Origin of the sequence: Enterococcus sp. C50, from assembly GCF_040887505.1 — a bacterium.
GTDB classification, from domain to species: domain Bacteria; phylum Bacillota; class Bacilli; order Lactobacillales; family Enterococcaceae; genus Enterococcus_B; species Enterococcus_B thailandicus.
This window is the reverse complement of record NZ_JBFOFW010000002.1, coordinates 115,343-173,013: the sequence shown is the minus strand read 5'-3', so window position 1 is coordinate 173,013 and position 57,671 is coordinate 115,343. Positions and strand designations below refer to the sequence as shown.

Here is a 57,671-nt window from a genome sequence, read left to right as displayed (position 1 = left end):
ATTTTAACAATTAAAAATGATTTTTTTATTCAGATTTCTCAAAAAATTGAGAAAACTACACTCTCTCTACGAATAAAAAACTTGTTTGGCACAAATTGGGGACCAAAAGTAAACAAAAAGCCTCTAAAACTAACTTTTAGAAGTAAGTTTTAGAGGCTAACTTTTTAAGCCATTACGTTCCCTGCCGGAATCGAACCAGCAACTAATCCTTAGGAGGGATTTGTTATATCCATTTAACTAAGGGAACTTTTTAACAATTAATTGAAACATAAAGAAACATAAAAACTACTTTGAACAATTTAAGTCCAACAGAATTATTGTAGCTGTTTTGTTTTTTTCTTGCAAGCCTTCCCCTGACAAAAAACGAAGTATTTCTTACGTTTTTTCTTCTCAAAGCAAACTATTCGCAATCTTCTACTCGCTGATGCTACACTTAGAGTATGAATAAGTCTTATGCTTAGGAGGAATATTTGATGACAGAAAAGCCGAAAGAAAAAATCTATGCTGAACGTTTCGATGCCTCAAAGAAAGATCGGGAAAAAATTTCAAAAGCTGCTATCCAGGAACATAAAGAAGATCATCCTCAACCGCCAAATAAAAAATTCAAGTTTAAGAAAAAACCCACTCAGTAGGAACTGATTGTGTCCGTGATAAAACACGGACGAAAAAATTTTATGAACAAATAAACGTTTAAAAAAAGAGTCAGGCAAAGTGCATCGCATTTTGTCTGACCCTTTTTTTAGAAATAATCGTTTAAAACAGGTTTTTGATCTGGAATCAGTTCCGCCAATTTTTCAACTAACGCTTCTGAACAAATCAATTTTTCTTGGAAAACCAATTCTTGAACTTTTTTATAACCCATAAATAATTGCGTTAAACTTTGGATTGTCCCACTAACTCTTGGCAACATAGAGTCTGTTACGGGATTGACACGAACTTCACCGTCAACTAGGACCACTTCAAAGATACCTTCATTCCAACTTGCGTAAGCATCTTCTGTTACTTCAACAGCAAAAACCACTTGTGTTTTTGGAAATGGATAAGCAGCTAAAAATTTAGCTAAGTCAACGATTCTTGCCATCATATCTGGTGTGATTGTTGTTTTTGCAAAAGGATTGGCAAGTAGTGTATTCAGATTATTGCCAGCGTAGCCACAAGCAAATGCAAATGTTTCAAATGCCCCACTGTGTGAACCAACAAAGCGAGCAAGCGCCTGAAACGCAGTGTGTGTCAAATAGCCCCATTCTACAATGGTAAATGTTGGTGTATCCAAACGATAAACTAAATAACCTGCTACTGCACCAGCTTCATCATAATACAATGCAAACTGATGTCCTTTCTTTTGGCGGAATTTAAAATCAATCCACCAAGCTTCCCGTGCAACTGCACCACGTTGATTGTCAGCCATTTTAGGATAAATTTTTGCTATTGCTTCTTGTGCCTGGTCAAACGAAGTCCGAACCATCTTTCCCGGTACTTTTTTGACTGCGGGGAAATCACGACTAGCTAATTCATAATGAACTTTTTCAAATAACAGTTCATAGCCATAACGACGATAAAAAGGATAAGAAAATGGTGCTAAATAAGACAATGTCACATCTCTTTCTCGACAATCAGTAAGGATTTGTTCCATGATTTGATTGATACCACCTTGCCCTCTTGCCTCCGGATACGAAGCAACATAACCAATTCCAGCCATCAACAGTTCTTTCCCATGAAAAGCAACCGGAAACGGTGTAGCCATTACTTGGCTCATCAATTGTTCTTCTTCATTGAAAAAACCATAATTCCATGAGTGTTCTGCGATGGTTTGAAATCGTTCCCGCCGTTCAAACGTATCTTCAAAATTAAATGCGTAAGCAGCTAAATCAAACATCTCGTCGATTTGTGCACTGCCTAATTCCTTGACCTTTTTATTCATTCTTGCTACTCCTCCTACACAAAAAACTGATTGATAACTCGCTTGAAGTTTGGTTACTTGCAAACTCCAATCCACGCTCAATCAGTTCATTTACAACTTGCTTTTTCTTTTTGTCATGTAATGATAACCTAATACGTTTCTTCAATCATCGTCAACATTTTTTTGAATTGGCGACGTTTGAAATACATCAAGATTGTGCCCAAAACCATATCATTCAATTTTTGTAATACGCCATGCGAAGTCATTTGTTCCGTATAACGGATTTCACATGAGGAATCATCGATTGGTTTGATTTGATAGTGAACAACAAAATCATTTTTGGTCGTTGATGTCCGAAATTTATAAGATTGATTTTCGATAACTTCCTCGATTTTGATTCGAGCACGGCTTGATTTAGAAAATACTTTTACATATTCAAAGTTATTTAGCTGTTTACGTGTGATGCTTTTCCCTGTTGCTTTACGCACATCAAAAAGAACAGAGTCCATAACTTTATCGTAAAAGAACGATGCCGGAATATTCAATTTTTTTGTAAGTTCCATTAGTTATTTTTCTCCTTTACTTCTTTTTTCTTTCCTTTTTTAAAGAAATAGATACCTAAACCTAACAAAAACAAGCCCGTAACCATACTATATAAATCATAACTTTGGGTATTGGGGTTTAGACTATACAATAACACTAAAGAGCCAATACTACATAAAAATAAGCCATTTTTTATCATTTAAACCATCCTATCTTTCAAACACTTTTATTATACTGCAGTTGCTTGGAAATATAAAACTGTGCCCCAAGGTTGCGCTTTGATTAGTTCTTTTGCCTTTTTAGCGGCTACTTCTGGATCACTTGCTGTTGTTTCAAACATTAGCTTAATCCCTTGTTTTTCTTTAAATTGGAAGCTAATTCCATCTTCGTTAAATCCTTCTAAAAGTTCTTTGATAGCATCTTGCTGCATTGCACTTGCGATTGTAATCATTGATTTGTCCTCCTAATATTTACAAAAAAGACTGCCTCCACCTCACTGGAAGCGTCAGCAGTCTATCTTTAGTTAATTATTGTTCCCCAGCATTAGGGTCCATTTTGTTTGCTGCAATAACAAATGGTGCCCAGATTAAGAAGGTCACGACCATACATACTAAGGTTACGATTGGCGCACGCCAGTCTGCCCCTGTTGCTAAGAATGATAGTAAGAATGGCGGTACAACCCATGTTACTTGTTGCGATACCGGTGCGACCAGACCTAGGTAAGTTGCTACCCAACCAATTGCTGTCGCAACAACTGGCGCAATCAAGAAAGGAATGAACATGATTGCGTTCAATACGATTGGTAAACCAAACATTACTGGTTCATTGATATTGAAAAGACCAGGTCCAATTGACAGTTTTGCAACTGTTAGATAATCCGCACGTTTTGAGAAAATCAAGATAGCAATCAAGAGAACGATTGTCCCACCTGAACCACCAAACCAAGCGAACGCATCAAATGAACCACGAACCCACATGTAAGCTTTGCCGTCTTCAATAGCATCTAAAACAGCTGGTGTACCTGTTTTTCCATTGTAACCTTTTTGGAAAATATCGATATTGATCAATTGTGCTTGTCCCCAGATACCTTCTAGCACTGGTGCCAATACGTTTGGACCATGAATCCCAAAGAACCAGAAAATTTGCACAAAGACTGTAACGATTAATACAGCGCCGATCCCTTGTGATAAACCAAGGAATGGTTCAGCAATGTATTTTTGAACTAAGTCAATAATCAATTGACCATCAGTGAAACGTCCGACAACATAGTTAATAATTGCAATTACATATAAAGCGATTGTTGCTGGCAAAATAGCTGCGAATGCTTTAGAAACTGCCGGTGGTACTGAATCAGGCATTTTGATTGTAATGTCAGCTAACATCAATTTACAGAAAATAATAACAGAAATGGCACCCATAATCATAACAGTGAAGTAAGCATTTCCATTTAGGTGATTTAAATTCAACCAACCCCATAAACCAACAGATAATGTACCATCTGCTACAGTCGCACCAACACCACTATTGTTGATTGCTTCTGCTACATTTGCTGGAACATCCACATTTAGCGCTGCTGAAAGAGAAGGACCAAACGCGATCCCTTGAATCAACGTTGCTAAACCTACGATACCACCTGCTAGGTCATTTACACCATAAGCTCGTGCTAAGTTATAGCCCCAAGAAAAGGCAAAAATCAAACCTGCGATAGCTAGTGTTCCGTTCCAAACAAAGCCGTTGATACCAATAATAACATTTAATACTGCAAAGAAACCTTTGTCTGCTGCCAAACTATCTGCATAAGTACTAATAAATTGCTGTGGCAAATCACGAATGATTGCATTGATCATTACAGCAACAGACCCTGCCATCGTTGCAGGCATTGTACCGATAAAAGCGTCACGTAAAGCAACTAAGTGCTTCTGCGCGCCAATTTTAGCGGCAACCGGTAGGATGTGTTTCTCCATCCAAGCTGTTAATCCGTTCATTTTATTGTTCCTCCTATAAGTTTATTTATACAAAGAGTTGCCTCCCTATACCAAGTTAAAAAATCCGTTCAAAATTTTTTTCTTCTTCCGTTCAAAAAAGAAGGTGTTGGCGTATAACTTCTCCCGTTCAAAAAAGAAGTATTACTCATTTCCTAAGCGACGATAAATATCAATAATTTCTTTTGCTAAATCTGTAAACGCAATCGAAGTCATCAAGTGATCTTGGCTATGAACCGTTAATAAAGTCACTTGTACATGATTTCCTTGTGCTTCTTGTGTTAGCATTTCTGTTTGTGAATGATGTGCTTGGACTAGTGATTCCTCAGCATCTGCGATTTTTTGATCTGCTAAGGTAAAGTCACCTTGTTTCGCTGCCGCGATTGCTTCCATCGCATCACTTTTTGCGTTACCACCATACATAATCAAACCCATGATGGCTTCTAAATTTTGTTGATCTTCCACGTTTGTCTTCCTCCAAATTTCTTAATCAGTTATTTCATTAAACTTTCTGCTTGTTCAAGTACTTTTGCACCATTCATCATGCCATAGTCTTGCATGTTGATTACATCTAAAGGAATACCTTTTGGCGCTAATTTCTGTTCAAATTGGGATTTCATGAAGCGGACTTGAGGTCCTAATAAGAGTACGTCTACATTTTTTGCTTCCAAATTGTTGTCTGCATCTGAAGCTGAAACTGCAAAGATATCTGCATCGATTCCTTTTTCTTCAGCTGCTTTTTGCATTTTTGTTACAAGTAGGCTTGTGCTCATTCCAGCGGAACAAACTAACATGATCGTTTTTTTCACCATTTTCTCCACTCCCTCTAATTTGTTTTACACTTTATTATAATGCAAGAAGCGTGCCAATAAAAAAAAAGGCTAAAATAGCGTTTTCACGCCTTTTACCCTTCAAAAACAGTGCGCACACTATTGGTTTTGTGTGCAAAACAACGATTAGTGTGCTGTACTGTATACTCTATTCATTTTTAATCTTATTTTCCAGAAACATCTGTGTAAGATACGCAATCTCATCTTCCGAGATTTTGATTTGATACTTTCTTTCTAACGGCATTAAATTTGTACGAACCATATCCATCTCAAGTCGATATTTCTTAGCAAATTCTGGCAGTTGTTTAAAGACACGGCTCTCTTCATTTTTGATAAGAGCGTCAATCATAAATGCTAAATGAATCAAGATTCCTGCATCGACTCCTGGCTCCACGATGATTGAAATATCTGTTTGAACTTGTTGAACTACCCTTTGTAAGGAATAAATCAGTTCATCGATTGCCGGAATGGCTGATAACGAGTCTTTTAAAGAATAGACAATCTTATCAATTGGGATTTCATCGTCAGCCATTCGTTTCAATGTGTTCAACTTCTCATCATTGAAAATATCATATGCTGAAAAGAACGGGATATTTTGATAATCCACATCCACCGTCCCAGCAATTGCTTTAATCTCGTATTCTTCTAAAAGAGCATCAATATGTTTTTTGAAGGACTCTCTTTCTAAAAATTGCATTTGGATCAACTCAACTTTTTGTTGATTGATAACTGGTGCAATCCGTTGGTAAAGCTTCGCGGCTACGCCCTCACCAGTAAAGCAAGTCACGATAACTGCTTTTTTACGTTGATTATCTGCCACATCACCCAACTTGAATTGGTCACGAACAATTGATTCAAAGGATAACTGGATATTTTGATAAATATCTTCTAAACTTCTTCCCACATTCGCCATTCGGATTGCTTCAATCACAATCATCGTACTTGTCATCGTAATTGCTTTTGTCCGAACACCGGTCTCTTCATAAATCAAATTACTAAATGTGTTTAAGGAACCCATATCAGTTAATAACAGTAATCCATTGCTTAGTTGTGCTTGACGAGCTTTCACGTAAGCTAAGACTTCTTCGTACATCGTTTGCACTTCCATAGCAAGCGGCATGTTAAAGGCTGCCCCGATTTTAGTTCCAAGAAGTTCCTGCGCCATCTCCAACATACTGGAAGCCGTTTGGCGCCCATGCATCAACACAAGGACATCGACATTATTTTCTTTGACCCGCTCGCTCTCACCTAAATTGATTGATAAAAACATACTGATGAAGCCTATCTCATCAAACGGAATCTCAACTTCGCATTCGTCTTCAATAATAGTAGACAAATCAATTGCGACTTGAAATTCTTTCTTAAAGTGCTTACGGATATTATTCAAATCCGGATGAACAATCATGTGTCCATCACGTACGCGATCCAATGTACTTTGTAAATGTAAAGCAAAAGCAAACCGTGCTTTTTCATTATAAATCCGATCCAATCGTTCTTCTGCCACATCATATAATTGGTTCGTCAACTGCCAGATATCATCTGGCAACAAATCCTTAGGAATATTACTTTGCGTTAGCTCTTCGACATAGGTTTCAAAGTATTCATCGACATCTTTTGAAATCAGCGCTTCTAAATCGATACTTTCCACACCAGTTTCAGCCAAACTAGCTACTTTTTCTTCAATGTCATTATAAACTTGCATATTACGTTCAGGATCTTGTGACCAAACAACATCTGCCAATCCTGGCTCAAAGGTCAAGTATTGGCTTTTACTTTCGATAAAATGATCTAAGCGCTCTGGAAGTTCCTTGATTTTTAATAAGCCTTTTTGAACTTGTAACGAAAGTTCTTCTTTACGAATAATCAACTTTTGTTCATTATGCGTGCGGTAATGCAGAAATGATTTGGCACAAACTAATTTTAAATCACGTTTCACTTGACCGATATTTCCTTCTGCATCATAGAGCATAAATGCTAAAATCGCTTCTCGTTCAATGTCGATGCGTTGATTCAATCGATTAGCCTCTTGTTTAATGAAGAGCGAAATAATTTCATACCGTTCATCCAATGAACGTGAAGCTAAGTTTGGCAATGTAATTGCCATCGGAATACGACGATTAAACGTCGTCAAGAAACTTTCAGAAGACTCCGTCGTAGCACCTATAATTTGCACAGCTGCTTCATGAACTTGCGCACTTTCACCTAATGGTCGATAGATTCCTTTATCAATAAAAGTAAACAACATTTCTTGACCTTCAGGTGGAAGTCGATGGATTTCGTCAAGGAACAAAATTCCGCCATCTGCTTTTGCAATTAACCCTGGGCTGTCTTCTGCAGCTCCCGTGTAGGCGCCTTTTTTGATCCCAAAAATGTGTCCAAACAGCAATTGAGGATTCTGTGCATAATCAGCACAGTTAAATGAAACAAACGGTGCATCAGGTGCCAAAGTTTCAGAGTCCATCGCAAAATGATACATACATTCTGCAAACATAGATTTCCCTGTACCTGTTTCCCCAAAAATAATTGTATGTAAGCCTCTTGGTGGATAGAGAATCGCTGCTTTTGCTTGTTGGATACTCACTTTTAGCGATTCGTTTTCTCCTACTAATGTTTCAAAGGTTACTTGTGTTGATGAATCAACATGGACTTCTTCTTTTGCTTCTTTGGACATAGAATAAACCACCGGACGACCAGCGGTTTTCATGATTTGTCGCTCTTTATATAGATCACTTAAATAACGGCTTGCATTACTTCGATCAATGTGAAGATGTTTAGCTACGTCACTTGCAGTTAAGCCGTGTTGATTGATTGTTAATAAATGGATGATTTCTTTCTGGCGAGCATTCATACAAACCCTCCTTTAGTGAGTTTTCATTGATGCCGTTTTCAACATAATAACACAAAAAGGCGCTTATTTGCGCCTTGCTCCTTTATTTTTTTGCTTTTTTGTTTTCTTCTTGTTCTTGTTTTTTTTGTTGATTTTTTCTGTTTCAGGAAGCATTTTTGTGTGTTTTGCTACTGTTGGATTCACCTTTTTTAGTGGACGTTCTGTTTTTTCTTCTTTTTCAGCAGGCTCATGATGTAACATCCCACCATACAAATAGATTTCGGTCATCGTGATGTTTGCTTCACGCGCGATTTTCTTCATATCTCTTAGCTGATTGTCTTGAACCAAAGTAATGACCGTACCAGCATTTCCCATTCGACCTGTACGACCTGAACGGTGAAGATATGTTTCGACATTGAAGGGGACTTCCGCGTTGATAACATAAGGTAGTTTAGCAATATCTAAGCCACGAGCAGCCACATCTGTTGTCAATAAGGCTGTTGTTTTACCTGCCTTGAAATAATCCAATGCTGCTTTTCGAAGTAGTTTATTTTGATCTGAAGCCAAACTTCCCACCGTTACACCACGGAATGTTAGTTTTTCTTCCATCAGACCCAATTCACTTAGCTGGTTAAAGAACACTAATCCTTGAAAACCAGCTACATGCATCAAACGACGCAAATAATCATCTTTTTTACGTGCGGGAACACGTAAAAAGTAATGTTGCAGTCCCTTTCTTGACTCGTCTTCTTTGGAAACATCTACCACTTGAAGCTGTTTCCCACTAATCTCTTCAAACATTTCCAACAAACGATCTGCCGTAGCAGAAAAGAAAGCTAATTGATAATCAACTGGTGCTTGATGCAAGATTTGTTTCACTAATTGAACACTACTTTCATCAAATAACTGATCTGCTTCATCAAATACCATTGTTTGGATTTGGTGTGCTTTCAGTTTCTTCCCCTTCATCAATTCTAAAACGCGCCCGGGTGTTCCTACCAAGATTTCTGGTTTTTTCTTCAGCCCTTCGACTTGTCGTTTCACATTGGCACCGCCAAGTAACGATTGAACTTTTAAATCAACTAAAGCTGCCCATGTACGAGCAACTTCCGTTACTTGGATTGCCAGTTCCTGCGATGAAGTCAAAATCAGTAAACTGCTACCAGCTTGTGGTTGAACATTGAGTAGTAACGGCCAAAGATAGGCTAACGTTTTGCCAGAACCCGTTGGGGAGATTGCTACTAAGCTTTCTTTCTCACGTAATTTTTGAAAAACAGCTTGCTGAATCAAAGAAGGTTCTTCAAATCCTTGACTCGTCCATTTTTCTTGCCATTTTTCAGGAAATGCTTGTATAAATTCATTCATTAAATTTCTTCCTCATTATCTGCATCAAAAGTGATGCCTCCATTTTTTCTTAAATCGTAAACGACTTGGTTCACATTTCGTGCTAATTCGACCCATTCTTCATACAATAAGCCCCATGCACGATCTTCGCGATGATTGAGTACATTCGCAAAGTCTGCCGCTTCTTCCACCATTGGATTTTCTGCGACTTGGATTGCTAAATCCACGATTTCCTGTTGATTTCGATCATGGAACTCCGCCTTTTCAATCGCATTCACCCCATTTAAAACTAAGGTTCCTGAATCAAAATAAATTTCAGAAGGCATAAAGGAATCGCCAATTTTTCCGGGTTGAATTGCAACATCAAAGGAATCATAGCGTAAAATCCCCCAGCCAAGACCATCGACTCCAGTCGAAATTTTTCTTGAAAAATAGTGGACTTCTTTTGGCATACCAAACCAAGCAACTGCCGCATAAACTAAATAAACACCTAAATCCATCATTGCCCCACCAGAAAAATGAGGAGAGAAAATATTTGGTTCTTCACCATCTAGGACTTGGTCATATCGAGAAGAATACTTCATATAACTAAAGTTCGCACCAATGATTTCGTCTTTTGAAGGTAAGTGATCTGTAACTTTTTTAAAGCCTTTTTCATGAATATTACGAGCGGCTTCAAAGAAGTACACTTTTTGTTCATTCGCTAGATGAATGATTTCATCCATTTCTTTTGGTGTTGAGAATGCAGGTTTTTCAACGATTACATTCTTACCAGCTAAAATAGCTTGTTTTGCCTGTTCAAAATGAAGACTGTTTGGCGAAGCAATATAAACGGTATCCATATGGGCAATTCCAAAGAATGTTACTAAGTCTGTCGCAAACTCAATATCACCCGAGTATTTTTCGCCAAATGCTTGCGCTTTTTCCAGTTTTCTTGAATAAACTGCTGTTAGTTCATATTTTTTTGTACTTAAAGCTGCTTCAACAAATTGATGTGTGATCCAATTTGTTCCAATAATACCTAAATGAATCATTTTCTCGTCCTCTTTTCTTTAATTATTTTCATTCACTGGATTTTTAAACGGTGCATCCAGATCAAAAGGAATTCTTTGCTTTAATCGTACACTATCCGCGTTCACCAAACAATTATACGTAAGAACTTGGACGCCTTCTATTTGAGCTGCTCGAATAGCCAGTGCAAATTCTGGTTGCATCTCTTGATGAATCGTAGAGACTGTTAATTGTTCAAATTGAGCAATAAACAAAACATATGTCAAGTACCCTTCTTTGTGTGCGTCTACTAATTCCAAAATATGTTTTAGCCCTCGCGTCGTTGGCGCATCCGGAAATGCTCCGACAGCTAAATTTTCTAACGTCATTCCTTTGACTTCCACAAAAATTTTTTGATTCGTTGAAGTTTCCAAATAGATATCAAATTTTGAATGATGATACACAACTTCACGTTTCAAAAAAGTAATTTCCCCCATCAGCTCAGGCAACTGGATTTTCCCATTTAAAATTCCTTCAGCAGCTAACTGATTAGGCAATTGGCTATCAATGTTGAACCAAGCGTCTTTTTTCTTAACTGCAATTAAATCATAATCTGTTTTTCTTTTAGGACTTGGCGTGTAAGTCACTGCAACTTGCGCACCTGGAAGAAACACTTCTCTTCCGCGTCCTGTATTCTTGACATGAGCAGTGATGACCTCGCCGTCTGTTTTTTGACAATAGGCAATAAAACGATTGGGTCGTTCAAGAAAAGAGACGACCTCGACTTGCTGATAATCCACTTGTTGTCACCTATCTTTCTATTTAGTATCCTATCATAATTTTACTAAAAACACTTGAAAAACCAGTCGAAAGTCTTAGAGAATTTTTATCCTTTTTTCGGTAGAATGAATGTAAGCATAAAAATGACTACGAACTTTCCCCGTTTAATTTAGTTAAGAAGGAGCGATTCGATGAAAAAAAGAATTTCGTATCTGATTGGCATGTCGTTATTGACCTTGCTCGGTGGGGTCGCTGTTCAAAAAAGGCAACAAAAAAAGCAAGAAAAAGCAAGTGATGTTACAACTTATGTTCGCACCTGGTATTTTCAAGATCACCTTCAGCAAAAGCATCAACTAACTGTTCTTCCTGAATACACGTTAGTTTTAGATCAGCAACCAATCCAAGCAACCTTAATCGAATTAAATGCTCAAAAATTTGTTGTTCGTGATCAATATGGTTACCATCTCGTATTGACGAACCAATCGCCGATGACATTTTATGATGAAGCTGAAGATATCTCATATGTTTTGAGCAAAAAAGAGCAATAATTTATTTCAATTTTCTTGTCACAAAAATAACCTAGAAAATCACTTCAAACAATTCAATTGATTCCGGTAAATAATCCAGCTGACCAATTTGTGTCAGCTGTTTTTGTTTGTGAAGAGCGAACAAAAATTCCTCATTTTTTCATTTAGAAAAATAGTCATTTTCATTTTTTTTTGTTACACTTACTATTGATGGTTTTTACCATGAAAGGATGATCGAACATGACACCAAATCGAGAGGATTACTTAAAAATCATTTTAGAGTTGGGTGGCGATACAACCAAAGTTAACAATAAACAAATCGTATCCAGCCTGGATGTCTCGCCGGCGTCCGTTAGTGAAATGATTTCAAAACTTGTGAAAGAGCAATTAGTTGAACATTCACCCTACCAAGGCGTACAATTAACGACCGCGGGACTTTATAAAGCTAGTAGCTTGATTCGCAAACATCGTTTATGGGAAGTTTTTTTAGTTGAACATTTAGATTATCGTTGGAATGAAGTACATGATGACGCTGAAGTCTTAGAACATGTTACGTCAGAACAACTTGCAGATCGTTTAGAAAACTATTTGAATCATCCTAAGCATTGCCCTCACGGCGGCATTATCCCACAAAAAGAACAAGTTGTTCATGAAGAGCGCCGCCAAACATTAGAATCTTATCCACTTGGCACACACATTCGGATTGCTCGCGTACTAGATGAAAAAGAACTACTCGACTACCTTGTAACCATTGATCTAAATATTGATGAAGAATATGAAATCATTGATATCGCAGCTTACGAAGGCCCGATTACGATAAAGAACGAAACCAAACAAATTTCCGTCAGCTTCAAGGCGGCTAGTACCATTTTTGTTGATAAACTATAAAGGAGGACATCTGCATGTCAAATGAAAAAAATGTTTTATTTACGATTTTTGGCGGTACAGGCGATTTAGCACAACGCAAGCTGTACCCTTCCTTATTCCGCCTTTATAAAAAGGGGAATTTAAACGAACACTTTGCAGTGATTGGTACCGCGCGCCGTCCTTGGTCAGATGAACACTACCGTGAAGTAGTCAAAGAGACGATTCAATCATTGAACCCAACTGCTGAAGAAGCTGAACGCTTTGCTGACCATTTCTACTATCAGTCACATGACGTAAATGATTCTACGCATTACCAAACCCTTAAAGAATTAGCGGACGAATTGGATGAGAAATATCAAATCAGCGGGAATCGCGTGTACTATTTAGCAATGGCACCACAATTTTTTGGAACGATCGTTACACATTTGAAATCAGAAAAAATCGTTACCGAGACTGGTTTCAATCGTTTGATTATCGAAAAACCATTTGGTGCAGATTATCAATCTGCTTTTGACTTGAACCAACAAATTCGACAGGTTTTTCCTGAACAGGATATTTTTCGAATCGACCACTATCTAGGAAAAGAAATGATTCAAAATATTTCAGCTATTCGCTTTGCTAACAATATCTTTGAATCACAATGGAACAACCGTTACATTGACAATATCCAAATCACATTTGGTGAAAGCCTTGGTGTCGAAGATCGTGGTGGATATTACGATCACAGTGGTGCACTAAAAGATATGGTGCAAAACCACATTCTACAAGTTGTCGCTTTATTAGCGATGGAACCTCCTGTTGCCTTTTCTGAAAAAGAAATTCGTACAGAAAAAATCAAAGCCTTAAAAGCTGTTCGGATTTATAACGAAGATGAGGTCAAAGAAAACTTTGTTCGTGGACAATATGCAGCTGGAGAATTGGATGGACAACGTTTCAAGGCTTATCGTGATGAAGATAAAGTAGATGAACATTCTGAAACAGAAACATTTGTCGCTGGAAAATTCACTATCGATAATTTTCGATGGTCCGGTGTTCCCTTTTATATCCGAACTGGTAAGCGTTTGACGGAAAAAGGAACCCGAATCAACGTGGTCTTCAAACAAGTACCCGTCAATGTTTTTAAAACTTCTGTTGATGAAGCTTGCGAAGAAACAAACCTTCCACCAAATGTTTTGACCATCTACATTCAACCAACAGAAGGTTTTTCTCTTTCACTTAATGGGAAAGAAGTTGGACAAGGGTTTGATACTGAACCAATCAAGTTAGCCTTTCGAAATAGTGCTGAAATGGTTGAAAATAGTCCTGAAGCTTACGAAAAATTACTTTTAGATTCCTTAAATGGTGATGGAACAAACTTTTCACATTGGGAAGAAGTTGCTCAATCTTGGCATATCGTTGACGTAATTCGTAAAACGTGGGATCAAATCCAGCCAGATTTTCCCAATTATAAAGCTGGTTCAATGGGGCCTGATGAAGCATTCGAACTTCTAGAAAAAGATGGTTTTGAATGGATCTGGCAACCCGACCATTGGTACCGTGAACGTGGAAAATTAAATTAACAACTCTTTTGACTCAAAGAAGCACGTTTCTTATCCTCAACAGTTGATAAGAAACGTGCTTCTTTTTTGTCTAGTTAGTTTACATAAAAAAGAACTACCCAACTAAATGGATAGTTCTTTCTTTTGTTCTTTTCTTCTCTTGCTCTTTTCTTATTCGAATCCTTCTGCAACAGCTTCTGGATAGTTTTCTTCAACAATTTTGGCACAACGTCCGCATAAGTGTGGTAATTTTTCATCCACACCAACATCTTTACGGATTTGGCGACAACGATCACAAACTTCTCCGTCTGCTTTTTCAACTAAAATTGCTACATCTTCAAAATCAACTGCGTCAGCTGGAGCAACTTCTCCTGCAGAGGCAATTTCAAAATAGTCAGGAGAAATAATCAACAATTGTGGAATATCAGCATCCACTGCTGTCAATAATTCACGAACTTGCTCATTTGGATAAACCGTTACTTTTGCTTCTAAAGATTTACCAATCAATTTTGCGTTTCTTGCTTCTTCCAAAGCTTTCAACACTTTGTCACGGAAATCCATAAATGCTTCCCAAGTATCCATCAATTCAGCTTGATTTGAAAATTCTTCATAACCAGGCAATTCACTCAATTGTACATAGTCTTCTTCTTCTTTTAAGAATGACCAGATTTCTTCTGTTGTATGAGGAATGATTGGTGTTAATAATTTTGTTAATGCAACAGCAGTTTGGTAGAAGACAGTCTGCATACAACGACGTTGATAGTCATTTTCTGACTCGATATAAACAACGTCTTTGGCAAAATCTAAATAGAATGCAGATAAATCAACGGTTAAGAAATTCATCACTGTACGATAAATATGCATGAAATTATATTTTTCATAGCCTTCATCACGGATTTCTTTAATCACTTGGTTCAAACGAACGGTCATATATTTATCAACTGAACGTAATTCATTGTAAGAAACTGCATCTTGTTTTGGATCAAAGTCTTCTGTATTAGCAATCAAGAAACGCATTGTATTTCTGATTTTGCGGTATACTTCTGCTACTTGACCTAAGATATCCATTGAAACACGAACGTCTGCTTCATAATCAACACTTGACACCCATAAACGAAGAATATCTGCACCGAATTGTTTGATTACTTTATCAGGAACAATCGTATTCCCTAAAGATTTACTCATCTTGCGTCCTTCACCATCAAGTGTGAAACCTTGAGAAAGAACTGAGCGATAAGGCGCTACACCATTGATTGCTACACTCGTTGTAATACTTGAGTTGAACCAGCCACGATATTGGTCAGAACCTTCCAAATACATATCTGCTGGGAATGATAATTCTGGTCGTTGACGTAAAACAGCTTCATGTGAAGAACCAGAGTCGAACCAAACATCCATGATATCAGTTTCTTTAGTAAATTCGCCATTTGGTGAGCCAGGATGTGTAAAGCCTTCTGGTAAAAGATCTTTCGCCTCTTTTTCAAACCAAATGATTGAGCCATGTTCTGCAAATAGTTTTGCCACGTGCTCGATTGTTTCTGGTGTAATGATTGCCTCACCGTTTTCCGCATAGAAAATTGGTAATGGTACACCCCATGCACGTTGGCGAGAGATAACCCAGTCCCCACGATCACGAATCATGTTGTACAAACGAGTTTTGCCCCATGGGATAATCCAATCTACATTTTCAACTTCATCTAAAATGTTTTGGCGGAAGTCATCAATTGATGCAAACCATTGTGGTGTTGCACGATAGATAACTGGTTTTTTTGTACGCCAGTCATGTGGATAGCTATGTGTAAAGAATTCAATTTTCAATAACGCGCCTTTTTCTTCAAGCAACTCTGTAATCATTGGATTTGCTTTATCATAAAAAATGCCTTCAAAGCCTGGTGCTTCATCAGTAAACACACCTTTAGAATCTACTGGTGAAACAACTGGTAATTTATATTTATTCCCAGCAATGTAGTCATCTTCCCCGTGTCCAGGAGCAGTGTGAACTAAACCAGTTCCTGCTTCTAATGTTACATGGTCACCTAAAATAACTACAGATTCACGATCATAAAAAGGATGTTGTGCTGTCATGAGTTCCATCTCTTTACCAGAGATTTCCTTCAGTACAGTAACATTTTCCCAACCAATTTCAGCTTGAACTTTTTCTAATAAATCTTTTGCTACAACAAACTTGCGTCCGTCTGCTTCAACTAGAACATAAACAAAGTTTTCGTTTACAGCGATTCCTTGGTTTGCTGGCAAAGTCCATGGCGTTGTTGTCCAAATAACAAATGACGTATCTTCATCTAAGATTCCTTTGCCATCTTTCACTTTAAAAGCAACAAAGATTGATGGTGATTTTACATCTTTATATTCAATTTCAGCTTCGGCAAGAGAAGATTCACTTGATGGAGACCAGTAAATTGGTTTTAATCCTTTATAGATATAACCTTTTTCTGCCATTTTTCCAAACACACGAATTTGTGCCGCTTCGTACGATGGATCTAATGTTACATAAGGATGTGCCCAATCTCCAGCAACACCTAAGCGTTTAAAATCTTCGCGTTGCTTATCAACTTGAGAAAGCGCATATTCACGACATTTTTCTAAATACTCAGTGATTGGCATTTCTTTGCGTTTGATACCTTTGTTTGCTAATACTTGTTCGATTGGCAATCCATGTGTATCCCAACCTGGAACGTAAGGTGCACGGAATCCAGACATTGATTTTGAGCGAATGATAATATCTTTACTAATTTTATTCAAAGAGTGACCTAAATGAATATTACCGTTCGCATAGGGAGGTCCATCATGTAGAATAAAACTTGGTTTGCCTTCATTTAATTCTTGTCTTTTTTGGTAGATCCCTACTTCTTCCCATTCTTTTTGCCATTCACCTTCACGGTTGGGCAAATTTCCACGCATAGGAAATTTTGTTTTTCCTAATTGTAATGTCTCTTTCATTTTCATAAAAGAACTTCACTCCTTTGATTTTTTCTAAACGCAAAAAAGGCACGTGCATCCCAAAGGGACGAACATGCCGTGGTACCACCCAAATTTAAGTTACAAAAAACGTAACTTCTTCGAGACCAATAACGAGGTCAGCCGTTACTTCTTACTTTTATTTCAGAAATAATTAAGGTAGAGGATCTTTCACTTTGTAGGGTCTTGCCAAACTCACACTATCATTGGCTCGCTAAAAGAATTCAAAGTGCTTTTCTGTTCTACTCGTTTTCGTCAGCAATAACAGAGAGATCAATTTCTCTCGTATCAAATGTTTGAACTGCTGGAGACTCTAACGTTTCTGATTCTGAGTTTACAACAGGATTATTTTCATTGTCAAGCTGTTTTGCCAAAACTTCTTTAATCACTTCGTGGCTATCATTCACATAACTTGAGAATGGTTGTAAAATTTCATCCCACTCAGGACTCTTCACTTGTTCTAGTTGTGATTCTAACATCAAGCTGATACGTTGGTGGAAGACACGTGTCCGTTTTTTCAAGTCTTCCGTTTCTGTTGCAAGTTGTTTTGCTTTTTCAGTCGCATCTGTTAAGATTTGACGTGCTTTTTCTTCCGCATCAGTTGTTAGTTGGTGTGCGCGTTTTTCAGCATTAGCAACTAATTCATCCGCTTTATTTTGAGCAGATGTCACAATAACTTCTGATTCTTTGCTTGCACTTGTTTTTACTTTATCTGCTGTATCTTGTGCAACAATAATTGATTGGTTCAATGCATCTTTTAATTCATTGAAGTACTCTAATTTTTCTTCAGAATGTTTAATTGCTTTTTCTAATTCACGATTTTTAGTTGTTGCTTCCTCATAGTCACGAACAACTAAATCTAAAAAATCATCTACTTCATCTTGATTATACCCACGCATTTTTGTTGGGAATGTTTTATTTTGAATATCTAATGGAGTTAAAGCCATGAATAAACCACCTCTTTGTTTTATTTGCGTAATACACCAAATAATACCCTATATTTTTCTTTTTTCGTTTTTCCCTCAAGTTCTTGAATCTGGATTCGCCCATATCCACGAATCGAAACAATATCTAATAATTCAAGAATAAAATCTGGTCGTGTGTTTTCCGTCCAGTTCACTTTCACTTTACCAGATTCAATCAATTGTTTCGACCTTTGCCTAGAAATATTATAGATTTCTGAAATGACGCTATCAAGGCGCATCGAAGTAACTGTTCCTCTTTCTTGTGTCCAACTATCTTTTGGCAATAACATCTCTGTATAAGCAATTGGTTCTAATCGAGCCGTTACTTTACCAATTTTCGTTATTTGAGCAACAACAAAGTGTTCAATCTCTCTTGCAACAAAGATTTGCCATCGTTCACCATCTGAGATAATATCTCCAAAATAAGCACGCTTAATGCCAGTACCTACCAATGTACCTAATATTTTTCCATGACTTAAGCTAGCAAATTTACTAGGATAGTGCACCTCATACAAGCTCACTTCAAAATCGTCTTCAGTAGGTTCGTAATACTCCGGATAAATCAAGCATCGTTTTCTCTCCGCTTGTTCATATCCACCATAAAACGTAAAACGCAGCTCACTGTCTTGGCGAATCAAAGTTTCCAAAATATAAGCTTGTCTTGGATCTAAGAAATCAGTTAAGTACGGTGCATATTGGCTTTGTACTTGCTCAATCCAATCGCCAACCGAATCAATAAATGTCCGTTCTTCCGTTCGAAAATGTTGGTAGATATTTTCATCCATACTACTCACCTCCTAAAACTATAAAAGTGAAACAATAATCATTGTTAATCCTTGGCTAGCTAGATTCAAAATAATAACTGCCACCATGATTGTAAGGTCGATTGGTCCAAAGCGTAAATTTAATCGATCAAACAAGCTAAGGTAAGGTTCACAGATTCTGGATAAAAATTTTCCAAAAGCTGATTGATACCCTCCAGGAAACCAGGACAACAATGCATAAATAACTAATAAAATAGTATATAGATAAACTGCATCATTAAGTAGATTAAGCAAACGATAAATTAAAATGGTCCTTCCTCCTCTTACAGATCAAAAATATTTGCATCTGCGAATGTTTGAGCAGTTGAACTATCAATTTCCATACCAGTTGGTGTACAAAGAAACATTTCATCGCCAACCCTTTTGATGTCTCCATCCAATGCGTAAACTGTTCCAGTTAAGAAATCAACAATGCGACGTGCTTGTTTTTCTTCCACTAAATGGAAGTTCACTAATGTCGCTTCACCAGCAATGATTTTTTTAGCAATCATCATTGCTTCTGAGTAGGCACGTGGTTCCATCACTGTGATTTTATTTGCCAAATTAGTTTTCGGTTCATAAGATTGACGAGCAGTCTTTTCTTCTTGTTTCACTGGTCGTGTTGGAGCTTGACGAAGCTCAATTACTTTCTTTTGCTCAACAGTCGGTTTTTCCTCACGTATCGCATAATGCGAAGTATTGGTAACTGTTTGAGTTGCCTCACGCGTTGGTTTATTAACTGTTGGTTTTACTGTTTTTTGTGTTTGTGACTGAGTCACCGTTTGTTTTTTTGTTTCAGGAAAATCTGGATATTCGTACTCTTCTTCATCGGCTAATCCGAAAAAATTAGCAATTGCTCCTCTATTTAAAAGTGGCATGACTCTTCCTCCCTTATTTGTCCTTGAATAGCGCTGTACCTACACGGATAAATGTTGCTCCTTCTTGTATCGCAATCGGAAAATCTTGACTCATTCCCATACTTAATTCTTCACACGGTGCATGAGCAAATCCTTGCTGATGGACAAGGTTACGTAAGTCTTCAAGTGTTCCAAATACTTTGTGGATTTGTTCAACAGAAGCATCTTTGGGGGCCATAGTCATCAAGCCAATTACCTTGATTTTTGAATAATCACCTAAAGATTCAACAAATGAAAGCAACTCATCTGGAGAAATTCCATGCTTGGATTCCTCACCTGATACATTTACTTCAATAAAGCAAGCCAATTCTTTCTCAGCCCTCTTTTGGATTTCTTCTGCTAATTTCAAACTATCCAGCGCATGAAAATAATCAATTTCATTTACAATCAATTTTACCTTCCTACGCTGTAAATTACCAATCAAATGCCATTTTATTTCAGGAAAATCAACTAAATCTTGCTTCTTCTGTAATAATTTGTCTACACGATTTTCTGCACAATGCAGAACACCCGCTTCAACAAGTTGTTTGGTCGTATCTGAATCAACTGATTTTGTTACAGCAACTAATTGAACTTCTTTCGGATTTCGATGAACAAGAGCACACGAATCCTGAATTTCTTGCTCAATTTCTTGCAAGTTGTCAGCAATCATGTGCTCTTTCCTCTCCTTTATCGCTTGCGACGGAAAAACGGTGGCGTATTTAATTCGTCATCGTCATTCGCTTTTGTTTCTTCGCGGCTGAATGTATCAAAATCTTTTTTTTCAACATTATCAAAGTTTGATTCTTCAACTTTAGGACGGACATTTTGTTCACGTCTGATATCCCAGTCACCAAAGCTGTTTTCATCTTCAGTTGAAGTTGGTTTTGCTTGGTCCATATCTAAGATTGGTTTTTGAGCTTGTGATTGCATTTGTTGTCTAGCTGGACGGCTAGACTTACGCTCCTTTTTTGACTCATCAATACCTGTTGCAATAACCGTTACGCGGATTTCATCGCCCAATTCTTCGTTAATTGATGTACCTAAGATAATGTTTACATCACCTGTAGCAGCATTGGCAACAATATCAGACGCATCTTGTGCTTCAAATAATGTCATGTCTAGCCCACCAGTAATGTTCAACAATACTTGTTCTGCTCCATCGATTGATGTTTCAAGAAGTGGAGAAGAAATAGCTTTCTTCGTTGCTTCAATGACACGTTCTTCACCGCTGGCAACACCAATTCCCATTAATGCAGTTCCTTGATTTTCCATCACAGTTTTAACGTCAGCAAAGTCAAGATTCACATAACCTGGTGCAGTGATTAGATCAGAAATTCCTTGAACACCTTGTCGTAAAACATTATCTGCTTCACGGAATGCTTCAAGCATTGGTGTCTTCTTATCAACAACTTCAAGTAAACGATTGTTTGAAATAATCAATAATGTATCGACATTTTCTTTCAATCGAGCAATACCTTCAGCAGCGAAACGTCCACGTTTAGGACCTTCAAAAGTAAATGGTCGTGTAACAACTCCCACTGTCAAAGCACCTAATTCTTTTGCAATTCCTGCAACGATTGGTGCAGCACCGGTACCAGTACCTCCACCCATTCCAGCAGTGATAAAAATCATATCTGCGCCATCTAAAGCTTCACGCAATGATTGTTCACTTTCTTCAGCAGCTTTTTGGCCAACTTCTGGTTGAGAACCAGCACCAAGACCACGTGTATATTTAGGGCCTAATTGAATAACAGTTTCAGCCTTTGAATTTTTTAATGCTTGAACGTCTGTGTTGGCTGTGATGAATTCAACACCTTTAACGTTTTCTTCAATCATACGGTTTACAGCATTTCCACCGCCGCCACCGACACCGATGACTTTGATAACTGCGCCGTCATTGATATTATTATCAATTGAGAATTCCATGTTTTATTCCTCCCAGGATGAATTAATCAAAAATATTTGTAAAGAAACCTTTGATTTTACTTGTTACGTTTTCACCAGATTTTTTTTCTTCTGGTTCTTCATAAGTTACCTCTTCAGCTGATTCGTAAGAGTCATAAGAAGGTGCTTCATGTTCAGTAACTGATACATGCTGAATGGCTGTTTCGCCAGTAACTGCTGATTTAGCAAGTTGATATACTTCACTTAAGTTTGCTGAATAATCAACAATACTAATGACGTTTGTAAAGACTGGATTTCTTAGTCCCATATGGTTAGGAACATACAGTTTTACATTAACACCAAAAATTTCTTGTGCTAGTTCAACTACGCCTGGCAAGCTAGCCGCACCACCTGTTAATATGACACCACCAGGTAATTCCAACGCTTCGATTTGATCCAAAGCATCTTTTGCTTTATTAAAGATTTGTTCCATACGAGCTGAAATTACTTCTGATAGATAACGTTCATCAACCTTGACAGGTTCTGATTGTCCAATTACATCCACAGGAAATTCTTCGTTTTCTGATGTTCTTTCTGGATACGCATCACCATAATTAATTTTTAATGCCTCTGCGTTGTTGAATGAAGTATTCAAAACGATTGAGATATCTTTAGTGACAAATTCGCCACCTTCTTGATCTGTGTTTGTAAATTTCAATTGTTTGTCATGCATAACAGCCGTTGTAGTTTGGCCACCACCCATGTCAATAACAATCGTTCCAAAATCTTTTTCTCCGTCAGAAAGAATCGTTTCCGTTAAAGCTAACGGTGTAATTACTAATTCATTGACAATTAAGCCAGCTTTTTCGACGCACTTTCTGATATTGTGAACAATCGTTTTTGGTCCAGTAAATAATAGACCAAACATTTCTAAGCGCACACCGATCATTCCTCGAGGATCTCTAATCCCTTCAAAACCATCTACAGTAAAGTCTTGTGGCAAAATTGACACGATCTGACGTTCAGGAGGAATTGAACGAACAAGGGCAGCTGAAGCCACATTTCTGACATCTTCATCGGTGATTTCTTTTGAATCCCCATTTACTGCAATCATTCCTTGGCAATTTTCGACTTCAAGCATATTTGCAGGTAATCCCACACTGACACCCTTAATTTGAATGCCGGCTTTTTCTTCTGCTTGTCGTACTGCACGTTGAATTGCTTGAACTGTTTTATCAATATCAACGATAATGCCGCGGTTAATCCCTTCTGATTTTGCGTTTCCTACTCCAATAATATTCATTTGGCTGTCGATATATTCAGCCACGACAACTTTGACAGATGTCGTTCCAATATCAAGGCCTACATACATTCCTGTTTTTGCCATGAATGGGATTCCCTCCTACTTACTATTCCATATACAAGCGAACAACTAACGTTCGTTTTTAAATATACTATATTATAGATATTCACTGCTTTCAATTCTACCATAAATTAATAGTTTTTAGAAAGTAGATTATCACTTTTTAAGGTTGTTTTATTGATTTTCGATTGAACTGCTTGAAGATGGCGTTGACTCATCAGCTTGTTGGTCTGCTTCAGTTGACTCACCAGACTCTATTTCTGTTGATGTGACAGCATTTTGATTTGTTTCTTCGTCAGCGGAAGTTTCGGTTTGCTCTTCTGTACTATTTGAGTAAGGATAAGAAAAAATTCCAACTTCCATGTCAATCACACCATTTTCTTGCATCTCTTTAGCAACTTGTGGGTAATATTTCATTTGACTAGCCAAATTCGTGATATTCACTAATACCTGATTACCATCGTTCATGTTCATCTGAAGTAAATTTTCATTACTTTCTGTGGGTGCATATTTAATTTCTGAAATGGCTTTTTGTAGCTCAGCAGAAAGTTGATTGTATTGTTTTACCAAGGCCTTAATTTTTGCATCACTTTTGAAGTCTTCAAGAATCGGTAAATTTTTCGTAGGGTTATCTACTTTTTGATCTAAAACAATGCCATTTTCAAGTACAGGATAATACTTGTTTTCAGTAGCAATTAACGCAATATCTTTATATTCCGTGATTGCTAGCTCAAATTGATTGATTGAATGAAAACTAATTTCTGCTGTCTTCACTCGAGGTTGTTCAGTTTTCAATTCTTTTACATGTTGATTTCTGTCCCAATATTGTGTCCACAAATTGTCACCAATTCTTAACTTTGATTCAGCGATCACTGTCTGATTAGAAATGAGCTCATTTCCAGTTACAGTAACTGCTTCTAGCTTACTATATGGTGAAATATAATAAATCAAAAATAACAACGGAATCCCTAAGATTGTTATAATTAATGACAGTCTACGCATCAAGACTTTGTTACGCTGATTTTTCAAATTAGGCAATCGATTTAAGAAAGAACCATTATATGGACCGGTCTGTTTGGTTGACTCTTCTGGTTCAGTCAGAAACGCTGGAAGTTCATCCCTTTCGTCTTCGTTGGACGAATCTTTTGACTGTTCTTCTTGGTTTGTAACAGTTTCGTCTGAATCTTCGTGAAGTTTCTCGTCTTTTTTATGATGCTCAGCTAAATACTTTTGGTTGGCCTTTTGCCACGGAGTTAATTCATCTTGGTTATCAGATGATTTGGGTAAATCATTTGGTTCTTTCTTTTTACTCACTAAGACCACCACCTTTTACTTTTTAATAACACTTTGAACCAATTCATATAAACGTTTAGATGCGTCTGGCATCCCTTGTTTTTTTGAAGCCTGTGACATTTGCTTTTGCACTTTTTCGTCTGTCATGATTTCATTGATTGCTCTTCCTAAAGTTTCACCTGTTAACTCGCCATCTGTGATCATTTTTGCAGCACCCGCATTCACTAAGCTTTGCGCATTTTTAGTTTGATGATCATTAGTAACATAAGGACTTGGGATCAAAATCGCTGGTAATCCTAATGCTGTAAATTCTGCAATGGACGTTGCACCTGCTCTTCCTACAAGCAAATCACTACTTGCGATCACTTCAGCCATCTGTCGAATATATGGTTGAATACTGACATTGCTTAGCTTGATAGCACCAACTTGACTTTTAATTTGTTCATAGTAGCGATCTCCTGAAGCGTATAATACTTGGTAACTATCATCATTAAAGCTTTCTAGGAAATTCATTACCGCTTCATTCAACTTCAACGCACCTTGGCTTCCACCAAAAATCAGAACTGTTTTTTTATCTGTTGCTAATCCGAAATTAGCTAAAATAGTCGATTTCGGTGTGTCAGCGACTTCCTGTGCGCGAGGATTACCAATCAGACTTGATTTTTCTTCTGGAAAAAATTGTGCTGCATCTTGGAAAGAAAGCGCAATATGGTCAACATAACGACTAAGAAACTTATTGGTAATTCCTGGAACACTATTTTGTTCATGAATGATTGTTGGAATATTCAACTTTGCCGCAGCGTATACAACAGCACCTGATACATATCCACCTGTTCCAATCACCACATCTGGCTGAAAATCTTTCAAGATTTTTTTTGCTTGGCGAATACTTTTCAAAAATAGTTGGACTGTTTTGACATTGTCAAATGACAATTTCCGTTTAAATCCTTGAATTTCTAAAGTATGAAAAGGAATACCAGTCTCTGGAACAATCTTATTTTCTAATCCTCGTTTTGCCCCGACATACATAAACTCAGCATCTTGATCTTGAGATTTCACATAATTAACAAAGGCTAATGCTGGATAGATATGACCACCTGTTCCGCCGCCTGTAACCAAAATTTTCATTTTTATCGCTCGTTTCTTTTCTATTTTAATTTATTGACAGCTTCCATGAAGCGCGTACCACGAATCTCGAAGTTAGGATATTGATCCCAGCTTGCATTAGCTGGAGATAACAAAATAACATCTTCTTCATCACTCAATGCTAATGCTAGTGGTACAGCTGTTTCAACATTGTCTGTTATTTCAATTACTTGAATACCGGCCTCTTGACCAGCTTCAACTAGTTTATGTTTCGTTTCGCCGAACGCAATCAACGCTTTCACATTTTGAAGAGATGGAACTAGTTCTTCAAAACTATTACCTCTGTCTAATCCACCAGCTAATAAAATCATTTTTTCTGGAGCAAAACCACTTAGTGCCATTTCCGTTGCTAAGATATTGGTTGCTTTAGAATCGTTATAAAATTTTCTTCCCTGAATTTCTCCTACATATTGAGTGCGATGAGGAACGCCATGGAATAAATGCAGTGTTTGTTTAATTGCTTCCGTCGAGATATCGTATAATTTAGCAACCGTAATTGCCGCCAAAGCATTTTCAATATTGTGCGCACCAGGAACGCCTAAATCTGAAGCATCCATGATTTTTTCTTGATTATAATAAATGATTCCCTCTACGCAATACGCACCTTTTTCCAATACTTCTGTTGTCGAGAAAGGTAAGATCTGTGCTTGCGTCGTTTGAGATAACATTCGTAGTTCTTCTTGGTTCCAATTCAAAATCAAATAATCTTCAGTTGTCATATTTTTTTGAATTTCCCATTTTGCTTTTACATACTCTTCACGTGTTCCATGATAGTCAATATGTGCTTCATAGATATTTGTGATAACTGCTACATTTGGATGAAAGTCTGTAATACCCATTAGTTGAAAACTTGACAATTCCATAACAATTTTATCGTCTGCTTGTGCTTCCTGAGCTACGCTACTTGCTGGATAACCAATATTTCCGGCTAAACGAGCCATTCCCTTACTTTCTCCTGCATTTAACAGTAATCCCGTCATTGTTGTCGTTGTCGTTTTTCCATTCGTTCCAGTGATACCAATAATTGGACATTCCGCTACCTCGTAAGCTAACTCTACTTCCGTAATTACCGGAATACCCATTTCTTGTGCCTTCGCCACCAATGGATGGTTATAAGGAATACCAGGATTCTTTACCATTACAGAAAAATCTTCATCCAAAAGTTCAATTGGATGACTACCTGTAACTACTTTGATTCCTAAAGCTAATAAATCTTGTGCCTCAGGGTTCTCATCAAATGGTTTTCCGTCGTTAACGGTGACAAGTGCGCCCAATTCATGTAACAATTTGGCCGCACTAAATCCGCTTTTTGCAAGTCCTAAGACTAGGACTTTTTTATTTTCATATGTTGTTATTTTTTTCATTTCCTGTCATCTCCTACCAAACAAGCCATAATGTAATAAGTGAAGTTCCTAAGCTAACTAACCAAAAAACAATATCGATTTTCCATTCAGACCAGCCACTCATTTCAAAGTGATGATGAATTGGTGACATTTTGAAAATTCGTTTCCCAGTTAACTTAAATGAAGCTACTTGTAACATTACACTTGCCGTTTCCATAACATAAATCAAACCAACTAATAACAACGTCCATTCTTGATTTAGCATCATTGAGATTGCTGCTAACAAACCACCTAAAGCCAAAGAACCCACATCACCCATAAAAATTTTCGCAGGTTTGTGATTGTAAGAAAAGAAACCAATTAATCCACCAACGACACTTAAACAAATAATCAAAACATCTAGTTGATTTTGATGCCAAGCAATAAGGGCATAAGTTGCAAAAGAAATCGTTCCTAGTCCTGCAACTAAGCCATCGATTCCATCCGTCAAATTCACTGCATTTGAGAACCCAACCAACCAGAAAATGGCGAATAGCCCATAGAGAATTCCTAAGCTAATTTCTAATCCAAAAAAGTTAAGTACACCTGGGTAACCTTCTGAACGATAAACGAGATAAAAAGCTACTCCTCCAACAATTTGACCAATCAATTTTTGAATGGAATTTAATCCCATATTTCTTTTTTTAAAAACTTTAATGAAGTCATCTAAAAAACCAATGGCACCATATAACGCTAAAACAAATAACAAAATAAAGAGTATGGGTGTTAGCTGGTTTTGCCATGCTCCCACCCAGATGCCAGTTAAGATTGCTGCAATTAGGAACACTAAGCCACCCATCGTCGGAGTCCCGGCTTTGATGTTATGCCATTTAGGTCCTTCTTCACGAATCGCCTGTCCTTGTTTTTTCATTTGAAAGTAGCCAATAAACAATGGCATTACTGCAACTGTCATCGCAAAGCTACTCACAATGGGAATTAATGCTTGTGTCCATTCCATGCTTTTTTCTCTCCTATTTCTTTTCTTACTCTTTTAAAGTAAAGTGTAATTTTTTATCGGTAATTTTTTCATACGGCGCGAGACTTTGCTCGGTACAATAACCATCACCATCAAAAGTGACTTCAATGCCAAGAATTTTGCCTAACTTCATAATATCGGCTTTTGACCAACCAGTAACATCAGGCATCAGTTCATCGCCACCCGTTTGTAGAATCAATTTTTCTCCCAGAATGAGTTTGTCGCCGTTGGAAGTTGATTGCTTGATAACTTTCTTTCCGTTACCAATCACTACTGGCTGTAAGCCGCTCTTTTGCGCATCAGCCGCAGCAATATCTGATTCTAAATTGCGGTAATCAGCAACCACTACTTTTTCTGTTTGATCCGTCGTTTCTTTGGTGTCGCCTTCTGTTTCTTTGAAGTCCATCGCACGTTTCATTAATGGATTTGCAATTTTTGCTAAAGCCATTCGATCATATGTTTTTGGATGTTTCATCGTTAGATAAAGAACATATTCAGGATCTTCTGAAGGAACCATTTCAACGATTGAATAAAGATAAGAAGTATCTCCAACTTGATAACCACCAGAGTCAGAAGCAATCTGTGCTGTACCAGTTTTTGCTGATACGTTATACCCTGGTACAGAATAAACACCATAAGCACTTCCGTAATTTTCACTTTCAACAACATCACGCATATATTCACGTACTTTTTCTGTCGTTTCTTTTGAATATGGTTGTCCTAATACTTCTGTCTGAGTTGTTCGTTCTTCTCCAGTTTGTGGATCAACGATTTTACTGATGAATCTAGGTTGAAGCATCGTTCCATTGTTAGCGATTGAAGAAAATGCCTTCATCATTTGAAAATTAGTTACACCAACTGCTTGACCATATGCACTCATTGCTCGGTCAACAATATTTTCTGTTGGCAATGTGCCTGCATTTTCGTCGTCTAGTCCAGAGTGAGTACTTTGACCAAAGCCAAGTTTTTGAAGGTAGTTGTACCAACGTCCACCTAGTCTTTGTTCTAAAATAACCATTCCCACGTTACTTGACCAAGATAGTGCTTGACGCATTGTCAATACACCTTTTTCACCAAAGTCATGGTCATTGATAGTTGCATCAGCCACAGCGATTTTACCAGAAACAAATGTTTCGTTTTCGTTGTACTCGCCTTCTTCGATAGCCGCAGCAGTCGTAAAGACTTTCATTGTCGAACCTGGTTCATACCGATCCTGTACTAAGAAATTACGCCAAACAGCATTTTCGTCATTTAGCCCCTCCATTGTTTCGGGGTTAAAGGTAGGGCGTTGACCCATTGCTACGATTTCACCAGTTTTAGCTTCCATTAAAACAGCAGTCAGCTCTTCAGGTTGATATTCTTGATTGACTTGATCCATCAAAGTTTCTAAATAACTTTGTAATCTACTATCTAGAGTGGTGTAGATATCCTGACCATCTTTAGAAGCAACTTCATCAGCAACCGTTCCTGGTAAAGGATTTTGATATTTATCTTTTTGATAAACGATCTTGCCATCTTTCCCAGTTAAAATATCATTATAAGCGGATTCTAATCCCAAACTACCGACTAGCCCATTGCCTTCCTTATTAGGAATTGCAAATCCAATAAAGTGGGAAGAAAATACACCATTTGGATACATGCGAGACTTGTGAGAATCAAAATAAAGACCAGCTAAACCAGCCTTTTTCATTTGTGACTCAATCGTCTGCTTTGTTTCCTGCGTGATATTCTGTCCGTAATTACCAAATTCAACTTGATATAACTCATTATCCGCTCCATTTTGCAAGATTTTTAGTGCGGCATTTTTCTTAATTGATAAATTATCACTTAAAATTGTTGCGATTTTACTAAAATCTTTCTCTTGAGCATAAAGTTTTTTATTTTCAGATGTATATGTTTTTGAAAGAATTGCTTTGATGGAATAAGAGGTCGCATCTTCAGCAATTGCAATACCATTTCGGTCATAGATTGTGCCTCGTTTCGCCTGCACAACTTCACTTCCTCGGTAAAGCTGCTCTGTTTTTTCAGATAACGAAGTACCAGCCACGTGACCACCTATTATAATGTACGAGAAACGGACGGCAAATAAAAAGAACAACCCAATACTCGTAGCAAATAAAATGATACCTACTTTTTTGCGATTGTTCATCGGATTTTGATTTTTCTTTTCCATAAACCGCCGAAATTTATTTTTAAGACTCATTTACTTCACTTTCCTTAAATTGTCGTCATTAATTGACAATCCTTTTTCTTCTGCGATTTGTTTTACGCGTTCTGTACGCGAAAGTTCATTCTTTTCTTGTTCCAAAGTTGTTTTTTCTGTTTTCTTTTCAGTAATATCCGTTTGGATCGAAGTAATTGCTTGTTCAGCACCACTAATGTTGGTTCTTAACATAATTGTCAAAACGGACAAAGAAATTAGCATAACAATTAAACCACTGATAACTAATTTTTCTAAATTAGAAATTCGTTTCAATCGTCTAGCAGGTGATTGAGGTAGAACAACTTCTTGACTAGAATCTGGCAGTTGTTCAGCTTGATCCACCATGTCGGGGAAATCATATGGATATTCATGTGCTCTTTTTAGTTCTGCCATTATTCTACTCCTCTGTCACTCGTATTTTTTCCGCAATTCGCAGTTTTGCACTACGTGAACGATTGTTTTCTGCTAATTCTTCTTCTGATGGAAGGATTGGCTTTCTAGTGATTACTTTTAATTCCGGTTGAAACTCCTCAGGAACAACTGGTAATCCTGGTGGTAGATCTCTAACTGTACTGTATTCTTTGAATAAACTTTTAACGATTCGATCTTCTAATGAATGGAACGTAATCGCACTGATTCGACCATTTAATTTCAATAATTTGATTGCTTGTTCTAAAGAAGTTTCTTCTGCTCCAAGTTCATCATTTACCGCAATTCGAACTGCTTGGAAAATTCTTTTTGCAGGATGACCACCTTTTCTCCTAGCTGGGGCTGGAATCACGCGTTTGATGATTTCAACTAATTCGCCAGTTGTTTCGATTGGCTTTTCTTTTCGTACACGCTCAATTTCACGAGCGATTTGTTTCGAAAATTTTTCTTCGCCATAACGAAAGAAAATTTTTACCAGTTCTTGATAAGAATATTCATTGATGACATGAAAAGCAGAAATTGGTGCTGACTGATCCATCCGCATATCTAATGGTGCATCCTGGTGGTAACTAAACCCACGTTCGGCCTCATCTAATTGAGGTGAAGAAACACCTAAGTCATACAAAATCCCATCGACTTCTGTCACTTCTCGTTCAGCTAACTGAAGTTCTAACTCCCTAAAATTAGCCTTGATAAAAGTAACCATTCCTTTTTCAACATATGGCGCTAACCGTTGTTTTGCATGGTCAATTGCCTTTTGATCCTGATCAAAAGCATAAAGATGCCCATCGGTGTTCAATTGGCTTAGTAAATATTCACTATGTCCGGCACCGCCTAAAGTACAGTCTACATAAGTCCCGTTTGGTTTAATGTTTAAGCCATTTACGGTTTCCTTCAACATGACTGTATAGTGTTGAAATGTTTCAGTCATTGGTCAGCCTCTTCCTATTCTATAGTCCAAAATCAATCATATTTTCAGCAATTTCATCGAAGTTACTCTCAGCTTCATCAGAAAATGTTTGCCAACGTGATTCGTCCCAAATTTCGATTCGATTTGAAACACCAATCACTACGCATTCTTTTTCTAGACTTGCATGACTTCTCAAAGTGCTGGGAATGTTGATACGACCTTGTTTATCAAGTTCGCATTCAGTGGCAGCCGAATAAAAAAACCGCACAAAAGTACGTGCATCTTTTTTGGTTAACGGCATTTCGCTAAGCTTATCTTCTAAGTTTTCCCACTCGCTCATTGGATAGCCAAAAAGACAGCCATCTAAACCACGAGTTAGTACGAACTTTTCACCAAGCTCATCACGAAGTTTTGAAGGCACGATCAAACGACCTTTTGTGTCAATATTATGCCGATATTCGCCCATAAACATTGAAACTACCCCCATTCCTCCACTAACTAAAATTAGTCTACCACAATCCCCCACTTTCTACCACCTTTTCTGGAAAATCTGAGACGAACTTTTTTTACATTAACTATTTTTTAAAAAATCAAGCTGCGAAAAATCTTTTAAAAGACTTTCCACAGCTTTTTTGACGTTATAAATAACTCACAATGTTGAACACAATGAGTACTAAATACAAAATGATTGTTAGCAAAAAAGTTAACCGCCACGTCATTTTCAGATAACGTGAATAAACAATTTCTTCATAATAGTATGCCTGAAAAACTGCAATACAAATTCCTAAAAGTAGTACAGAAATAATAAAAAAGGGTAAAACTGAAATTGTGCCCATATTTCTTGAGAGTTCATGCATTCCTCCCCACAGAAATGGGACAGATAAATCAGGAGCCTTTAAATTAAAGCGGCGATTCAATGCAAAGATTCGCACTAAAAATTGGCAGCCAAATAAAACGATTGCCGGAAAGATATACCAAAATAATACAATTGGTGTAAAAGTACCCATGTGATGAAAACTCCTTCTTTCTAATTGCTCTAAGTATACTGCAAATACTTTACACAACTATTTCATTTTATTTAATTTATTGTGATTATCATTTTCAGACCATCACTTTTGTTTCTTGTCTATTACAGTCAGATTATTTTTATAGTAGAAACTAGTAAATAACTTGACAGCTGTTACTAATTAGACAACATCTAAAAAAGAGCTTATCATAATTTTCATCTGTGAACCACCGTTTTAAAAAGTCATTCTTAAATATTTTATTTTTAACAACGAAAAATTTACTTCGTAACTTGAACAAAAACACAAAAGGTTGTACACTATTGCTAATGAATCTAACTTAAGGATGAACGCGATGAATAATAAAAAGCAAACAAGTACTTTTTCTAAAGTAACAAAAGTAGTGATTTGGACAATGCTGATTTTAACTGTTGGGTCAGTTGTACTAACTGCTGTAATGAGCGTATTATAAAAAAAGAAGCACCAGCTATTCTCTTGCTTTCAAGAGAGAGCTGGTGCTCTTTTTTATTTATTATGATTTTTTTTTGCCATTTTCAATAACTCTTTGGCATGCTCAATCGTCAATGGCGTAATTTCACTTCCAGCTAGCATCCGAGCAATTTCTTCAATTCTTTGTGGTTCAGCAAGTTCTGAAACTGAAGTTTGTGTTCGACCTGCAACAACATCTTTCACAATATAGTATTGGTAATCAGCAACCGCTGCAACTTGCGGAAGATGCGTGATACACAAAACTTGAGAATGTTTTGAAATCTGCGCAATTTTGTCTGCGATTGCTTGCGCCACTCGACCACTTACCCCAGTATCTACCTCATCAAAAATAATACTTGTCACGCCTTGTTCCGAAGAAAAAATCGTTTTTAACGCTAATAACATTCGAGATAATTCTCCTCCAGAAGCAACTTTCACTAAAGGTTTTAATGGTTCACCAGGATTTGTCGTTATGTAAAATTCAACTTGGTCAAATCCATTTTGATCAAAGGTTGTTTCTTGTTTAGCAAAACGAACTTCAAACTCTGTATTTTCCATGTACAACCCTTTTAGTTCTTGTAAAATTGACGTCTCAAGTTCCTTAGCAATTTTTTGTCGTTGCTCACGCAAAATCATCGCTTGCTGATGAAGTTCTGTTGCCTTTTCTTCGAGTTCTTTTTTCATTTTCTCTAACTGACCCTCAGAAAAATCAGAGTCACCTAACTCTTTGGTGATATCCTCATAGTAAGTTAAGATTGCTTCAATTGACTCGCCATATTTTCGTTTCAATTGACGGATTACTTCTAATCGCTGATTTACCTCTTCCAAGCGATTATCATCAAGTTCCAAATGATCAATTTGACGACTCATATCTCCAACTGCATCTTGTAACAAGTAGTACGCATTTTGAATGTTCTCAAAAATCGCTTCATACTCTGGATCTAAATGTGCAATCCCCTGCATTTCTGAAACCGCTCGTCCAATTCCATCCACGCTACTCTGCTCACCATTATCCAGCGCGCCATATCCAGCATTCAAGCTATCCACGATTTTCTGATAATTACTTAATTTATCGCGTTCCTCAACTAATCGTTCTTCTTCACCTAGTTGAAGCTTCGCAGCCGCAATCTCTTCTTGCTGAAAATGAAGCATATCCATACGCTGAACAAAAGACTTCTCATTTTGCTGAACTTTTCGCACTTTAGCTTCTAACGTTCGATAATGTCCGTATAATTTTTGATACATTTTTTTCTTCTGTTGGAAGGCTGTATCACCGAATCGATCTAGTAAGATTAAATGTGATTCAGGCTGTAATAGTTCTTGATGTTCATTTTGTCCTTGAATATCAACTAAAAAAGCGCCAATTCGTCGTAAATTTGCCAAAGTCACAATGTGTCCATTGACGCGACAAATATTTTTACCTGTCAAAGCCATATCTCGTCGAACGATTAGGTTATCTTCATCTGATTCAATTCCTAATTCTTCCATTAAATCAGAAAATCCCGGCTGTTTAGGCAACTCAAAAAGGCCTTCAAGAATACACTTATCTGCACCTTGACGAATATAATCACTTGAGCCGCGACCACCTGCTAGTAATCCCAAAGCATCAATGATGATTGATTTCCCAGCTCCAGTTTCGCCAGTTAGTGCCGTCATCCCTTCGTGAAAAGACAATTGCAACTCGGGAATAATCGCAAAGTTGGTAATACTAATTTCTTGTAACACAGCAATCACCCCTTAATTACAAGTAATGTAAGAAATCTTTTTTTAATGACACTGCATCTTCTTCTGTGCGTGTAATCATCAAAACATTATCGTCATCATTAATGATCGAAAATAGTTCTTTCTTGTAGCACTTATCGATTAGGTTCGCCGCTGCAGAAGCATTCCCAGGTAATGTTTTCAAAATGACAAATTTTTCCATTTGATCCACTGCAACAAAAGCATCTTTTAAAATTTTTTCTAATTTTGTTTGAACATCTTCACTTGTTTCTGCCGGCAAACTATAACGATAACCACCATCAGAAGCGGGAACTTTAATCAACTTTAGTTCTTTAATATCCCGAGAAATAGTGGCTTGAGTCACAGAAATCCCTTTGTTTTTCAAAATTTCGACAAACTCTTCTTGTTTCCGGATATCACGTTCGCTCAATAATCGAGTAATCAAACGGTGTCGATCTTTTTTTCTCATTGCTTTTCGCTCCTTAGCTCATTCTTCTTGTTAATGATAGCTTATTTTTTCGGCTTAAGAAAGAAGAAATCTGCAAACCGCTTACTTTTGTTCAAATTGTTCATGTGCCTTAGTGACAACTGCTGAAATATCAATTGTCGGACTCATTGTTCCTTTACCAGAAACTTTTTGGAGATGTGCCAAGAATTCGATGTTTCCTTCGCCACCTGTAATTGGTGAGAAACTCAGTTCTAAGACATCGTAACCACTCGCCATTGCAAAAACTAATGTGTCTTCGATTACTTTTTGGTGCGTTTGAGCATTTCGAACAATTCCATTTTTCCCGACGGCTTCTCTGCCAGCTTCAAATTGAGGCTTAATCAGCGTAACGACTTCTCCCTGATCGGCCAGAATTGCATGTAGAGGCGGTAACATTAATTTCAGTGAAATAAAAGAAACATCAATCACTGCTACTTCTGGTACGCCCTGTTCAAAATCTTCTGGTTTTGAGTAACGAAAGTTGACGCGCTCCATCACGACTACTCGTGGATCTTGACGAATTTTCCAAGCAAGTTGGTTGTACCCAACATCTAAGGCGTAGCTCATTTTTGCACCATTTTGTAATGCCGCGTCTGTGAATCCTCCAGTAGAAGCACCAATATCTAATAAAATTTTATCTTGAACAGTTAGATCAAAAGCTTTTAAAGCTTTTTCTAGTTTAAGACCACCACGAGAAACATACGGTAATTTTTTCCCTTTGATTTTCAATTCATTCGTTACAGGAATCTTTTCACCCGGTTTATCAAAGCGTTCATTCTTTTCGTTATAAATTAACCCAGCCATGACAGAGCGTTTTGCTTGTTCTCTTGTTTCAAAAAGTCCTTGTTTAACGGCCAAAACGTCTACACGTTCTTTTTCCATTTTTTTCCTCATTTCTCCATATCAAATTGTCTGATTAATTGACGTAGCAACTCGCCATCAAATACTAAAACATCTTTTTCTAACTGTGTAACCAATTCATTGGCTTGTTGGATTTCATTTGCTAAAGCTGCATACGTTTTTTCAATTCCTAGTAAACGCGGATACGTATTTTTTCCTTCTTGCGCATCTTTACCAGCTGTCTTACCTAATTTTTCGGTTGTACTCACCACATCTAATAGATCATCCCGAATTTGAAAAGCAAGTCCGAGATGTCCAGCCAATTTTTGTAAACACATCAAAACTTCTTCTGGCTGATTAGCTAAAACACCACCTGCTAACAACGCATAGCGAATCAAGCGACCCGTTTTTCGTTCATGGACAAAGGCAAGTTCTTCTATAGTCAATTCTTGTTTTTCACCTAAAATATCTGCCGTTTGCCCGGCTACCATTCCTTGAGCCCCACTATTACTTGCCAATTGTTGGATAAGCAATAACTTTTTTAAGGGTTCTAGTTGTGTCAAACTAATTAATTGAAACGCCCCTGTCAACAGGCCATCTCCAGCCAAAATAGCAATTGCTTCACCAAAAACTTTATGGTTTGTCGGTTTTCCTCTACGTAAATCATCATTGTCCATTGCAGGTAGATCATCATGGATTAATGAGTACGTATGAACCATTTCAAGAGCCCCTGCTACTTGATATATGGGAGTAGATAATGTTTCACCAAAGGAACTTGCTGTCGCTAAAAGTAGTAATGGTCTAATTCGTTTTCCACCAGCATTAATCGAATAAAGCATACTCTCCTTCAATGCTTCATCAGTTGTATATTCCATTAAAAATTGGGTGATTTCTTGTTCAACCATTGGTAAATTGGTTGCTGAAAATTCGGTTAATTGCATCAAGCTTCCTCGCTCTCACCAAAAGCAACTTCTTCGTTTGTTTCAGTCATCATCTTAGTCAAGGTTTCTTCTGCTTTTGTCAGTGTATCTTGACATTGTTTACTTAGTTCCATTCCGCGTTTAAATGCGTCTAATGCTTTTTCCAAAGGTACATCGCCTTGCTCTAATTGCACAACGATTTTTTCTAATTCTTGCAATGATTCTTCAAATGTTGGATTTTCCATCGGTTATTCTCCTTCTTCGATTTCTTGGACTTTTGTAATAACTTGCCCATCTTGGTAGTGAACAGTCAGTAGTTCTCCTTGTTGGATTTCTGTCACACTTTTAGCTACTTGATTATTAGGTAATGTCGTATAGCTGTAACCTCGGCCCATGATTTTCAACGGGCTTAGTAAATCAAGGGATTGAACAGCTGTTTGAAAATGGCTTTTTTGTTGTTGCATATATTGTTCCATTTTTTCTTTCAAACGCTGTTGTAGATAATCGGTTTCTTGCTTAGCTGTTTTTACACGATAATCAGGAGCTACTTGTTCGAGCTGATGTTTAAGAGAAATAACTTGCTTTTCCTTTTCATAATAAACTTGTTGCGCGGCTTGTTGTAAACGTTGCTTGAAGTGATCTAATTTGATTGTTTGTCCTTCATACAGGCGTTCTGGTTGTCTGAAAACATACGACTGTCTCGAATGTTCAAAACGCTGTTGTTTCGTTTGAATTTGACGCGAAAAAGCTTGCTCTAATCGGGCTTGTCGTTCTTTGATTTTCAACAATACTTCTGATAAAACCGGCACCGCTAATTCAGCTGCTGCCGTTGGGGTTGCAGCCCGCACATCTGCAACTAAATCAGCAATTGTTGTATCTGTTTCATGCCCGACAGAAGAGATAATCGGCGTATTTGCCGCATAAATCGCCCTGGCTACCCGTTCTTCATTAAAAGGCCAAAGATCTTCAATTGATCCCCCACCGCGACCAATTATCATCGTATCAAAATTGCCTAGCGCTTCCACTCGTTCAATATTTTTCACAACATCGTCTGCCGCCTGATTGCCCTGAACTACAGTCGGAAACAATACTAACTGCGCAATTGGATAACGTCTTTTCACCGTCGTAATAATATCCCGAATAACTGCACCACTAGGACTAGTTAGGACAGCAATTCGCTTAGGAAAACGAGGTAGCGGTTTTTTAGGTCCTTGAAACAGACCTTCTTTCATCAATTTTTCTTTTCTTTCTTCTAGCGCTTGATACAGTGCACCGACACCATCTGGTTCCATATGCTCCACATAGATTTGGTAAGAACCACCAGCTTCATAAAGTGAAATTCGACCGACGACTAAAACCTTCATTCCCTCTTTTGGTTGGAATTTAAGTTTTTGAAACGCGCCTTTAAACATAATTGCCGAGATTTTTGCATGATCGTCTTTCAAGCTGAAATATTGATGCGCGTTTGCCCGCAGGCGAAAGTTAGAAATTTCGCCAGTCAAATACACTCGTTCCAAATAAGGATCTAAATCAAATTTTCTTTTTAGATATTTAGTCAACGACGTTACTGTTAAATATTCTTGCGTCATTTACTCACCTGCTCCAAAAGCTTCAGCAGACTTAACTGTTTGATACATCAACATTGTAATGGTCATTGGCCCAACACCTCGAGGTACTGGCGTGATATAGCTTGCTAATGGCTCGACTTCATCAAACTTGACATCCCCAATTAGTTTGCCTTCTTCATTTCGATTCATTCCCACATCAATTACTACTGCACCTGGTTTGATAAATTCTTTTGTTACAAAATGACCGCGTCCAATCGCAACAACTAAAATATCTGCCTCACGCGCAAGCGCTGGTAAGTCTTTTGTTTTTGAATGTGCAATGGTAACTGTCGCATCTGCCATCAATAATAACTGTCCCATTGGCTTACCAACGATATTACTACGCCCAATTACAACGGCTCGCTTCCCAGCAGGATCAATCGAGTAAGCTTCAAACATTTTCATAATTCCATATGGTGTACAAGGAATCATGTCTGGATCACCAGCAAATAAACGACCAAGATTCATTGGGTGGAATCCATCGACATCTTTTTCAGGTCGGATTGCCAATAATACTTGTTCTTCGTTGATATGTTTTGGTAGAGGTAATTGTACTAAGATTCCATGGAATAATGGATCTTGATTATATTTTTCAATTTCTAAAAGTAATTCTTCTTCAGAAATGGTTTCTGGATAACGTTCTACTTTTGAGTGGATACCAATTTCTTTTGCAACTCGTTCTTTATTTCGAACATAAACTTGACTTGCTTGGTTTTCTCCTACTAATAAAACAACTAGACCAGGATGGATACCAACTTCATTGAGTTCATGCACTTTTTCAGCAATTTCTGTTTGCATTTTTTCTGCTAATTCTTTTCCATTGATTGTGACTGCCATAGAACCACTCCCTGAACTTTTTGTCTTTTTATTCTACCATAGAATTTGATTACCCAATAACAATGATTTTTATTTCTCAAAAAAAAGCTAGGGCCTATGCCCCAGCTTCCATTTCATTTAAAATATTGGATAATACGCCGTTCACAAATTTGCGTGAACGATCATCACTAAATGTTTTCGTTAACTCGATTGCTTCATTTAAAGCAACTGGAGCTGGAACATCGGTCACATATTTCATTTCAAAGATTGCAATGCGCAAGATAACTAAATCCATTTTTGAAATTCGATTGATACGCCAATTATTTTTTAAATGTTTTTCAATCATTTGATCTAATTCATCTTTTTTCGCACACACACCACCAACTAGTGTGTCCAGATAAACCGGAACAAATTCTGATTCTTCCTCATTAATCAATTCACGCTGATCTAACTCAATTGCATGCATGATTGCATCTTCTTTTGTTAAATCTGCATTGAAATCTAGTGGAAATAGTGCTTGCAACGCCATTTCACGAATCTTATGTCTTGATATTTCTTTATTCATTTTCGTCCTCATCGTCTTCAAAAAGTTCTTCCAGTGCGGGTTGTTCTAATTTTTCAGGTACCACTGCTACCACGTGAATATTCACTTCAGCTAAAGCCACGTCTGTCATAAATAAAACTTGTTGGACAACACGTTCTTGCATCTCCATTGCCACTTTGGGAACCGATACTCCGTATTCTAAATAGCAATAAATATCTACTTTTAAGCCATCTTCTTCATTCGCAAGATAGACACCTTTACCATGAGCTGCGCGACCCAATAGTTCAGTTACATTGCTAGCAAAAGTACCACGCATGCCATATACACCTTCTACTTTAGAAGCTGCAATTCCAATAATTACTTCAATAACTTCAGGAGCAATAACAATTTCTCCTAAATCTTGATTTGCGTTTAAGACAAGATTTTTTTCTTCTGCCATTTTTCTTCCTCCTTTTACCTAAGCACGAGATACATATGAACCGTCTCCGGTATTAACAATCAGTTTATCTCCTTGGTTCACAAAGAAAGGTACATTAACCGTTAACCCAGTTTCCATAATTGCTGGTTTCGTTCCGCCAGAAGATGTATCTCCTTTGATGTTCGGATCCGTTTCAGCAACCTCGAGAATAACTGTATTGGGTAACTCAAGACCTAAAATTTCTGTGTCATACATGATAATGTTAACTTCCATGTTTTCTAAAATATACTTCAATTCATCTTTAATCTGTTCTTCAGGAATTTCAATTTGTTCATAGGTTTCTAAATCCATGAAAACATGGCTTCCTGCACTTTCATAAAGATATTGCATTTTTCGATTACTGATTTGAGCTTTTGCTACTTTTTCTCCAGCACGAAAAGTTTTTTCCTGTACGCCGCCTGTACGCAAGTTTTTTAATTTTGAACGAACAAATGCAGCACCTTTTCCTGGCTTAACATGTTGGAATTCAATCACTCGCCAAATCCCGCCATCCACTTCAATTGTTAGTCCTGTTTTGAAATCATTTACAGAAATCATAAATAGCCTCCTAATTCTTTACGGAGAAAAACTCCCAGCTCTGCTATCTTCTACATGCGTAAAAGTCCTTCTATAGTGTATCACTAAATCTAGCTATTTTCTATAACAAAAGTCGGTGTGCCAAGCAGGAAAAGAAATTTTTAAACATCGGGTGAAACTATAGAATAATTAATTCTTTTGGTGAGTGAGTCAGCACACGATTTCCATCTTTTGTAATTAATAAATCATCTTCAATTCGAACGCCACCAATTCCTGGCAAGTAAATTCCAGGCTCATCAGTGATAACATTTCCAGGAACAAATTGTTTTTCTGCACGAGAAGAAACATTTGGACCTTCATGAATTTCTAACCCGATACCATGTCCAGTCGAATGACCGAACGCTTCACCGTACCCATATTTTGTAATATAGTCACGTGCTACCGCATCTAGTTGGATACCTGTAAGTCCAGGTTTTGCTGCATCTAAGACAGCAAGCTGTGCATCTAACACGATTTGATAGATTTCTTTTAACTTTTCACCAGGATCACCAATAGCAAACGTCCGAGTCATATCAGAAACATATCCTTGATAATAACAACCAAAGTCCAACGTAATCAAGTCACCTTGCTCGATTACTTTTTCACTCGCTACACCATGAGGCATGGCTGAACGTAACCCACTGGCAACAATCGTATCAAACGAAACGCTCGTTGCACCTAACGAACGCATGTAGAAATCAACCTGATTTGCTACTTCGATTTCAGTCATTCCTGGTCGAATCATTTTTAGAATATGGTCATAAGCCATATCAGCAATGCTACATGCTTTTTCAATAATCGCGATCTCTTCTTCGTCTTTTACTTCGCGTAACTCTTCAATCATTCCACTAACTGGGATCAATTCTGCATTGATAATTTCTTCTAACACAGAATATTCTAAGAAGGATACCGTTGTTTCTTCGAACGCTAAAGCATTTAAGTTTTCTCTTTTCACTAAATCAGCTACTTCATCAAAAATCGGGCCAACGTTTTTAATAATTTCAAAACCTTGTGCTTGATTAGCAGCTTGTTCTGTGTAACGGAAATCTGTAATAAAGAATGCTTTGTCCAACGTGATAACTGCTAAACCAGTAGTACCTGTGAAATTGGTCAAGTAACGAAGGTTATAGGGACTTGTAACTAAAAATGAATCCAAATTTTCTTCTTGCATTTTTTTGCGTAGTTTTTCAACACGTACCATCATCAATAAAATCCTTCTTTCTTTACTTTCTTTTTTCTATTATAGCAAATTATTGTTGTTTCTCGTATGAATATGAATGAAAAAAATTTGTTAACTTTCTTTCCTCAGCAAAAAGAAAAAAGAATTTGTTCAGCAAACGCCAAACAAATTCTTTTCCAACAAAAAACAATCGAATCATTGCTTTTTCTATTTAAAAACTTATGCTTTTTTCCCAAAGAAAAATGAAACAACTGCAACTAAAATAACTGCGCCTAAAATTGAAGGCACAATCGCCATGCCTGCAGCACTTGGTCCCCAGTCGCCAAAAATCGCTTGACCAATACTTGAACCAATCAATCCTGCGATGATATTTGTAATGCAGCCCATTGAATTTCCTCTGTTTGTGATGGCGCCAGCAATTGCTCCAATAATTGCGCCAACGATTAGTGTCCATAACCAACCCATAATCTAACCCCCTTCTTTACAAGATAATTTTATCATAATGATTTTCTTACGAGCAAATGATTGAATTTTACTCCAAGAACAAAACAGAAAAAGAACGAGTAACTTTTCCTAACAGAAAAATCACTCGTTCTTTTTTATTTACGTTTAAAGATATTGCGAACGCCTCTCTTAACAACATCAAAGAGACTCAAAGATTTGACCATGTGATCAGGATCAACATAATTACGGACTGCTCTTAAAACGACTTTTGGTTTTTTTGAGGAAAAAGAGTACGTACCATTTCTTTTTGTTTGAATAGCATACCGAGGTATCCATTTACCCTTAAACATTACAGAAGCAATCACGTAATCAACTTCTTCCCAAGGGATTTGAACAAACTTACGTGCATCTCTTTCATTATAAAATTCAAACCCTTTATCACCAATCATGATTTTCCCATATTCAGTAATTCCTAAATAAGAAGTAGCATTGACTGTTAAATCGACTTTTGTATTGATTGATTGTACCATGCTAATATTAACTCCATTCAAGTTATTCTCTGTTCCAACAGAACAAAATGCTCGTCAGTATCATTACAATTATAGACATTTCTAAAAAATAAAGCAATGCAGGATGAAATCACTTAACTTGTCAATTTTTCGAGAAAAGTTTGGCGAAATTATCTAAAAATTCACTGATTTCTTTTTCCGTTACTAGTTGAAAGGATGGTTGGTCAGGACTTACACTTGCGACACAAATACACCCTTTACGAAAAGAATACTGATGAAGATAGACTTCACTACTAACTGCATCTTTTAATTCACCATTAGCGTTGTAGATTAATTCGGTTGATGGCGAAGAGTACCAGTCTTCATTATACAGTTTACTGATTGCCTCTTTAGCAGTCCAGAAAACTACTTTTAGAAAATCATTCTTCATCACTTGTGTCTTTTCACTTATTGAAAAAACTTCATTGACGATCACATCGTTAATATTTGATTCCATCTCACAATCAATTCCGATGTTTTCATTCGAAATTCCGATGCTAACTAATTTATTTGTATGAGAAATTGAAATATGACAATTCATTTCTTCCAGATAAGGCTTTCCATTAGCCCCTATCTTAATTTCTCCAACTAATTTTTCAGTTGCTAAACAAAGTAATACATAGGCTAAAGCCGAGTTATATTGATCCTCTTTTCTATAAAAATTACCTACATAATCATATCGGCTTCGCGAAGCGCCTCTCACAAACGTCATCACTTCTTCAAATAACAGCGTATCAATCGGAGCAATCAATACTCTTTTCATTTTTCAGAACCTCCTTCAGGTATAAGTTGAAGAAGTTTTTTGATTATCAGAGCAGTCTCTTCCTCAACAAATAAATAATCATGTCTTGAAAATACATCAATTATTCGATTATTACTAAACAACCTACAGATTTGTTGGTTGCTTAACGGACGTTCTTCCACCATACTTCGGACAAAAATAGTTGGTACCGCCAGCGTCTTAGGTTCGTAGTCAATTAAATCTTGAAAAACATCATGATTATTTTTAATCAATCGTTCTGTTGTAATATTTTTCTGATCTCTATTTTTAAAAATATGTGTTTCTTCGAAATATTTTCGATAGTAACCATTTTTTTCTCTTGTTTGTGCCAATTTTACGTCTTCTAGATTTAAATAAAACGGAGAATCTAGAATGATTAGTTCTGTAACTTCCTTATACTTTCTATTTGCCATTAACTGATGGCAAATTTCACTAGCAACTACTCCACCATAACTCCAACCCATTAGTTTAATCTGATCGTTCTCTTTTTCTGGAACAAAATTCTCAATAAGTTCGCTGTAATACTTTGCAATATTTTCAATTCCATCAATTCGTTTTCCTGATGTAAGTAAGTTATGAGGCTCAATAACATAGATAGGAAATTCTGGCGTAATGATTTTTTCAAACAAGGGGCGATAAACATCACTGCCAGTATTTCCTGAATGGACAATGAATAGACCTGGATTTCCCTTCATTTTGGCTGTCCTAGCTACAAAAGTATAAATCGACTGAAAATTGTTTTCTTCTAACAACAACATAGCCATATCACAAAGCTTACTTTGTTTGTGCAGTTCTACAAAATTAACTTTTTGATTTCTATCTTGTAAAATTTTAACACCTAATTCCATTATTTGTAGGGAACTGGCACCTAATTTTTTAAAATCACTATCAAAAGTGATTTTTTCTTCATTAATATTTAAAATTTGCGCCCAAGCTGTCGTTAGATACGCTTCTATCTTTTCTTGCTTTTTACTGATGTGACGCTGATCCACCACTTTCACTTGTTCTGACAGCTCAGCGAAAAGCTGGCTTTCATCCGTTTTTCCATTGCCATTAAGTGGTAGTGATTCTATCTGACTGATTCTGGTAGGGATCATTACATCTGGTAAATAGTGATTTAGTTGTTTCAGAATTAGCTTCTCATTCTCAATTTCTTTGCTACTAATCCAACAGTAAATACGATTTTCTCTGACAGCCACATAACTTTGCTGTAGCTGAGAAATAACACGTTGTAATGCTTCTTCAATTTCTGCTAAATCAATTCTCACACCGTTTATCTTGTATTGTCGATCACGTCTCCCAAGATATTCAATTTCACCTGATGCTAGTATCCGTGCAAAGTCCCCAGTACGATATCCCCTAATTTTCTGCTTATTATTTGTGTCTTTCACAGTTATAAACGTTTTTGATGTAGCTTCAGGATTAAAGTAATACCCTAGCGCTACTTGTGGACCATAAATAAAAAGCTCACCAACCTCATTTTCAGCAAGAATCTCATTTTGCTCACCAAGTATGAATGCATTCATTCGATATACTGGCTCACCAATAGTAATTTTTTTATCGGTATTCTTAATTTCTTTAATTGTTGCAGCCCCGCATTCAGTGTTTCCATAAACATTGAAAATTTTATATGATACCTTACTTAAATCGATATTAGGAAATCTTTGACCTGAAAAAGTTAATATTCTCAAACTAGGAATCTTCATGCACCTAACTATTTGTTCCCCAATCACTGCTGTAGTATTCATAAAGGTAATTGAATGTTTGATTAAATACTCTTCCAATAAATTTAAATCATGGCGAATTAATTCGTTAACTGTATAAAGTGTCGCACCAGAGTAAAGAGTTGAAAAAAGTTCAATATAACTGATTGCAAATGAATAAGGTGTATATGCTGCTACTTTATCTTTCACACTAATTTCAAATTTATTTTTTTCCCATATGACCGTATTCATCACATTTTCTCTAGGAATCTCTACAGCTTTGGGCTTTCCTGTAGAACCAGAAGTAAAATAAATTGCCCACGCATCTGTACGTTTACTTTTTTCTTGTGCAACTTTTTGGAACTGATAATTTCCATCTTTTACAGAAATAATTACTGTCGCTTGAGCCGTCTCAACCATTTGGGTAAGTCTTTCCTTTGGCTGAGTAACATCTTGTGGAATAAAGGTGACAGACAATCTTGTTAGCGCAAGAACCATAATTGGAAAGTAAACACTTCTTGGTATCTGAAGAGCCACACACTGATTATCAAGTTGATATTTTTTTACTAATCTAATCGTCTCATCTATTTTTTCTTTCATTTCAAGATAGGTTAATTCATTTTCATCATCAACTAAAGCTAGTTGATTAGGTATTGTATTTGCATAATCAAAAATTTGTTCTAAAAAATCTTTTGATTCGACCATTGCCTACTCCTCCTGCTCATTCCTCTTCAACAAAATCATTTTGGATATTTGTGTCACTATTTGATTACTCTTTAGCGTTCAATATTGTTTCTAAAATACGAGGATTTTTTACAGCAAATTCATTTTTAGCAAAATAATAATTAATTTGTGCAGCTAGATTAGGTGCGTTGGGATCTAATTGAAGAGCGGAAGCAACTTTTATTTTTTCGTTTTCAAAAATCGTATTGCTTGCATTCATTAAAGCTGCTGCAATAAAAGCTTCATCTGCATCAATATTATTGCTTTTGACTAAGTTTAAAGAATTCTCTGTCCTTTCAAATATTTTTTCATATTCACGAATAATTTCATTTAGAAAATATTTTTTTCTTATTTCTGACGTAATTTCAGTTGTTTTCTCGTTCATTAACAAGTTTTTTTGTAAAGATGGGAATGTTTGATTTCGAATATAATATCCATAACTTCTTCTCAAAAATGGATGTACCACATATAAATCTGATTTCCATAGCCATTCTAGGAAATACTTGCAGCCTTCATCCAGTGACTGTTCGAGTGCTTTTAGCAATCCATTTAGGTACGGTGGTTCGCCATTTCGATCCCAATGTATTTTGTCAGCAATAAAGACAATTTTTACGAATGAAGAAGCATTATCAATACAAGTCGTATGGTAAAGGATTGCATTTAATATTTCTGTATCTTCGATTTCAAACAAATTTCTGGCAAAAAATTCCCCTTGTTTTGCATGAACAAGCATTGGAATCTTTTTTTCTTCTTCAAAAAGCGGGATGCTATAAAGCTGTGCTACTTCAACTCTATCGCTATCGGGAATGGCTCCCCCTAGATCATGAAGAACACCTGCTACAAATGCACGCTTGGGATCAACATCAAATTTTTTTGCTAACTCATAGGAAACTTTCCCCACGCCAATTGCGTGGAGAAAGTTTTCTGTTACTGGGTTTAAAAAATTTCTTTCTTTCATTTTTATTTTAGCTCCTCTGTTAGTAACCCATACTTTTCGTATCTAACTTTCCGCTGAACTTTATTCGCTTCATCAACCAAAACAACATACGGTTTGTTATCTGTTACCTCACTAATTTTTAACTGACAGTAGCTCATGATAATTATTTTATCTCCCACAGAGACGCATCTAGCTGCTGCCCCATTCAAACAAATCATCCCTGAGTCTCTTGGTCCTGCAATAACATATGTTTCAAACCTTTCACCATTATCAACATCGGCAATCTGTACTTTTTCATATTCAAAAATATGACTTGCTTCCATCAAAGCTTCATCAATCGTGATACTTCCTACATAATCAAGTTCTGCTTCGGTGACCGTTGCTCGGTGAATTTTTCCTTTTAACATTTCAACTAACATTTAATTTTCCTCCTGAAAAATAGCTTTTATTTGAATCATTGGATTTTCAATTATTAAGTGAACGATTCTTTGATAAACAGCTATGAATAATTTTATTTGATCTGGTTGGAACAAATCTTTAGCATAATTGAAATCCAATGTTTGTCCCCAAACAAAGAGTGTTAAATCGCTGAAAGCATCTTTTTGGACTTGTTGATTCATTTCTTTTATGCCTTCAAACAAATTAGAATGACTCAATGCTTCTCCCTTAAATCCTTGAATTCCAAAATATAGCGTATTTCCGCTTAATTGAATCTTGTTTTCCTCTAGCACTTGTTCAAGTGGAACATCCTGATTACTTTGCGCTGAAACAACTTTTTCATTTAGTTTGTTTACAAATGTTATAAACGTATCTGTTTCATTTATCTCGATCTGCAACAATAACTGATTGACAAACAATCCAATCAACTTATCCACTCCAGCAACATTTCGATTGAGCGTAGGGATGGCAATAGCAATTTTTGATTGCTTCGTGATTTTTGCACTCATTAAATAGAAAATACTTAATAAAATGTTATGCATGGTCAAATCATTTTTCTTAATTAACTGTTGAAGTTTTTCGTATTGTTTGTCGTCAATATGGAAATATTCATCTCCGCCAGCCATTTGCTGATTTTTAGAAGTAATCTTGTCAGCTAAATAAACACCTTTAAAGTTCCCTAATTCTTTTTTCCAATACTTCAATTGCTGTTGTTTGCGGTCACTGTTCAAGAAGCTATATTGGCAAGCTGAATAATCCTTGTATTGATAAGGCAATTGTTCTAATTCTTTTTTGTCATAAAATGCTTCAATTTCTTTTAAGAATAGTGAAGTAGACCAGCCATCAAAAGCAATATGATCAATCACACAACAGAATTCATCGTTGGTTATATTTACTTTAATTGGAATTTCCTTGCTCAAATCAAATTCATGATTAAAATATCTTTCAGTATCAATTTCATCTGAAGTAACTACTAGTTTTTGCTCATCTACGACTTGGTAATCTTCATAAATTTTGGTTCTAAGAACTTCATGTCGATCAACTACTGCCACTACGGCTGCTGCTACTCGTGCTGGAACAATGGTTTCTTTTAGTTTAAATCTAATTTTGATGTTTCTATAAGAGTTCTTTGATGCTCTTTGGTATAGTTGCTGAGCATATGCTAATTTTTGTTCTTTGACATCATTAAAGTGTTGCTTAGTTACTTCTAGATGGTCGTTGCTTCGTACTTGATTGTGTTTGTTTTCATCAATAATTTGTGCTATTTTTTCAATCGTTTTATTTTTAAATACTTGACTGATTGTCAGCTTGTATCCCAACTTAGCTTTAACCAAACTAATCAACTTAATTACTTTAATAGAATCACCACCAATACTAAAGAAACTTTCTAGTATTGAAATATTCGTTTTTTCTAATTCAAGAACTTCGCAAACGATATCTAGCATTGTGTCTTCTACTTCATTTCTCGGTGTTATAAATCTTATTTGATTATCATAGGAAATTTTTGGTAAAGCTCGTCGATCTATTTTTCCATTAATTGTTAAAGGAAATTCTTTTACATATTGATAACCAGACGGCATCATATAGTCTGTTAAATACTTCGCAAGGACATCTTCAATGGTTTTACGTTCGATTTCTTGTTCTCCTTGATAATAAACGCCAAGATATTTACTATCTGATTTTCCTAAAGCTAAAGCGAGTACCTGCTTAATCCCAGGAACTTTCAACATTGCAGCTTCAATCTCACCCAATTCTATACGAAATCCTCTTATCTTCACTTGGAAATCATTACGGCCGATTAATTCATATTCTTGATTCAATAATCTTCGAACGACATCCCCCGTTTTATAGATTCTGGTGTATTCTGGTGAATTAAAAGAATTATAAGGATTTTCGATAAAGCTAGCTTTTGTTAAGCTTTCTTGTCCATAATATCCTGCTGAAAGTTGTGGTCCACCAACATATAATTCTCCAGGTGCTCCATCTGGTAACAACCTCAACTGTTCATCTAAAATATAATGGGCATAATGTGGAAATGGCGTACCTATATTTGAATAGTTGTCTTTTACTTTTTTCATTGAAGTCCATACCGTTCCCTCTGTTGGACCATAGATGTTAATCAAATTGATTGTTTTGAAACGATCAGCAAATGAGGCATTCATTTTTTCGCCACCTACTAAAATAGTTGTTAGCGCACTTTCTAAAATCTTTGCATCATTTTCTTGGAATAAATAACTAATCTTTCCTGGTGTAGATTGTAAAGTTGTTATTCGATTGTTTTTCATAAATATAGGGAAATCTTCTGGCTGTCCCGTAAATAAATGAATTGATTTCCCTCTCAATACTTGTCCAAACACCTCTGTTCCAAAAATATCAAACACAGGTTCAGCAATGCAACCAAATTCAATATCAGTTGTCCCAGTTCTCTCAATTGAAGCAATCATATTAGCCAAATAACAAATGAAATTACGATGTTCAACCATTACACCTTTGGGATTTCCAGTAGTTCCTGAAGTAAAAATAATATAGGCTAAATCTTGTGGCAGAATCCCTACATTAGGATTGCTATCATTTAAAGAGAACTCTTGTTGCATGAATTCTTCAGTAATTGTCAATTTTGCCTTGACTTGCTTTTGAATATAAGCAATTCGTTCACTAGGGTAGGACGTGGCCATTGGCACATAGACAGCTCCTGCTTTTAAAATGCCAAGCATCGCAATTATTATTTTTTCAGACTTAGGCAACAATAACGGAATCTTATCCCCCGCTTTGATACCATATTTTTCAATTAGTGTATGCGCCAAACGATTGGCTTGTTTATTTATTTCATCAAACAAGTAAATGTGTTGATCGAATTCAATTGCTATATTTTTCGGCGTTTCTACAACCTGCTTTTCAAAAATTTCTACAATTGTTTGCTTAGGGTACTCAGCAAAACCAAATGTTGGTACGTTCTTAACATACTTCAGTTGATTTGGTTCATTCATAATTTGTTCAATTAAGTAATGCATCAAATGAAACAGTGCATCAATTGTTCTATCAGCAAATAATTCAGCTGCATATTTTATACGTATATTCAACTCATTTTCTGTCTCATAAGCGACAATTGTCAGAGGATAGTCTAGTTTCTCTACGCCACTTGTTTTCGTAATACGAAGATGATTATCCTCACCACTTCCTTCTGGTACTGGGTAGTTTTCATAAATAAAGAGTGTGTCAAATAGTCGATCACCATTTTGTTGTAGCTCTGAGAGATTGACGTACCCGTTCGTCATTCCTTCATTATTGAGATCCTGAAGTTCATGTAACTGATTGATAATGTTTTCTTCCGAATGCTTCAATTGAATTGGTAAGGTTTGGATGTAAAGACCGACGCTGTTTTCTACATTAGCTATAGGTAAGTTTCTCCCAGCATTAACTACGCCAACTGTCGTCTCTTTCACCCCACCGTAAATACTCAATACTTTATGCCATACATATTGCATAATAATGTTGGTTGTTATTTCATGTTTCTTTAGAAAACCACTTAGCTTTTCATGTTCATTCTTGGACAACTTAAAGATCTTATCCTTGGGATCTCTAATCCGATTAAAGTTTTCAATCTTGGTATCTCTCATCTCATCTTTGAATAGGCCAGAAAGATCTGGGTGTAAAACTTCGTTAAGCTGGATTTTCCAGTATTCTTTATCTTCATTCGTATGTTCTACTAAATAAGCTTGTGATTCAATATAAGCTTTGTCTTTTACTATCCGAACTGGTTGATTATTAACTAAGTCATGATAAATAGCATGAACCGTATTTAACAAGATTGGATTAGACCAACCATCAAGTATTGCATGGTGATTCGTTAGCACGCAGACAAAATGAGTTGAACTCAATTTTATTAGTCTGACTCTAAACAAATTACCTTCTTGTAAGGAAAAAGGAATTTGTCTTTCTCTTTTGACAACCTCTTCAACTGTAACGTTTTCTAGATAGTCAAAATCAACTTGTCCGCGTTTCGCAATGACTTGTAAAATCTCACCGTATTCCGCATTTAATGATAGACGTAGAGTAGGATATTTTTGTTGCGCATAAGCCCAAGCTCTCTGATAGTTAACCACATCAATCGCTTGTTCATATTCGAAAATAAATGAACAAACGTAGGCGTCATCATTCGTTAAATTATTTAAACTTTGATAGACAAAACCTTTTTGTAAAGAATTAGCTAGCAAGACCGTTTCAAGTTCCTGCGTGGCTTGGAGTATATCCAGATTTTTTTGAGTAGTAACTTCTTGAACATCCTCAACGGTCAAGTAAGTACGATTCATTTGCTCTAGGTCAGCTATCAATTTTTTTAGTTCTTTTTCATATTCTGAAGCAAGTTCCGTTAATCCCTCAATAACTCCACTAAACTCTAATGTCAACATCTCTTGATAAATTGCACTATTGATTGTTAGAACTTCAGTAAATGCTACATTCGTGGGATTCCCTAATTCTGCTTGGACAATGGACCAATCATTATCTTTTCCAGTAGCTACTTGTCCTAAATAATTAAACATGATTGACGGAAGTTTTTTTGAATGGATTCCCTTATTTGCAACATAATTTATCCCATAGTCTTTCACTTCTCGTCCAAAGGTTTTTGTTTCAAGTAGATTGGTCGAAATCAATTGCGGATATATTGTGGTAAACCACCCGACTGTTCTTTGAATATTCAAGTTAGGGTCTATTTCTCCACGTCCATGAGATTCTACTTTTACACTGGTGATATCTTTTTGATTTACTTTTTTTAATGTTCTAGCTAAAGCCGTCAATAAAAGATCATTCATATTTGTATTAAAGACTTGATTTACTTTTTCTAGTAATTTTTTCGTTTCATTGGAATTAATAGTTAGCTTTGTACTACGGTACGTATCTCCACATCTATATCTTTCAATAGGTAGATTATCCGCTTCAAAAGTGAAGTTTTTTTGTTTAATTGAATTGACTGCTTCGCTCCATTGACGATAACTAGTCTGTTTCTTCAATAAGTTCTTTCCTTCATAAAGTTCTTTTAAATCAGATGCAATAATTTGCCAAGATACACTATCAATTATTAAGTGATGACAGATAATAATCAGCATATTTTCTTTTATTGAAAAACGATACAATTTATCATCAAGTTGAAAACTTTCCTGTATTTTATTGAGATCATCCGTGCTATTCACTAATGAAATGTCAACTGTTGAAATTGATGGACCATAAGTCTGAACACCATCTTTGAATGTTAAACGTAAAGCATCATGATAATTAACCAATTTGACAAGGGCATCCTTCAATTTATCCATGGCTACTTCTTCTGGTAATTGAATGGCAAATGCTTGGTTAAAATGAGCTGAATGATATTCTTCAAAGAACCATTCTTGAATAGGGAGCATTTTGACTTTCCCAGTTAATTCCCCTTCTTCAGAACTCATTTGAACTTCACCAAGTTCATCAATCAGTAACGCTATTTCTTTAATTGTTTTCGCATCAAAAATTTGTTTAATTGAGACAGTTTTGTCCATTTTTTGTTTCAGACGATTGCTCAATTGGATTGCTTTGATTGAGTCTCCGCCCAAATTAAAAAAGTTATCTAATATGCTAATTTTTGCTTGCTCATGTCCCAACAATTCAGAGAAGATTGACCGTATTTCTAACTCAGTCTCATTTCTAGGTTCTAGAAATTCTTCAAGGATCAATTCAGAAGTTGGTAAAGAACTACGATCCAGTTTTCCGTTGATTGTTAATGGAAAATGTTCCATATACATATAGATTTTAGGAACCATATAATCAGGGAGTTTTGTTTTTAACATCTCTCTCAAATAATCTGGTGAGAATTTTTCTGAACTCAAATAATAAGCAATAAGTTGCTCATCTTTGTTTACCACGATTGCTTGCTGAATACCATTTATTTCTGCTAGTTGTTTCTCTATTTCACCAAGTTCAATTCTCAACCCGTGAATTTTTACCTGAAAATCATTTCGACCTAAATAATCGATTTCTCCTTGATTATTGACTCGGACAAGATCACCTGTGAGATAAATCCTTCCAACTTTTGGATGGTTGAAGAACTTTTCGTTCGTTAGTTCTGCTTGATTTAAATAACCTCGTGCTAATTGAACACCACCAATAGCTAACTCACCAATTGCGCCTGCCGGCAATAGCTGGTTATTTGTTCCCAGCACATAGCAATTCGTATTAGCTACAGGTTTTCCTATAAGAATTTTATTGATATTGACAGGATTACAATCATAGGCTGTGACGTCAATACTTGCTTCTGTCGGACCATACAAGTTGTATAAATTTGCGTTGGGAATCATTTTTTTAAATCGTTGAACACTTGCTAAACTTAGTGCCTCACCAGAGCAAAAAACATATTTTAGCGAAGACATATCTACTTGATTAGCCACAATATTATAGGTTTCTAAAGTATCTAAGAATACATCCAACATACTAGGAACGAAATGCATAACAGTAATCTGTTTCTTTTTAATTTCACTTGCAAGGTATAATGGATCCTTATGCCCATTTTCCTTTGCAAAAACGATTCTTGCTCCCGTCAAAACTGCCCAGATTTGTTCCCACACGGATACATCAAAAACATAATTCGTCTTTTGATAAACCTTATCTTCTTTGCCTATTGGGTACACTTCGTTCATCCATTGAATACGATTGCTCAATCCTGCATGTTCAATCATCACGCCTTTAGGTTTACCTGTGGTTCCTGAAGTAAAAATGATATAAGCTAACTCATTGAGAGTTGGCCTCATTTTTATCGAAGATTGACTTCCAGTTAAAAATCCCTCAAAGGATTGTGTTACCACTAACGTACAATTTAATTGATTAAGAATATATTCTTTTCTTTCTTCAGGAAATTCGGGAGAAATTGGGACATAAGCACAGCCTGCCTTTAGTACTCCCCAAATAGAAATTGCCATTTTTTCATTCCGTTCTAGAATGAGTGGCACCTTATCCCCTCTCTTGACACCATTACTCAATAAATAGTTAGCAAATTGATTAGTCAATAAATCAAACTCTGCGTAAGTTATTCTTTTCTCTTGATATTCAATCGCAATTGCTTTTGGTGTTCTGATAACTTGTTCAGCCAAAAGATCAACAACTGTCTTTTGAGGATATTCTTTTTTTACTCCTAGTGACATTTTTTCCGGCAAGTAAAGATTAGCTATCTTTGTTGAATCATTTTCGATTACTTGTCTAATCAATGCTGTATAGCTATCAAGCATTGATTGAATTGTGTCCTCACTATAGATATCCGTACAATAGTTAAAGTTGATAAAACCATTCTCTACCAATACAGATAAGTCATATTTTGCAGTTTTTAAACTTAATTCCTCATTACAGTTTATAAACACATCATTCTTTATCAAATTGGTTGGAGCAAAATCTTGAACACTAAATAGAACTTGAAAAATTGGATTTCTTGAAGTGTCCTGTGGAACATTCAACATCTTGACAATTTGTTCAAATGGAATGTCTTGATTATTTTGAATCTCTAGCACGGCTTCATTATTTTGGATAAATAATTCACCTAGGCTCAAGTTATTTGTAATTTTGGTCCTAATAGGTAATGTATTGATAAAAAATCCAATTAAATCTTCAGTACCCGCGACATGACGATTGGCAAACGGTGTTCCTACAACTACTTCTTGTTGATAGCTGTATTGTGAGAGTACAATATCCAGTAAAGTTAACATAATCGTATAAAGACTTGTCCCATGTTTTTTAGCTAAGTCTTCCAAAGAATTTTGCCATTCTTTCTTGAATACACTTCTGACATCCGCTCCAACATACGAAAATTCTTTTGGCCGTTTAAAATCTGCTGGCAGATTTAACGGTTGATAAGCTGCCAAATATTCTTTCCAGTATTCTTTCTGCTTATCTAGTTGTCTATCAGTTAAAAATTCTCTTTGCCAATAAGCATAGTCCTTATATTGATTTTGTAATGGTGGTAATTCATTGTCATGATACAAATCATTTAATTCTTTTAGTAAGATCTCCGTTGACCATCCATCAAAAGCAATATGATGGATACTAATCATTAATTGATTCTTATAAATATTGACTTTGATTGGAATTTCTTTTTCTAAATTAAATCGTTGCTCTACAAATTCTTCTGCAGTTATTTCTTGGTGTGAAATTTTAAGTTTTTCTGATTGAATGACTTGATAACCATCGACAATCAACGTTCGCAACACTTCATGTCTATCAACTATTTGGATTAGGGCTTCTTCTATTTTCTTCCTAACTGTGTTTGTTCTTAAAGTTAAAATAATTGGAACATTATAAGCACTACTATCATCTTCAAACTGATCAATAAACCACAATCTCTCTTGCGCAAATGATAACTCAATTTTTTCTTTCCTTTTTACTTGATAGTTCTGTAGTTGTTTTTGTCTTGGTTTCATTTTTGCCATGGAAAAAATTGTTTTTGCTTGCATGATTTGTTTCACTTGTAGATTTATTTTGTTAGATAGTTTTAACGCTAAAATAGAATTACCACCTAGTTTATAAAAATCATCCATGATAGAAACTTTTTCTATATTCAGTAACTCACAAACAGCATTGGCTATTTCTCTTTCTCTTTTAGTTTGTGGGGATACAAATTTTTGCTGATCAAAAATAGGCTCAGGTAATTGCTTTCTATCTACTTTTCCATTGATCGTTAATGGAATCGTTTCTAATTTTATATATTTATTTGGTACCATATAAGCCGGTAAAACATTTTCTAAAGAAGAATGAAATTCACCCGTGTAATAAACGATAATATTGGCGCCTTTAACTACAGCCACACATTGTTTAACAGATGCTATTTCTAGCATACGAGATTCTATCTCTTTTAATTCAATTCGGTAACCTCGTATTTTAACTTGAAAGTCATTTCGGCCAATGTATAATAACTCTCCGGTTGGTAACTGTTTAACTAAATCCCCTGTTTTATATAGTCTTCCTTTTTCTGGGTGTGAAATAAAAGCTTGTTTTGTTTTTTCATCGTCTTTAAAATAGCCTCTAGCTAAACCATTTCCTCCAATATATAATTCGCCTATTGCGTTATATGGAAGTTGTCTTAATCCTTCATCAAGTACCCACGCAGTAACATTTTTTAAAGGTTTCCCAATGTTTCTAGTATCCATACCTGGCTCATAAAATTTTGTAGTTGCACAAATAGTTGTTTCAGTTGGACCATACGCATTTGCTATGGTTGTACCTTTTTTATTATAAGCTTCATAAATTTCTTTTGGTGTCGTTTCTCCAGCAACAATCAATGTTTTTAGATTTAATAAATCATCTCCATTCAAAATTGCTGGTGGTAATGTAGCTAAATCAATTCCATTTGTAACTATAAATTGTTTCAAATTTTGATAGTCAATTCTAGTGTCCTGATCCAATAAATAAGTCGTAGCTCCTGCTAATAACGTGTAAAATAATTCAAAAACAGATGCATCAAACACAAAGTCTGCAAAATGAATCGCTTTTGTTTCTTTAGTTATTTTGTATAGTTCAATTTGATTGTAAATTGTGTTGATGACATTTTGATGTTCAATCATTACACCTTTGGGAAGCCCAGTTGTGCCCGAAGTAAATATCAAATAAGCAAGATTACTATTTTCTAATTGAACATCTGGGTTTTCTACTTTGTGTGAAGAAACCCTAAACTCTTCTGTAATCACAAATGGTGCATTTGTTTTTTTAATAATGTAATTGATCCGTTCCTGAGGATACTCTGTGCTTAGCGGCACGTAACAAGCTCCAGCTTTTAAAATCCCTAGTATTGCAACTACATATTTTTCCGATCGATCCATGAGTATTGGTATACAAGTTTCTGGGTTTATTCCATACTGGTCAATTAATGTATGAGCAAATTTATTTGCTTCCTCGTTCAGTTCGGCATAGGTTAATCGTTTCTTCTTGTATACAATTGCTAGGCCATTTGAATTTGTTTCAGCTTGTTTTTCAAATAACTGGTGAATCAGCTTATGTGGATATTCTTTTTCTATTTTTTTCACACTATTTTCCGTTAACGTAAGTTCAGCAATTAATTGGCCTGGCTCATCAACGATTTCTTGTAGAATTCGT

The 57,671-nt window shown here is 36.3% G+C and carries 51 protein-coding genes and 1 tRNA gene (1 of these 52 cut by a window edge); 5 read left to right on the top strand and 47 right to left on the bottom strand.

From position 1 onward, the window contains the following. Nucleotides 1-175: 175 nt before the first annotated feature. Nucleotides 176-247: transfer RNA gene (locus AB3I20_RS03340), tRNA-Arg, on the bottom strand. Nucleotides 248-473: 226 nt separating this feature from the next. Between AB3I20_RS03340 and AB3I20_RS03335 the strand changes: the two genes are divergently transcribed. After that, nucleotides 474-632, top strand: coding sequence for a hypothetical protein (locus tag AB3I20_RS03335; protein ID WP_197485182.1), 159 nt, complete (start codon nucleotides 474-476; stop codon nucleotides 630-632). A 107-nt stretch (nucleotides 633-739) separates the two neighbouring features. Here the strand turns inward: AB3I20_RS03335 and eis are convergent, their stop codons facing one another. The 11 genes from eis to sfsA all read right to left on the bottom strand — a co-directional run bounded on the left by eis (nucleotide 740) and on the right by sfsA (nucleotide 11,216). After that, nucleotides 740-1,921: an enhanced intracellular survival protein Eis gene (eis, locus tag AB3I20_RS03330; RefSeq protein ID WP_368026933.1), complete on the bottom strand. Its 1,182-nt coding sequence runs from the start codon at nucleotides 1,919-1,921 to the stop codon at nucleotides 740-742. A 128-nt stretch (nucleotides 1,922-2,049) separates the two neighbouring features. After that, nucleotides 2,050-2,463, bottom strand: coding sequence for a DUF3284 domain-containing protein (locus tag AB3I20_RS03325; protein WP_067480615.1), 414 nt, complete (start codon nucleotides 2,461-2,463; stop codon nucleotides 2,050-2,052). Next, nucleotides 2,463-2,642: a DUF3188 domain-containing protein gene (locus AB3I20_RS03320; RefSeq protein ID WP_067480612.1), complete on the bottom strand. Its 180-nt coding sequence runs from the start codon at nucleotides 2,640-2,642 to the stop codon at nucleotides 2,463-2,465. The genes AB3I20_RS03325 and AB3I20_RS03320 overlap by 1 nt, the downstream gene beginning before the upstream one ends. A 30-nt stretch (nucleotides 2,643-2,672) precedes the next feature. Beyond that, entirely contained in the window at nucleotides 2,673-2,894 is a 222-nt protein-coding gene (locus tag AB3I20_RS03315; protein ID WP_067480609.1) for a hypothetical protein, read from the bottom strand. A 76-nt stretch (nucleotides 2,895-2,970) separates the two neighbouring features. Continuing rightward, nucleotides 2,971-4,428, bottom strand: coding sequence for a PTS sugar transporter subunit IIC (locus tag AB3I20_RS03310; RefSeq protein ID WP_067480606.1), 1,458 nt, complete (start codon nucleotides 4,426-4,428; stop codon nucleotides 2,971-2,973). 141 nt (nucleotides 4,429-4,569) lie between these two features. After that, nucleotides 4,570-4,890, bottom strand: coding sequence for a PTS lactose/cellobiose transporter subunit IIA (locus tag AB3I20_RS03305; RefSeq protein ID WP_067480603.1), 321 nt, complete (start codon nucleotides 4,888-4,890; stop codon nucleotides 4,570-4,572). 29 nt (nucleotides 4,891-4,919) lie between these two features. Further along, nucleotides 4,920-5,237: a PTS sugar transporter subunit IIB gene (locus AB3I20_RS03300; RefSeq protein WP_067480601.1), complete on the bottom strand. Its 318-nt coding sequence runs from the start codon at nucleotides 5,235-5,237 to the stop codon at nucleotides 4,920-4,922. Nucleotides 5,238-5,403: 166 nt separating this feature from the next. Then, a complete protein-coding gene (locus AB3I20_RS03295) occupies nucleotides 5,404-8,103 on the bottom strand; it encodes a sigma 54-interacting transcriptional regulator (protein ID WP_270346152.1) in 2,700 nt (899 codons plus the stop codon). Nucleotides 8,104-8,166: 63 nt separating this feature from the next. Then, nucleotides 8,167-9,447, bottom strand: a complete 1,281-nt coding sequence (locus AB3I20_RS03290) for a DEAD/DEAH box helicase (protein WP_368026932.1) — start codon at nucleotides 9,445-9,447, stop codon at nucleotides 8,167-8,169. Then, complete coding sequence (locus AB3I20_RS03285; RefSeq protein WP_067480593.1) at nucleotides 9,447-10,460, bottom strand: Gfo/Idh/MocA family protein; 1,014 nt, start codon at nucleotides 10,458-10,460, stop codon at nucleotides 9,447-9,449. Before AB3I20_RS03285 ends, AB3I20_RS03290 begins: the two co-directional genes overlap by 1 nt. An 18-nt stretch (nucleotides 10,461-10,478) precedes the next feature. Then, entirely contained in the window at nucleotides 10,479-11,216 is a 738-nt protein-coding gene (sfsA, locus tag AB3I20_RS03280) for a DNA/RNA nuclease SfsA (protein WP_218657882.1), read from the bottom strand. Between the two features lie 171 nt (nucleotides 11,217-11,387). Between sfsA and AB3I20_RS03275 the strand changes: the two genes are divergently transcribed. The 3 genes from AB3I20_RS03275 (at nucleotide 11,388) to zwf (ending at nucleotide 14,149) form a co-directional block, all read left to right on the top strand. Next, nucleotides 11,388-11,744 carry a DUF4828 domain-containing protein gene (locus AB3I20_RS03275; RefSeq protein ID WP_218657883.1) on the top strand — a complete coding sequence of 119 codons (357 nt, stop codon included), beginning with the start codon at nucleotides 11,388-11,390 and terminating at the stop codon, nucleotides 11,742-11,744. Nucleotides 11,745-11,963: 219 nt separating this feature from the next. Further along, complete coding sequence (locus AB3I20_RS03270; protein WP_067480584.1) at nucleotides 11,964-12,611, top strand: metal-dependent transcriptional regulator; 648 nt, start codon at nucleotides 11,964-11,966, stop codon at nucleotides 12,609-12,611. Between the two features lie 14 nt (nucleotides 12,612-12,625). After that, a complete protein-coding gene (zwf, locus tag AB3I20_RS03265) occupies nucleotides 12,626-14,149 on the top strand; it encodes a glucose-6-phosphate dehydrogenase (protein WP_067480580.1) in 1,524 nt (507 codons plus the stop codon). A 150-nt stretch (nucleotides 14,150-14,299) separates the two neighbouring features. Here the strand turns inward: zwf and ileS are convergent, their stop codons facing one another. From ileS to AB3I20_RS03180, 17 genes are all read right to left on the bottom strand, one after another. Beyond that, entirely contained in the window at nucleotides 14,300-17,092 is a 2,793-nt protein-coding gene (ileS, locus tag AB3I20_RS03260) for an isoleucine--tRNA ligase (RefSeq protein ID WP_067480578.1), read from the bottom strand. Nucleotides 17,093-17,346: 254 nt separating this feature from the next. Then, nucleotides 17,347-18,051: a DivIVA domain-containing protein gene (locus AB3I20_RS03255; RefSeq protein ID WP_067480576.1), complete on the bottom strand. Its 705-nt coding sequence runs from the start codon at nucleotides 18,049-18,051 to the stop codon at nucleotides 17,347-17,349. A gap of 20 nt (nucleotides 18,052-18,071) precedes the next feature. Further along, nucleotides 18,072-18,854 (bottom strand): RNA-binding protein, encoded by a 783-nt coding sequence (locus AB3I20_RS03250; protein WP_067480574.1) that lies wholly within the window; start codon nucleotides 18,852-18,854, stop codon nucleotides 18,072-18,074. Nucleotides 18,855-18,872: 18 nt separating this feature from the next. Continuing rightward, nucleotides 18,873-19,142, bottom strand: coding sequence for a YggT family protein (locus tag AB3I20_RS03245; protein ID WP_082294048.1), 270 nt, complete (start codon nucleotides 19,140-19,142; stop codon nucleotides 18,873-18,875). 14 nt (nucleotides 19,143-19,156) lie between these two features. Continuing rightward, the gene (locus AB3I20_RS03240) at nucleotides 19,157-19,750 is read right to left on the bottom strand and encodes a cell division protein SepF (protein WP_067480568.1); all 594 of its coding nucleotides are present in this window, start codon (nucleotides 19,748-19,750) and stop codon (nucleotides 19,157-19,159) included. Between the two features lie 13 nt (nucleotides 19,751-19,763). Beyond that, the gene (locus AB3I20_RS03235) at nucleotides 19,764-20,441 is read right to left on the bottom strand and encodes a YggS family pyridoxal phosphate-dependent enzyme (RefSeq protein WP_067480565.1); all 678 of its coding nucleotides are present in this window, start codon (nucleotides 20,439-20,441) and stop codon (nucleotides 19,764-19,766) included. Between the two features lie 17 nt (nucleotides 20,442-20,458). Beyond that, the gene (gene ftsZ / locus AB3I20_RS03230; RefSeq protein WP_067480562.1) at nucleotides 20,459-21,697 is read right to left on the bottom strand and encodes a cell division protein FtsZ; all 1,239 of its coding nucleotides are present in this window, start codon (nucleotides 21,695-21,697) and stop codon (nucleotides 20,459-20,461) included. Nucleotides 21,698-21,719: 22 nt separating this feature from the next. Next, the gene (gene ftsA / locus AB3I20_RS03225; RefSeq protein ID WP_067480559.1) at nucleotides 21,720-23,042 is read right to left on the bottom strand and encodes a cell division protein FtsA; all 1,323 of its coding nucleotides are present in this window, start codon (nucleotides 23,040-23,042) and stop codon (nucleotides 21,720-21,722) included. 150 nt (nucleotides 23,043-23,192) lie between these two features. Beyond that, complete coding sequence (locus AB3I20_RS03220) at nucleotides 23,193-24,332, bottom strand: cell division protein FtsQ/DivIB (protein ID WP_368026931.1); 1,140 nt, start codon at nucleotides 24,330-24,332, stop codon at nucleotides 23,193-23,195. A gap of 15 nt (nucleotides 24,333-24,347) precedes the next feature. Beyond that, nucleotides 24,348-25,439 (bottom strand): undecaprenyldiphospho-muramoylpentapeptide beta-N-acetylglucosaminyltransferase, encoded by a 1,092-nt coding sequence (gene murG / locus AB3I20_RS03215; RefSeq protein WP_368026930.1) that lies wholly within the window; start codon nucleotides 25,437-25,439, stop codon nucleotides 24,348-24,350. A 20-nt stretch (nucleotides 25,440-25,459) separates the two neighbouring features. Further along, nucleotides 25,460-26,821: a UDP-N-acetylmuramoyl-L-alanine--D-glutamate ligase gene (murD, locus tag AB3I20_RS03210; protein WP_368026929.1), complete on the bottom strand. Its 1,362-nt coding sequence runs from the start codon at nucleotides 26,819-26,821 to the stop codon at nucleotides 25,460-25,462. Between the two features lie 13 nt (nucleotides 26,822-26,834). Further along, complete coding sequence (gene mraY, locus AB3I20_RS03205) at nucleotides 26,835-27,797, bottom strand: phospho-N-acetylmuramoyl-pentapeptide-transferase (RefSeq protein WP_067480547.1); 963 nt, start codon at nucleotides 27,795-27,797, stop codon at nucleotides 26,835-26,837. Between the two features lie 25 nt (nucleotides 27,798-27,822). Then, nucleotides 27,823-30,018, bottom strand: coding sequence for a penicillin-binding transpeptidase domain-containing protein (locus AB3I20_RS03200; protein ID WP_067480544.1), 2,196 nt, complete (start codon nucleotides 30,016-30,018; stop codon nucleotides 27,823-27,825). Further along, entirely contained in the window at nucleotides 30,019-30,411 is a 393-nt protein-coding gene (ftsL, locus tag AB3I20_RS03195; RefSeq protein WP_067480541.1) for a cell division protein FtsL, read from the bottom strand. Between the two features lie 4 nt (nucleotides 30,412-30,415). Then, on the bottom strand, nucleotides 30,416-31,378 hold the full coding sequence (gene rsmH, locus AB3I20_RS03190; protein WP_067480538.1) for a 16S rRNA (cytosine(1402)-N(4))-methyltransferase RsmH: 963 nt from the start codon (nucleotides 31,376-31,378) through the stop codon (nucleotides 30,416-30,418). 19 nt (nucleotides 31,379-31,397) lie between these two features. Then, the gene (gene mraZ, locus AB3I20_RS03185) at nucleotides 31,398-31,829 is read right to left on the bottom strand and encodes a division/cell wall cluster transcriptional repressor MraZ (RefSeq protein WP_067481326.1); all 432 of its coding nucleotides are present in this window, start codon (nucleotides 31,827-31,829) and stop codon (nucleotides 31,398-31,400) included. A gap of 166 nt (nucleotides 31,830-31,995) precedes the next feature. After that, on the bottom strand, nucleotides 31,996-32,364 hold the full coding sequence (locus AB3I20_RS03180; RefSeq protein WP_067480535.1) for a DUF3397 domain-containing protein: 369 nt from the start codon (nucleotides 32,362-32,364) through the stop codon (nucleotides 31,996-31,998). A 352-nt stretch (nucleotides 32,365-32,716) separates the two neighbouring features. On the opposite strand from AB3I20_RS03180, the gene AB3I20_RS03175 reads away from it, so the two are divergent. Further along, nucleotides 32,717-32,833 (top strand): DUF4044 domain-containing protein, encoded by a 117-nt coding sequence (locus tag AB3I20_RS03175; protein WP_067480532.1) that lies wholly within the window; start codon nucleotides 32,717-32,719, stop codon nucleotides 32,831-32,833. 53 nt (nucleotides 32,834-32,886) lie between these two features. Here AB3I20_RS03175 and recN read toward each other — a convergent pair whose 3' ends face one another. The 18 genes from recN to AB3I20_RS03085 form a co-directional block, all read right to left on the bottom strand. Further along, nucleotides 32,887-34,575, bottom strand: a complete 1,689-nt coding sequence (recN, locus tag AB3I20_RS03170) for a DNA repair protein RecN (RefSeq protein WP_271026838.1) — start codon at nucleotides 34,573-34,575, stop codon at nucleotides 32,887-32,889. Nucleotides 34,576-34,591: 16 nt separating this feature from the next. Continuing rightward, nucleotides 34,592-35,041 (bottom strand): arginine repressor, encoded by a 450-nt coding sequence (gene argR / locus AB3I20_RS03165; RefSeq protein ID WP_067480526.1) that lies wholly within the window; start codon nucleotides 35,039-35,041, stop codon nucleotides 34,592-34,594. Between the two features lie 81 nt (nucleotides 35,042-35,122). Further along, nucleotides 35,123-35,941 (bottom strand): TlyA family RNA methyltransferase, encoded by an 819-nt coding sequence (locus AB3I20_RS03160; protein WP_071868208.1) that lies wholly within the window; start codon nucleotides 35,939-35,941, stop codon nucleotides 35,123-35,125. A gap of 8 nt (nucleotides 35,942-35,949) precedes the next feature. Continuing rightward, nucleotides 35,950-36,840: a polyprenyl synthetase family protein gene (locus AB3I20_RS03155; protein WP_071868207.1), complete on the bottom strand. Its 891-nt coding sequence runs from the start codon at nucleotides 36,838-36,840 to the stop codon at nucleotides 35,950-35,952. Beyond that, a complete protein-coding gene (locus AB3I20_RS03150) occupies nucleotides 36,840-37,064 on the bottom strand; it encodes an exodeoxyribonuclease VII small subunit (protein ID WP_067480516.1) in 225 nt (74 codons plus the stop codon). Before AB3I20_RS03150 ends, AB3I20_RS03155 begins: the two co-directional genes overlap by 1 nt. Before the next feature lie 3 nt (nucleotides 37,065-37,067). Beyond that, nucleotides 37,068-38,408, bottom strand: a complete 1,341-nt coding sequence (xseA, locus tag AB3I20_RS03145; RefSeq protein WP_067480513.1) for an exodeoxyribonuclease VII large subunit — start codon at nucleotides 38,406-38,408, stop codon at nucleotides 37,068-37,070. Then, on the bottom strand, nucleotides 38,409-39,263 hold the full coding sequence (locus tag AB3I20_RS03140; protein WP_071868206.1) for a bifunctional methylenetetrahydrofolate dehydrogenase/methenyltetrahydrofolate cyclohydrolase: 855 nt from the start codon (nucleotides 39,261-39,263) through the stop codon (nucleotides 38,409-38,411). 94 nt (nucleotides 39,264-39,357) lie between these two features. Continuing rightward, the gene (gene nusB, locus AB3I20_RS03135) at nucleotides 39,358-39,807 is read right to left on the bottom strand and encodes a transcription antitermination factor NusB (protein ID WP_071868205.1); all 450 of its coding nucleotides are present in this window, start codon (nucleotides 39,805-39,807) and stop codon (nucleotides 39,358-39,360) included. Next, complete coding sequence (locus AB3I20_RS03130; protein WP_071868204.1) at nucleotides 39,800-40,225, bottom strand: Asp23/Gls24 family envelope stress response protein; 426 nt, start codon at nucleotides 40,223-40,225, stop codon at nucleotides 39,800-39,802. The genes nusB and AB3I20_RS03130 overlap by 8 nt, the downstream gene beginning before the upstream one ends. Before the next feature lie 18 nt (nucleotides 40,226-40,243). Next, a complete protein-coding gene (gene efp / locus AB3I20_RS03125; protein WP_067480502.1) occupies nucleotides 40,244-40,801 on the bottom strand; it encodes an elongation factor P in 558 nt (185 codons plus the stop codon). Nucleotides 40,802-40,958: 157 nt separating this feature from the next. Continuing rightward, the gene (locus AB3I20_RS03120) at nucleotides 40,959-42,023 is read right to left on the bottom strand and encodes a Xaa-Pro peptidase family protein (protein WP_067480499.1); all 1,065 of its coding nucleotides are present in this window, start codon (nucleotides 42,021-42,023) and stop codon (nucleotides 40,959-40,961) included. Nucleotides 42,024-42,218: 195 nt separating this feature from the next. Next, nucleotides 42,219-42,464, bottom strand: a complete 246-nt coding sequence (locus AB3I20_RS03115) for a GlsB/YeaQ/YmgE family stress response membrane protein (RefSeq protein WP_067480496.1) — start codon at nucleotides 42,462-42,464, stop codon at nucleotides 42,219-42,221. A 134-nt stretch (nucleotides 42,465-42,598) separates the two neighbouring features. Continuing rightward, the gene (locus AB3I20_RS03110) at nucleotides 42,599-42,973 is read right to left on the bottom strand and encodes a DUF956 family protein (protein ID WP_067480493.1); all 375 of its coding nucleotides are present in this window, start codon (nucleotides 42,971-42,973) and stop codon (nucleotides 42,599-42,601) included. Nucleotides 42,974-43,094: 121 nt separating this feature from the next. Continuing rightward, on the bottom strand, nucleotides 43,095-43,754 hold the full coding sequence (locus AB3I20_RS03105) for a 4'-phosphopantetheinyl transferase superfamily protein (protein ID WP_368026928.1): 660 nt from the start codon (nucleotides 43,752-43,754) through the stop codon (nucleotides 43,095-43,097). Further along, nucleotides 43,751-46,180: an AMP-binding protein gene (locus tag AB3I20_RS03100; protein ID WP_368026927.1), complete on the bottom strand. Its 2,430-nt coding sequence runs from the start codon at nucleotides 46,178-46,180 to the stop codon at nucleotides 43,751-43,753. Before AB3I20_RS03100 ends, AB3I20_RS03105 begins: the two co-directional genes overlap by 4 nt. Nucleotides 46,181-46,244: 64 nt before the next feature. Then, the gene (gene yqeK / locus AB3I20_RS03095; protein ID WP_349702530.1) at nucleotides 46,245-47,156 is read right to left on the bottom strand and encodes a bis(5'-nucleosyl)-tetraphosphatase (symmetrical) YqeK; all 912 of its coding nucleotides are present in this window, start codon (nucleotides 47,154-47,156) and stop codon (nucleotides 46,245-46,247) included. A gap of 2 nt (nucleotides 47,157-47,158) precedes the next feature. Beyond that, nucleotides 47,159-47,554, bottom strand: coding sequence for an aspartate 1-decarboxylase (panD, locus tag AB3I20_RS03090; RefSeq protein WP_071868199.1), 396 nt, complete (start codon nucleotides 47,552-47,554; stop codon nucleotides 47,159-47,161). Continuing rightward, nucleotides 47,555-57,671, bottom strand: the 3' portion of a protein-coding gene (locus tag AB3I20_RS03085) for an amino acid adenylation domain-containing protein (RefSeq protein ID WP_368026926.1). The gene runs 5,771 nt beyond the window's last position; the window shows 10,117 of its 15,888 coding nt (coding positions 5,772-15,888); the start codon falls outside the window, past its right edge — the gene reads right to left on this strand; its stop codon occupies nucleotides 47,555-47,557.

Bases quoted from the DNA above. Each gene is read 5' to 3' on its own strand.
- AB3I20_RS03335 (WP_197485182.1), top strand. From the start codon at position 474: ATGACAGAAAAGCCGAAAGAAAAAATCTATGCTGAACGTTTCGATGCC.
- eis (WP_368026933.1), bottom strand. From the start codon at position 1,921: ATGAATAAAAAGGTCAAGGAATTAGGCAGTGCACAAATCGACGAGATG.
- AB3I20_RS03325 (WP_067480615.1), bottom strand. From the start codon at position 2,463: ATGGAACTTACAAAAAAATTGAATATTCCGGCATCGTTCTTTTACGAT.
- AB3I20_RS03320 (WP_067480612.1), bottom strand. From the start codon at position 2,642: ATGATAAAAAATGGCTTATTTTTATGTAGTATTGGCTCTTTAGTGTTA.
- AB3I20_RS03315 (WP_067480609.1), bottom strand. From the start codon at position 2,894: ATGATTACAATCGCAAGTGCAATGCAGCAAGATGCTATCAAAGAACTT.
- AB3I20_RS03310 (WP_067480606.1), bottom strand. From the start codon at position 4,428: ATGAACGGATTAACAGCTTGGATGGAGAAACACATCCTACCGGTTGCC.
- AB3I20_RS03300 (WP_067480601.1), bottom strand. From the start codon at position 5,237: ATGGTGAAAAAAACGATCATGTTAGTTTGTTCCGCTGGAATGAGCACA.
- AB3I20_RS03295 (WP_270346152.1), bottom strand. From the start codon at position 8,103: ATGAATGCTCGCCAGAAAGAAATCATCCATTTATTAACAATCAATCAA.
- AB3I20_RS03290 (WP_368026932.1), bottom strand. From the start codon at position 9,447: ATGAATGAATTTATACAAGCATTTCCTGAAAAATGGCAAGAAAAATGG.
- AB3I20_RS03285 (WP_067480593.1), bottom strand. From the start codon at position 10,460: ATGATTCATTTAGGTATTATTGGAACAAATTGGATCACACATCAATTT.
- AB3I20_RS03275 (WP_218657883.1), top strand. From the start codon at position 11,388: ATGAAAAAAAGAATTTCGTATCTGATTGGCATGTCGTTATTGACCTTG.
- AB3I20_RS03270 (WP_067480584.1), top strand. From the start codon at position 11,964: ATGACACCAAATCGAGAGGATTACTTAAAAATCATTTTAGAGTTGGGT.
- zwf (WP_067480580.1), top strand. From the start codon at position 12,626: ATGTCAAATGAAAAAAATGTTTTATTTACGATTTTTGGCGGTACAGGC.
- ileS (WP_067480578.1), bottom strand. From the start codon at position 17,092: ATGAAAATGAAAGAGACATTACAATTAGGAAAAACAAAATTTCCTATG.
- AB3I20_RS03255 (WP_067480576.1), bottom strand. From the start codon at position 18,051: ATGGCTTTAACTCCATTAGATATTCAAAATAAAACATTCCCAACAAAA.
- AB3I20_RS03250 (WP_067480574.1), bottom strand. From the start codon at position 18,854: ATGGATGAAAATATCTACCAACATTTTCGAACGGAAGAACGGACATTT.
- AB3I20_RS03240 (WP_067480568.1), bottom strand. From the start codon at position 19,750: ATGCCACTTTTAAATAGAGGAGCAATTGCTAATTTTTTCGGATTAGCC.
- AB3I20_RS03235 (WP_067480565.1), bottom strand. From the start codon at position 20,441: ATGATTGCTGACAACTTGCAAGAAATTGAGCAAGAAATTCAGGATTCG.
- ftsZ (WP_067480562.1), bottom strand. From the start codon at position 21,697: ATGGAATTCTCAATTGATAATAATATCAATGACGGCGCAGTTATCAAA.
- ftsA (WP_067480559.1), bottom strand. From the start codon at position 23,042: ATGGCAAAAACAGGAATGTATGTAGGCCTTGATATTGGAACGACATCT.
- murG (WP_368026930.1), bottom strand. From the start codon at position 25,439: ATGAAAATTTTGGTTACAGGCGGCGGAACAGGTGGTCATATCTATCCA.
- murD (WP_368026929.1), bottom strand. From the start codon at position 26,821: ATGAAAAAAATAACAACATATGAAAATAAAAAAGTCCTAGTCTTAGGA.
- mraY (WP_067480547.1), bottom strand. From the start codon at position 27,797: ATGGAATGGACACAAGCATTAATTCCCATTGTGAGTAGCTTTGCGATG.
- AB3I20_RS03200 (WP_067480544.1), bottom strand. From the start codon at position 30,018: ATGAGTCTTAAAAATAAATTTCGGCGGTTTATGGAAAAGAAAAATCAA.
- ftsL (WP_067480541.1), bottom strand. From the start codon at position 30,411: ATGGCAGAACTAAAAAGAGCACATGAATATCCATATGATTTCCCCGAC.
- rsmH (WP_067480538.1), bottom strand. From the start codon at position 31,378: ATGACTGAAACATTTCAACACTATACAGTCATGTTGAAGGAAACCGTA.
- mraZ (WP_067481326.1), bottom strand. From the start codon at position 31,829: ATGTTTATGGGCGAATATCGGCATAATATTGACACAAAAGGTCGTTTG.
- AB3I20_RS03180 (WP_067480535.1), bottom strand. From the start codon at position 32,364: ATGGGTACTTTTACACCAATTGTATTATTTTGGTATATCTTTCCGGCA.
- AB3I20_RS03175 (WP_067480532.1), top strand. From the start codon at position 32,717: ATGAATAATAAAAAGCAAACAAGTACTTTTTCTAAAGTAACAAAAGTA.
- argR (WP_067480526.1), bottom strand. From the start codon at position 35,041: ATGAGAAAAAAAGATCGACACCGTTTGATTACTCGATTATTGAGCGAA.
- AB3I20_RS03160 (WP_071868208.1), bottom strand. From the start codon at position 35,941: ATGGAAAAAGAACGTGTAGACGTTTTGGCCGTTAAACAAGGACTTTTT.
- AB3I20_RS03155 (WP_071868207.1), bottom strand. From the start codon at position 36,840: ATGCAATTAACCGAATTTTCAGCAACCAATTTACCAATGGTTGAACAA.
- AB3I20_RS03150 (WP_067480516.1), bottom strand. From the start codon at position 37,064: ATGGAAAATCCAACATTTGAAGAATCATTGCAAGAATTAGAAAAAATC.
- xseA (WP_067480513.1), bottom strand. From the start codon at position 38,408: ATGACGCAAGAATATTTAACAGTAACGTCGTTGACTAAATATCTAAAA.
- AB3I20_RS03140 (WP_071868206.1), bottom strand. From the start codon at position 39,263: ATGGCAGTCACAATCAATGGAAAAGAATTAGCAGAAAAAATGCAAACA.
- nusB (WP_071868205.1), bottom strand. From the start codon at position 39,807: ATGAATAAAGAAATATCAAGACATAAGATTCGTGAAATGGCGTTGCAA.
- AB3I20_RS03130 (WP_071868204.1), bottom strand. From the start codon at position 40,225: ATGGCAGAAGAAAAAAATCTTGTCTTAAACGCAAATCAAGATTTAGGA.
- efp (WP_067480502.1), bottom strand. From the start codon at position 40,801: ATGATTTCTGTAAATGATTTCAAAACAGGACTAACAATTGAAGTGGAT.
- AB3I20_RS03120 (WP_067480499.1), bottom strand. From the start codon at position 42,023: ATGATGGTACGTGTTGAAAAACTACGCAAAAAAATGCAAGAAGAAAAT.
- AB3I20_RS03115 (WP_067480496.1), bottom strand. From the start codon at position 42,464: ATGGGTTGGTTATGGACACTAATCGTTGGCGCAATTATTGGAGCAATT.
- AB3I20_RS03110 (WP_067480493.1), bottom strand. From the start codon at position 42,973: ATGGTACAATCAATCAATACAAAAGTCGATTTAACAGTCAATGCTACT.
- AB3I20_RS03105 (WP_368026928.1), bottom strand. From the start codon at position 43,754: ATGAAAAGAGTATTGATTGCTCCGATTGATACGCTGTTATTTGAAGAA.
- AB3I20_RS03100 (WP_368026927.1), bottom strand. From the start codon at position 46,180: ATGGTCGAATCAAAAGATTTTTTAGAACAAATTTTTGATTATGCAAAT.
- yqeK (WP_349702530.1), bottom strand. From the start codon at position 47,156: ATGAAAGAAAGAAATTTTTTAAACCCAGTAACAGAAAACTTTCTCCAC.
- panD (WP_071868199.1), bottom strand. From the start codon at position 47,554: ATGTTAGTTGAAATGTTAAAAGGAAAAATTCACCGAGCAACGGTCACC.